General features: G+C 71.2%; 42 protein-coding genes (2 of these 42 only partly in view). 19 read left to right on the forward strand and 23 right to left on the reverse strand.

Annotated features, from left to right (window positions below):
• From ACF059_RS09880 to ACF059_RS09925, 10 genes are all read right to left on the reverse strand, one after another.
• Positions 1 to 1,328 carry the 5' portion of a sulfate adenylyltransferase subunit 1 gene (locus tag ACF059_RS09880; protein WP_392053947.1) on the reverse strand. It extends 22 nt beyond the left edge of the window, so only the first 1,328 of its 1,350 coding nucleotides appear in the window; it begins with the start codon at positions 1,326 to 1,328; its stop codon lies beyond the left edge, outside the window.
• A gap of 2 nt (positions 1,329 to 1,330) precedes the next feature.
• The gene (gene cysD, locus ACF059_RS09885; protein WP_392053950.1) at positions 1,331 to 2,272 is read right to left on the reverse strand and encodes a sulfate adenylyltransferase subunit CysD; all 942 of its coding nucleotides are present in this window, start codon (positions 2,270 to 2,272) and stop codon (positions 1,331 to 1,333) included.
• Positions 2,269 to 2,814 (reverse strand): adenylyl-sulfate kinase, encoded by a 546-nt coding sequence (gene cysC, locus ACF059_RS09890; RefSeq protein ID WP_392056564.1) that lies wholly within the window; start codon positions 2,812 to 2,814, stop codon positions 2,269 to 2,271. Before cysC ends, cysD begins: the two co-directional genes overlap by 4 nt.
• 35 nt (positions 2,815 to 2,849) lie before the next feature.
• The gene (locus tag ACF059_RS09895) at positions 2,850 to 3,578 is read right to left on the reverse strand and encodes a phosphoadenylyl-sulfate reductase (RefSeq protein ID WP_392053953.1); all 729 of its coding nucleotides are present in this window, start codon (positions 3,576 to 3,578) and stop codon (positions 2,850 to 2,852) included.
• Complete coding sequence (locus tag ACF059_RS09900; RefSeq protein WP_361952837.1) at positions 3,575 to 3,754, reverse strand: hypothetical protein; 180 nt, start codon at positions 3,752 to 3,754, stop codon at positions 3,575 to 3,577. Before ACF059_RS09900 ends, ACF059_RS09895 begins: the two co-directional genes overlap by 4 nt.
• Entirely contained in the window at positions 3,751 to 5,451 is a 1,701-nt protein-coding gene (locus tag ACF059_RS09905) for a nitrite/sulfite reductase (protein WP_392053956.1), read from the reverse strand. The genes ACF059_RS09900 and ACF059_RS09905 overlap by 4 nt, the downstream gene beginning before the upstream one ends.
• Positions 5,452 to 5,667: 216 nt before the next feature.
• Positions 5,668 to 5,751 carry a putative leader peptide gene (locus ACF059_RS09910; protein WP_312847410.1) on the reverse strand — a complete coding sequence of 28 codons (84 nt, stop codon included), beginning with the start codon at positions 5,749 to 5,751 and terminating at the stop codon, positions 5,668 to 5,670.
• A 100-nt stretch (positions 5,752 to 5,851) separates the two neighbouring features.
• Positions 5,852 to 6,415 (reverse strand): GNAT family N-acetyltransferase, encoded by a 564-nt coding sequence (locus ACF059_RS09915; RefSeq protein ID WP_392053959.1) that lies wholly within the window; start codon positions 6,413 to 6,415, stop codon positions 5,852 to 5,854.
• A 5-nt stretch (positions 6,416 to 6,420) separates the two neighbouring features.
• Positions 6,421 to 7,683, reverse strand: a complete 1,263-nt coding sequence (locus tag ACF059_RS09920; RefSeq protein ID WP_392056567.1) for a GAF domain-containing protein — start codon at positions 7,681 to 7,683, stop codon at positions 6,421 to 6,423.
• Positions 7,684 to 8,088: 405 nt separating this feature from the next.
• Positions 8,089 to 9,732, reverse strand: a complete 1,644-nt coding sequence (locus ACF059_RS09925; protein WP_392053962.1) for an acyl-CoA dehydrogenase family protein — start codon at positions 9,730 to 9,732, stop codon at positions 8,089 to 8,091.
• A 17-nt stretch (positions 9,733 to 9,749) separates the two neighbouring features.
• Here ACF059_RS09925 and ACF059_RS09930 point away from each other — a divergent pair, with 17 nt between their 5' ends.
• Positions 9,750 to 10,874, forward strand: a complete 1,125-nt coding sequence (locus tag ACF059_RS09930) for a YihY/virulence factor BrkB family protein (protein ID WP_392053965.1) — start codon at positions 9,750 to 9,752, stop codon at positions 10,872 to 10,874.
• Here ACF059_RS09930 and ACF059_RS09935 read toward each other — a convergent pair.
• Entirely contained in the window at positions 10,847 to 11,362 is a 516-nt protein-coding gene (locus ACF059_RS09935; RefSeq protein WP_392053968.1) for a hypothetical protein, read from the reverse strand. The genes ACF059_RS09930 and ACF059_RS09935 overlap by 28 nt on opposite strands.
• A 175-nt stretch (positions 11,363 to 11,537) precedes the next feature.
• On the opposite strand from ACF059_RS09935, the gene ACF059_RS09940 reads away from it, so the two are divergent.
• The 5 genes from ACF059_RS09940 to rsgA all read left to right on the forward strand — a co-directional run bounded on the left by ACF059_RS09940 (position 11,538) and on the right by rsgA (position 16,171).
• Positions 11,538 to 12,785: a sensor histidine kinase gene (locus ACF059_RS09940; RefSeq protein ID WP_392053971.1), complete on the forward strand. Its 1,248-nt coding sequence runs from the start codon at positions 11,538 to 11,540 to the stop codon at positions 12,783 to 12,785.
• A complete protein-coding gene (locus tag ACF059_RS09945) occupies positions 12,773 to 13,429 on the forward strand; it encodes a response regulator (protein WP_392053974.1) in 657 nt (218 codons plus the stop codon). Before ACF059_RS09940 ends, ACF059_RS09945 begins: the two co-directional genes overlap by 13 nt.
• The gene (locus tag ACF059_RS09950; RefSeq protein WP_392053977.1) at positions 13,426 to 14,301 is read left to right on the forward strand and encodes a hypothetical protein; all 876 of its coding nucleotides are present in this window, start codon (positions 13,426 to 13,428) and stop codon (positions 14,299 to 14,301) included. The genes ACF059_RS09945 and ACF059_RS09950 overlap by 4 nt, the downstream gene beginning before the upstream one ends.
• 106 nt (positions 14,302 to 14,407) lie before the next feature.
• Positions 14,408 to 14,824 carry a carboxypeptidase regulatory-like domain-containing protein gene (locus ACF059_RS09955; protein ID WP_392053980.1) on the forward strand — a complete coding sequence of 139 codons (417 nt, stop codon included), beginning with the start codon at positions 14,408 to 14,410 and terminating at the stop codon, positions 14,822 to 14,824.
• A 240-nt stretch (positions 14,825 to 15,064) separates the two neighbouring features.
• Positions 15,065 to 16,171: a ribosome small subunit-dependent GTPase A gene (gene rsgA / locus ACF059_RS09960; RefSeq protein WP_392053983.1), complete on the forward strand. Its 1,107-nt coding sequence runs from the start codon at positions 15,065 to 15,067 to the stop codon at positions 16,169 to 16,171.
• A gap of 98 nt (positions 16,172 to 16,269) precedes the next feature.
• On the opposite strand, the gene ACF059_RS09965 is transcribed toward rsgA, so the two are convergent.
• On the reverse strand, positions 16,270 to 16,755 hold the full coding sequence (locus ACF059_RS09965; RefSeq protein WP_392053986.1) for a DUF456 domain-containing protein: 486 nt from the start codon (positions 16,753 to 16,755) through the stop codon (positions 16,270 to 16,272).
• A gap of 24 nt (positions 16,756 to 16,779) precedes the next feature.
• A complete protein-coding gene (locus ACF059_RS09970) occupies positions 16,780 to 17,757 on the reverse strand; it encodes a helix-turn-helix domain-containing protein (protein ID WP_392053989.1) in 978 nt (325 codons plus the stop codon).
• Between the two features lie 858 nt (positions 17,758 to 18,615).
• Here ACF059_RS09970 and ACF059_RS09975 point away from each other — a divergent pair.
• The 3 genes from ACF059_RS09975 to ACF059_RS09985 all read left to right on the forward strand — a co-directional run bounded on the left by ACF059_RS09975 (position 18,616) and on the right by ACF059_RS09985 (position 22,155).
• The gene (locus tag ACF059_RS09975) at positions 18,616 to 19,767 is read left to right on the forward strand and encodes a protein phosphatase 2C domain-containing protein (RefSeq protein WP_392053992.1); all 1,152 of its coding nucleotides are present in this window, start codon (positions 18,616 to 18,618) and stop codon (positions 19,765 to 19,767) included.
• Between the two features lie 28 nt (positions 19,768 to 19,795).
• The gene (locus tag ACF059_RS09980; protein ID WP_392053995.1) at positions 19,796 to 21,538 is read left to right on the forward strand and encodes a pyruvate dehydrogenase; all 1,743 of its coding nucleotides are present in this window, start codon (positions 19,796 to 19,798) and stop codon (positions 21,536 to 21,538) included.
• A 131-nt stretch (positions 21,539 to 21,669) separates the two neighbouring features.
• Positions 21,670 to 22,155, forward strand: coding sequence for an ATP-binding protein (locus ACF059_RS09985; protein WP_392053998.1), 486 nt, complete (start codon positions 21,670 to 21,672; stop codon positions 22,153 to 22,155).
• A 39-nt stretch (positions 22,156 to 22,194) separates the two neighbouring features.
• Here ACF059_RS09985 and ACF059_RS09990 read toward each other — a convergent pair whose 3' ends face one another.
• Positions 22,195 to 23,253 (reverse strand): DUF2637 domain-containing protein, encoded by a 1,059-nt coding sequence (locus tag ACF059_RS09990; RefSeq protein ID WP_392054001.1) that lies wholly within the window; start codon positions 23,251 to 23,253, stop codon positions 22,195 to 22,197.
• A gap of 198 nt (positions 23,254 to 23,451) precedes the next feature.
• Positions 23,452 to 24,360 (reverse strand): iron-sulfur protein, encoded by a 909-nt coding sequence (locus ACF059_RS09995; RefSeq protein ID WP_392056570.1) that lies wholly within the window; start codon positions 24,358 to 24,360, stop codon positions 23,452 to 23,454.
• 119 nt (positions 24,361 to 24,479) lie between these two features.
• On the opposite strand from ACF059_RS09995, the gene ACF059_RS10000 reads away from it, so the two are divergent.
• Positions 24,480 to 25,151, forward strand: coding sequence for a GntR family transcriptional regulator (locus ACF059_RS10000; protein WP_392056573.1), 672 nt, complete (start codon positions 24,480 to 24,482; stop codon positions 25,149 to 25,151).
• A gap of 147 nt (positions 25,152 to 25,298) precedes the next feature.
• Here ACF059_RS10000 and ACF059_RS10005 read toward each other — a convergent pair whose 3' ends face one another.
• Complete coding sequence (locus ACF059_RS10005) at positions 25,299 to 26,084, reverse strand: hypothetical protein (protein ID WP_360896049.1); 786 nt, start codon at positions 26,082 to 26,084, stop codon at positions 25,299 to 25,301.
• Positions 26,085 to 26,250: 166 nt separating this feature from the next.
• Positions 26,251 to 27,930 carry a PucR family transcriptional regulator ligand-binding domain-containing protein gene (locus ACF059_RS10010; RefSeq protein WP_361950391.1) on the reverse strand — a complete coding sequence of 560 codons (1,680 nt, stop codon included), beginning with the start codon at positions 27,928 to 27,930 and terminating at the stop codon, positions 26,251 to 26,253.
• Positions 27,931 to 28,184: 254 nt separating this feature from the next.
• Between ACF059_RS10010 and ACF059_RS10015 the strand changes: the two genes are divergently transcribed.
• The 7 genes from ACF059_RS10015 (at position 28,185) to ACF059_RS10045 (ending at position 37,937) form a co-directional block, all read left to right on the forward strand.
• A complete protein-coding gene (locus ACF059_RS10015; protein ID WP_031151493.1) occupies positions 28,185 to 29,081 on the forward strand; it encodes a xanthine dehydrogenase family protein subunit M in 897 nt (298 codons plus the stop codon).
• Positions 29,082 to 29,083: 2 nt separating this feature from the next.
• A complete protein-coding gene (locus tag ACF059_RS10020; protein WP_361950395.1) occupies positions 29,084 to 29,689 on the forward strand; it encodes a (2Fe-2S)-binding protein in 606 nt (201 codons plus the stop codon).
• Positions 29,690 to 29,691: 2 nt separating this feature from the next.
• A complete protein-coding gene (gene pucD / locus ACF059_RS10025) occupies positions 29,692 to 32,097 on the forward strand; it encodes a xanthine dehydrogenase subunit D (protein ID WP_392054006.1) in 2,406 nt (801 codons plus the stop codon).
• Positions 32,098 to 32,423: 326 nt separating this feature from the next.
• Positions 32,424 to 33,887 carry an NCS2 family permease gene (locus tag ACF059_RS10030; RefSeq protein ID WP_392054009.1) on the forward strand — a complete coding sequence of 488 codons (1,464 nt, stop codon included), beginning with the start codon at positions 32,424 to 32,426 and terminating at the stop codon, positions 33,885 to 33,887.
• A 168-nt stretch (positions 33,888 to 34,055) separates the two neighbouring features.
• A complete protein-coding gene (locus ACF059_RS10035) occupies positions 34,056 to 35,207 on the forward strand; it encodes an XdhC family protein (protein WP_392054012.1) in 1,152 nt (383 codons plus the stop codon).
• A gap of 131 nt (positions 35,208 to 35,338) precedes the next feature.
• On the forward strand, positions 35,339 to 36,619 hold the full coding sequence (locus ACF059_RS10040) for a YncE family protein (RefSeq protein ID WP_392054015.1): 1,281 nt from the start codon (positions 35,339 to 35,341) through the stop codon (positions 36,617 to 36,619).
• A gap of 82 nt (positions 36,620 to 36,701) precedes the next feature.
• Complete coding sequence (locus ACF059_RS10045; protein WP_392054019.1) at positions 36,702 to 37,937, forward strand: GNAT family N-acetyltransferase; 1,236 nt, start codon at positions 36,702 to 36,704, stop codon at positions 37,935 to 37,937.
• Between the two features lie 34 nt (positions 37,938 to 37,971).
• On the opposite strand, the gene ACF059_RS10050 is transcribed toward ACF059_RS10045, so the two are convergent.
• Both ACF059_RS10050 and ACF059_RS10055 read right to left on the reverse strand, forming a co-directional pair.
• Positions 37,972 to 40,188 carry a germacradienol/geosmin synthase gene (locus ACF059_RS10050; protein ID WP_392054022.1) on the reverse strand — a complete coding sequence of 739 codons (2,217 nt, stop codon included), beginning with the start codon at positions 40,186 to 40,188 and terminating at the stop codon, positions 37,972 to 37,974.
• 236 nt (positions 40,189 to 40,424) lie between these two features.
• On the reverse strand, positions 40,425 to 44,678 hold the full coding sequence (locus ACF059_RS10055) for a LamG-like jellyroll fold domain-containing protein (RefSeq protein WP_392054025.1): 4,254 nt from the start codon (positions 44,676 to 44,678) through the stop codon (positions 40,425 to 40,427).
• Between the two features lie 472 nt (positions 44,679 to 45,150).
• Between ACF059_RS10055 and ACF059_RS10060 the strand changes: the two genes are divergently transcribed.
• Complete coding sequence (locus ACF059_RS10060) at positions 45,151 to 52,353, forward strand: polymorphic toxin-type HINT domain-containing protein (RefSeq protein ID WP_392054028.1); 7,203 nt, start codon at positions 45,151 to 45,153, stop codon at positions 52,351 to 52,353.
• A gap of 3 nt (positions 52,354 to 52,356) precedes the next feature.
• Positions 52,357 to 52,971, forward strand: coding sequence for a hypothetical protein (locus ACF059_RS10065; protein ID WP_392054032.1), 615 nt, complete (start codon positions 52,357 to 52,359; stop codon positions 52,969 to 52,971).
• A 165-nt stretch (positions 52,972 to 53,136) separates the two neighbouring features.
• Here the strand turns inward: ACF059_RS10065 and ACF059_RS10070 are convergent, their stop codons facing one another.
• The 4 genes from ACF059_RS10070 to cobN all read right to left on the reverse strand — a co-directional run.
• Positions 53,137 to 53,904: a tyrosine-type recombinase/integrase gene (locus ACF059_RS10070; protein ID WP_392054035.1), complete on the reverse strand. Its 768-nt coding sequence runs from the start codon at positions 53,902 to 53,904 to the stop codon at positions 53,137 to 53,139.
• 2 nt (positions 53,905 to 53,906) lie between these two features.
• Positions 53,907 to 54,572, reverse strand: a complete 666-nt coding sequence (locus ACF059_RS10075; protein WP_392054038.1) for a hypothetical protein — start codon at positions 54,570 to 54,572, stop codon at positions 53,907 to 53,909.
• Between the two features lie 89 nt (positions 54,573 to 54,661).
• Positions 54,662 to 54,883 carry a replication initiator gene (locus tag ACF059_RS10080; protein WP_392054041.1) on the reverse strand — a complete coding sequence of 74 codons (222 nt, stop codon included), beginning with the start codon at positions 54,881 to 54,883 and terminating at the stop codon, positions 54,662 to 54,664.
• Positions 54,884 to 55,340: 457 nt separating this feature from the next.
• On the reverse strand, positions 55,341 to 57,671 hold the 3' portion of the coding sequence (gene cobN / locus ACF059_RS10085) for a cobaltochelatase subunit CobN (RefSeq protein WP_392054044.1). It continues 1,365 nt past the right edge of the window; 2,331 of the gene's 3,696 nt are visible here — the last part of the coding sequence; its start codon lies off the right edge, out of view; the stop codon is at positions 55,341 to 55,343.

Below are 57,671 nucleotides of genomic sequence, written 5' to 3' on the forward strand. Positions count from 1 at the left end.
TCCGCCTGGACGGTGGTCTCGGCCTTGGAGGCGAAGGACTCGCCCGCCATGCCGGCCGCCAGGGTCGTACCGTCCGCCGGGTCGATCAGCAGGAAGGAGCCGGTGCGGCGCGAGTCGGCGTACGCGTCGAGCGCGAGGGGCTCGGCGGTACGGACGACCACGCGGCCGATGTCGTTGGCCACCAGCTGGCCCGGGTCCGGGTGCTGGGACAGGTCGTCGAGGGTCAGCCGCGAGGGGATCTCCTTGACGATCGCCTTGACCGTGCGCGTCGTGTGCTTGAGCAGCACCCGGGCGCCGACGGCCAGCGGCTGGTCCGCGACGTGGCACACCGTCGCCTCGACGTCCTGCGTGACGGCCGGGGCGCTCGCGGACGGCGCGATCAGGTCGCCGCGCGAGATGTCGATGTCGTCCGCGAGGCGCAGCGTCACCGACTGGGGGGCCCAGGCGATGTCGACGCTCTCACCCAGCGCGTCGATGCCGACGATCGTGCTCGTACGGCCCGAGGGCAGGACGGTCACGGCCTCGCCGACGCGCAGCACGCCGGAGGCGATCTGGCCCGCGTAGCCGCGGTAGTCGGGGTGCTCGGCGGACTGCGGACGGATCACGTACTGCACCGGGAAGCGGGCCGGGCAGGCCGTGAGGTCGTGGCTGACGGGGACGGTCTCCAGGTGCTCCAGCACCGTCGGGCCGCCGTACCAGTCCATGTTGGCGGAGGGCTCCACCACGTTGTCCCCGGCCAGGGCCGAGATCGGGATCGCGGTGATCTCCGGGACGCCCAGGTCCGAGGCGTACGCGGTGAACTCCTCGGCGATCGCCGCGAAGACCTTCTCCTCGTAGCCCACCAGGTCCATCTTGTTGACGGCCAGCACCACGTGCGGGACGCGCAGCAGCGCCGCGACGGCCGCGTGGCGGCGCGTCTGCTCGATCACGCCGTTGCGGGCGTCGACGAGCACCACGGCCAGGTCGGCGGTGGAGGCGCCGGTGACCATGTTGCGGGTGTACTGCACGTGCCCCGGGGTGTCCGCGAGGATGAACCGGCGGCGCGCGGTGGCGAAGTAGCGGTACGCGACGTCGATGGTGATGCCCTGCTCCCGCTCGGCCCGCAGGCCGTCGGTGAGCAGCGCGAGGTCGGGTGCCTCCTGGCCGCGGGCCGCGGAGACCGCCTCGACGGCCTCCATCTGGTCGGTCAGGACCGACTTGGAGTCGTGCAGCAGCCGGCCCACCAGGGTGGACTTGCCGTCGTCGACGGATCCGGCGGTGGCGAAGCGCAGCAGGGTGGTCGCTGCGAGGTCGTCGAGCCCGGCGACCTGCTCGGTGGTGCTGGTCATGTCTAGAAGTACCCTTCGCGCTTGCGGTCTTCCATCGCGGCCTCGGACATCTTGTCGTCGGCGCGGGTGGCACCCCGCTCGGTGAGGCGGGAGACGGCGATCTCGGCGATCACGGCGTCCAGCGTGGCGGCGTCGGAGTCGACGGCGCCGGTGCACGACATGTCACCGACGGTGCGGTAACGGATGAGACGCGTCTCGGGCGTCTCGCCCTCCTTCGGCCCGCCCCACTCGCCGGCCGTCAGCCACATGCCGCTCCGCAGGAAGACCTCGCGCTCGTGGGCGAAGTAGATCTCCGGCAGTTCGATGCCCTCGCGGGCGATGTACTGCCACACGTCCAGCTCGGTCCAGTTGGAGAGCGGGAAGACGCGCACGTGCTCGCCGGGGGCGTGGCGGCCGTTGTAGAGCTGCCACAGCTCGGGGCGCTGGCGGCGCGGGTCCCACTGGGAGAACTCGTCGCGCAGGCTGAACACCCGCTCCTTGGCGCGGGCCTTCTCCTCGTCGCGGCGGCCGCCGCCGAAGACGGCGTCGAAGCGGTGCTGCTGGATCGCCTCGGTCAGCGGGAGCGTCTGCAGCGGGTTGCGGGTGCCGTCCGGACGCTCGCGCAGCTTGCCCGCGTCGATGTAGTCCTGCACGGACGCCACGTGCAGGCGCAGTCCGTGCTTGGCCACCGTGCGGTCGCGGTACTCCAGCACCTCGGGGAAGTTGTGTCCCGTGTCGACGTGCAGCAGCGTGAAGGGCACCGGCGCCGGCGCGAACGCCTTCAGCGCCAGGTGCAGCATGACGATGGAGTCCTTGCCGCCGGAGAAGAGGATCACCGGCTTCTCGAACTCGCCCGCCACCTCGCGGAAGATGTGCACGGCCTCGGATTCGAGGGCGTCGAGGTGCGACAGCGCGTAGGGCGCGTCCGCGCCGGACTCGGCGTGCACGTGTGCGGCGGTGGTCATGCCAGACCCCTCTCGGTGAGCAGCGCGTGCAGGGCCGAAGCCGACTCCTGCACGGTCTGCGTGTGCGACTCGATACGGAGGTCCGGGGACTCCGGAGCCTCGTACGGGTCGTCGACCCCGGTCAGACCGGAGATCTCGCCCGCCGCCTGCTTGGCGTACAGGCCCTTCACGTCACGCTCGGAGCAGACCTCCACCGGGGTGGCCACGTGGACCTCCAGGTAGTTCGTCTCCGCGGCCGCGTGCCGCTCGCGGACGGCCTCACGGCTGTCCGCGAACGGCGCGATCACCGGCACGAGCGCCTTGACGCCGTTGCTCGCGAGGAGTTCGGCGACGAAGCCGATCCGCTGCACGTTGGTGTGCCGGTCCTCGCGGGTGAAGCCGAGGCCGGCGGAGAGGAACTCGCGGATCTCGTCCCCGTCGAGCACCTCCACGCGGTGGCCCTCGGCGCGCAGCCGCTCGGCCAGCGCGTAGGCGATGGTGGTCTTGCCCGCGCTCGGCAGCCCGGTCAGCCACACGGTGGCGCCCTGGTCGCTCACGCTCATCTGCTTCGTCTCCGTACGTTCTTCGCTCGTCGTCATCAGCCGTGCAGTCCGCACTCGGTCTTGCCCCGCCCGGCCCAGCGGCCGGCCCGCGCGTCCTCGCCCTGCGCCACGCGGCGGGTGCAGGGGGCGCAGCCGACCGAGGCGTACCCGTCCATCAGCAGCGGGTTGGTGAGCACGCCGTGCTCGGCGACGTAGGCGTCCACGTCGTCCTGGGTCCAGCGGGCGATCGGCGAGATCTTGACCTTCTGCCGCTTCTCGTCCCAGCCGACCACCGGGGTGTTCGCCCTGGTCGGGGACTCGTCGCGGCGCAGGCCCGTCGCCCACGCGTCGTACGCGGTCAGGCCCTCCTCCAGCGGCTTGACCTTGCGCAGCGCGCAGCACAGGTCCGGGTCGCGGTCGTGCAGCTTCGGGCCGTACTGCGCGTCCTGTTCGGCCACCGTCTGGCGCGGGGTCAGGGTGATGACGTTGACGTCCATCACGGCCTCGACCGCGTCGCGGGTGCCGATCGTCTCCTCGAAGTGGTAGCCCGTGTCGAGGAAGACCACGTCCACGCCGGGGAAGGCGCGGGAGGCCAGGTGGGCGACGACCGCGTCCTCCATCGAGGAGGTCACGGCGAACTTCTTCCCGAAGGTCTGCGCCGCCCAGGTGAGGACCTCCAGCGCGGAGGCGTCCTCCAGGTCCCGGCCGGCCTGCTCGGCCAGGCTCTTGAGCGTCGCGGCCCTCTCGGCCGCGGCCTTGAGACCGGCGTCTTGAGTGGTGGTCATATCTCGTCCCCTCCAGCGGTGTCGGGCCGAACGCCCCGGGCCAGCAGCCCGAGGTACTTCAGCTGGAAGGCTCGATTGCAGGCCCTGCATTCCCAGGCGCCGTGACCCGTCTCGTGGGGAAACAGGTCCTCGTCGCCGCAGTACGGGCAGTAGAACGGTGCGGCGCGCTCGCTCACGACAGGCTCTTCTCGTCCGCGCGGGCGACCCAGGCCGCGAAGCGCTCGCCGTCCTCGCGCTGCTCCTCGTACCGCGTGACGACCCGCTCGACGTAGTCGGGCAGACCGGCGGAGGTCACCTTGAGGCCGCGGACCTTGCGGCCGAAGCCGGCCTCCAGGCCGAGGGCGCCGCCCAGGTGGACCTGGTAGCCCTCCACCTGGTTGCCGTCGTCGTCCAGGACCAGCTGGCCCTTGAGACCGATGTCCGCCACCTGGATACGGGCGCAGGCGTTCGGGCAGCCGTTGATGTTGATGGTGATCGGCTCGGCGAAGTCCGGCAGGCGGCGCTCCAGCTCGTCGATCAGCGAGGCGCCGCGCGCCTTGGTCTCGACGATGGCCAGCTTGCAGAATTCGATGCCGGTGCAGGCCATCGTGCCGCGGCGGAACGGGGACGGCTTGACCCGCAGGTCCAGCGCCTCCAGGGCCGCGACCACCGAGTCGACCCGGTCGGCCTCGATGTCGAGGACGATCATCTTCTGCTCGGCGGTGGTGCGCAGCCGGCCGGAACCGTGCTGCTCGGCGATGTCGGCGATCTTGGTGAGGGTGGCGCCGTCGACGCGGCCGACCCGCGGCGCGAAGCCGACGTAGAACCTGCCGTCCTGCTGCTGGTGCACGCCGACGTGGTCGCGCCACTGGCCGGTCGGCTGCTCCGGCGCGGGGCCGTCGGTCAGCTTCCGCTTCAGGTACTCGTCCTCCAGGACCTGGCGGAACTTGGCCGGGCCCCAGTCGGCGACGAGGAACTTCAGGCGGGCGCGGGTGCGCAGACGCCGGTAGCCGTAGTCGCGGAAGATCGAGATGACGCCCTCGTACACGTCCGGGACCTCGTCGAGCGAGACCCAGGTGCCCAGGCGCACACCGAGCTTGGGGTTGGTGGACAGGCCGCCGCCGACCCAGACGTCGAAGCCGGGACCGTGCTCGGGGTGGTTCACGCCGACGAAGGCGATGTCGTTGATCTCGTGCGCCACGTCGAGCAGCGGCGAGCCGGAGATCGCGGACTTGAACTTGCGGGGCAGGTTCGAGAAGTCGGGGTTGCCCACGATGCGGCGGTAGATCTCGTCGATGGCGGGGGTGCCGTCGATGATCTCGTCCTGGGCGATGCCGGCCACGGGCGAACCGAGGATGACGCGGGGCGTGTCACCGCAGGCTTCGGTGGTGGACAGGCCGACGGCCTCCAGGCGGCGCCAGATCTCCGGGACGTCCTCGATCCGGATCCAGTGGTACTGCACGTTCTGGCGGTCGGTGAGGTCGGCGGTGCCGCGCGCGAACTCCTCGGAAACCTCACCGATGACGCGCAGCTGCTCGGTGGTCAGCCGGCCGCCGTCGATGCGCACGCGCAGCATGAAGTACTTGTCGTCCAGCTCCTCCGGCTCCAGGATCGCGGTCTTGCCGCCGTCGATCCCGGGCTTGCGCTGGGTGTAGAGGCCCCACCAGCGCATCCGGCCGCGCAGGTCGTTGGGGTCGATCGAGTCGAAGCCGCGCTGGGAGTAGATCGTCTCAATGCGCGTCCGCACGTTGAGACCGTCGTCGTCCCTTTTGAACTGCTCGTTGCCGTTGAGGGGCGTGTGGTGGCCGACCGCCCACTGGCCCTCGCCGCGGTGACGGCCGGTCTTGCGGCGCGCGGCGGCAGCGGCTGCGGGCGTTTCGGGGGTGGCGGCCATGGCGGATACGTCCTTCTTCAACGGCTCAAGGGGGCAGGGGAGAGCGGCGGCGCGCCCCTGTCACGCGGGAGTCTCTGAGCAGGTGCGGCTGATTTCCGCCCTTATGTCGGGGTTTCCGGCATGCGGGGGCGGTGTTCGGCCTTCAGGGGGCTTTGCGGATGACCGACGCGTCCGCGGCGGCGGGGACGACGTCGATGTGCGGCGTGGCTGGTTCGTTCAGCGGGCCGGACAGATGGCGCTGGACATGCGGCCGAGGTCGACGTGCCGCCGACTCACCAAGGCAATTCCAGCTCCATTCATGGCGGAAGCGTGTCATGGGCGTCTTGGAGGAGTCCACTACTGTCCACGATCCGGACGAAGTCGTCCCGGATCGTGGGATGGGTGACGGCGGTCACACCTCTTACGCGCCGGGCCACGGTCCCGGGGTGGGGGCGGCTTCCTTCTGGGAGGTCTCCGTCCGGAAGAGCTTGAAGCCGCGCTTGAGGTAGTTGTCCATCGCCGTCGGACCGTCCTGGCTGCACGTGTGCAGCCACACCCGGCGGGTCGCCTCACGCTCCGGCCAGCGCTCCGCGAGGGACCAGGCGCGCGCGACGCCCACCGACAGCAGGTGCCCGCCGATCCGCCGGCCGCGGAAGTCCGGGAGCAGCCCGAAGTACATGATCTCCACCACACCGTCGTCCTGCGGGTCGAGCTCGACGTAGCCCGCCGGCGTGCCCCGGTCGTACGCCACCCACGTCTCCACCCCCGGCCGGCCCAGCTGCTCCACCCACTGCGCGCGGGTCAGCGAGAGCCGGTCCGTCCAGTGGATGTCACCGCCCACGGACGCGTACAGGAAGCGGCTGAACTCGGGGGAGGGGACCTCCGCCCGGGCGATCGTGACCTCCGGGCCCGGAGGGGCCGCCGGGACCAGCTCCGCCGGGGAGGTCATTTCCAGGGACCAGGTGGTGAGGGTGATGGTGCTCATGCACTTCAGGGAACCATGCCCGGCCCCCCGTACCCCAGGCGGGCCCGGACCACCGCCGGGGCGGTGGAGTGCGGGAGCAGCGCGGCCGGGTCCTGGGGGCGGATCAGCTCCACCTCCACGTCCTGGGCGAAGCGGTACGGCCGGTGGGCCAGCACGCCCGCGAGGTGGCGGCGTACGCGCGAGAGCTCCGCCCGGACCGTCACCGTGCGCGCCGGATCTCCGAACAGCTCGGTGGCCAGCTCCGCCGCCGAGCGCCCCCGCGGGCTCTCCGCCAGCAGGAACAGCAGCTCCGCGTGGCGCGGGCTCAGCTCGTGCGCCCAGCTCCCGGAGGCCCCGTACACCGTCGCCGACCAGGAACCCGGCCGGCTCAGGTCCAGGACGATCCGGGTCGCGGCCGTGCTCGTACGCTCATGCGCGACCCGCAGCAGCCAGCCGCCGGGCAGCGGCTCCACCACGCAGTGACCGAGCCGCGGCACCCACACCCGGCCCGGCCCGAAGGTCTTCGGCAGCGGGATCCGGTCCGCGGGGGCCAGCCCCGTCACCGCCGCCGTCCAGCCGTTGGGGTCCACGACCAGCGCCCGCCCGGGCAGCCGGGCCAGCAGCGGGGCGGCCGTCGCCCGCAGCCGCTCCAGCGACTCCAGGTGACGGATCCGCAGCTCCCGCTCCGCGAGCCGGGCCACCGAGGTCACCCACGCCAGCGTCGCCGGATGCATGGTCGCCAGCGGCCCGCTGACGTCGACCACGCCCAGCAGCCGCCCGTCGCGCGGATCCCGTACGGGCGCCCCCGCGCAGGTCCAGTCGTGGTGGCTGGAGACGAAGTGCTCCGCCGAGAACACCTGTACGGGCCGCCGGGCCACCAGGGCGGTGCCCACCCCGTTCGTACCGACCACGGCCTCGTCCCAGTCGGCGCCGACGCCGAAGCCGAGCCGGTCCGCCTTGCGCAGGATGGCGCGGTGGCCCTCGCGCCACAGCAGCCGCCCGTCCGCGTCCGCGACGACCATGATGTGCAGCGTCTCGTCCAGCGCGGGCAGCAGCCCCTCGCGCAGGACCGGAAGGATTTCCCGCAGCGGCGACACGTGCCGCCGCTCCTCGGTCTCGGCGGCCGACAGCATCCGCGAGCGCGCGTCCCGGTCCGGGTGGACGCCGCCCGCCATCATCCGGCGCCAGGACTCGGCGATCTCCGGTCTCGGCGCGGCCGGCGGGCGGGCCCCGGCCAGCGCGGCCGCCCGTACTCCCTTGAGCAGACGCGCGGCCTCCCGCGCGTCCATGGCCGAGATGCGCGCCACATCGACCGTGCTGCCTGTGGTATCGGCCACCGGAACCTCCCCGTGCGAACAGGACGTACGACGAAAGCCGCCCGGCGGTCCGCGTGCACCGCTTCCCCTGGCACCCCGACGGGCGGCAGCCGACTCACAGGTTGCAACGGTATGCAACTCTCGCCAAGTCCAGGCCCGGCGACCGAAACTGTGCGCACGCCGCTGAGCGGCGTGACAGCTCCTCCTCGGGGCTTCACGGACCAGGGGTGGTGCCGAGTCGGCGCGGCGCCACCTCTGCTCCAGGTCAACGGGCCCGGATCGGGGCCGGGAGCGGTGTGGGGACCGCCGACCGCAGGGGGGAAGCGGGGTGCCCGGCGGCCCCCGGACAGCCCTCCCGCCCCTCTCCGCGCCTCCCGCCTAGCCCGAGATCCGCGCCCGTTCCACCACCGCGCCCAGGTCGAGGCTGTGCGGCAGCGTGCCGAAGGCCGCGCCCCAGTCACCCCCCAGCCGCGAGGCGCAGAAGGCGTCGGCGACCTCCGGCGGAGCCCACCGCACCAGCAGCGAGCCCTGCAGCACCAGCGCCATGCGCTCCACCACCCGGCGGGCGCGGGCCTCCACGCCCTCCAGGTCGGCGAGCTCGGTCAGCAGGCCCTTGATGGCCGAATCCAGCCGGTGGTCGGCGCCGCGCGCCAGGCCGACCTCCTGGAGGAAGGCGTTCAGCGCCTGCGGCTCCCGCTGGAGCGCCCGCAGTACGTCCAGCGCCTGTACGTTGCCCGAGCCCTCCCAGATGGAGTTCAGCGGGGATTCGCGCAGCAGTCTGGGCAGTCCCGACTCCTCGACGTAGCCGTTGCCCCCCAGACACTCCAGTGCCTCCGCCACCATCGGCGTACAGCGCTTGGTCACCCAGTACTTCGCGGCGGGCACGGCGAGGCGCAGGAAGGCCTTCTCCTGGTCCGTCCCGGCGTCGTAGGCGGCCGCCAGACGCAGGGCGAGCGTGGTGGCCGCCTCCGACTCCAGGGCGAGGTCGGCGAGCACGTTGCGCATCAGCGGCTGGTCGATGAGAGGTGCTCCGAAAGCGGAGCGGTGCTCCGCGTGGTGGACCGCCTGCGTCAGCGCCTGCCGCATCAGCGACGCCGAGCCGACGACGCAGTCCAGCCGGGTCGCCGCGACCATCTCGATGATGGTCCGCACCCCCCGGCCCTCCTCGCCGACCCGCTGCGCCCAGGTCCCGTCGAACTCCACCTCGCTCGACGCGTTCGACCGGTTGCCCAGCTTGTCCTTCAGCCGCTGGATCGCGAAGACGTTGCGCGTGCCGTCCGGCAGCACCCGCGGCACCAGGAAGCACGTCAGCCCTCCCGGCGCCTGCGCCAGCACCAGGAAGCCGTCGCACATCGGCGCCGAGCAGAACCACTTGTGCCCGGTCAGCAGGTACTCGCCCGGGGTGTCCAGCGCCACCGCCGTCGTCGTGTTCGCCCGTACGTCACTGCCGCCCTGCTTCTCCGTCATGCCCATGCCGAAGAGCACGCCGGCCTTCTGCGCGGGCGGCCGCAGCCCCTCCTCGTACACGTGCGAGGTCAGCCGCGGCTCCCACTCGGCGGCCAGCTCCGGATCGGCCCGCAGCGCCGGCACGGCGGCATGCGTCATCGAGACCGGGCAGCCGTGCCCCGCCTCGGCCTGCGACCAGACGAAGAATCCGGCGGCGCGGCGCAGATGACCGGCCGGACGCCCCCAGGCGTCGGTGAGCCCGGAGGTCACCGCGTGGCCGAGCAGCCGGTGCCAGGCCGGGTGGAACTCCACCTCGTCGATCCGGTTGCCGTATCGGTCATGTGTGCGCAGCTTCGGCGGGTTCTCGTTCGCCTGCACCCCCCATCCCTGGGCCTGCTCCGATCCCGCGGCCCGCCCCATGGTGGTGAGCTCGCCCCTCACCTCGTCGAGGAGCTGCGGATCCGCGGACGCCAGGTGACGCTCGACGCCCTCGGTGAGGGCCCGGTCGCCGTCGTAGGCGTTGTAGCCCACGAGGGGCGGGGGCTGGTTGCTGACTGTGTGGGTGGTGGCTGCCATACGGCTACCGTAAGGACGTGCAGCCAGCAAAAGAAGCAGCCGAGCGGATCCCGGGACCCCCGGGACGGCTCCACCGGGCCCGCGCCCTCTACCGCAACGTCTCCAAGAGGAAGATGGGCTGGCTGCTGCTGAAGGACACCGTCAACTCGTGCATCGAGTACCGCATCCTCGGTCTCGCGGCCGAGGCGGCCTTCTTCACGCTGCTCTCGCTGCCCCCGCTCTTCCTCGGCCTGCTGGGCCTGCTCGGCTACGTCGACGGCTGGACGGACACCCGCACCGTCGAGAGTATCGAGGAGAACATCCTGCGCGCGGTCGGCACGGTCCTGTCCGACCGGGGCGTCAACGACATCGCCCGGCCCCTCCTGGACGACGTCACCGGGCGCGGCCGCCCCGACCTGATCTCGCTCGGTTTCGCCTTCGCCCTGTGGTCCGGGTCCCGCGCCGTCAACGTCTTCATCGACACCATCACCGTGATGTACGGGCTCGACGGGCACCGCGGCATCGTCAAGACCCGGCTGCTGGCGTTCCTGCTCTACGTCATCGCGCTGCTGATCGGCGCGATCGTGCTGCCGCTGATGGTGGTGGGGCCCGATGCGGTCGTGAGGCTGGTGCCCTGGGGCACCGAGGTGATCGCTGTCCTGTACTGGCCGACGGTGACCCTGCTGTCCATCGCCTTCCTGACGACGCTCTACCACGTGTCCGTACCGGTGCGCTCGCCGTGGATCGAGGACGTGCCGGGCGCGCTGGTGGCCCTCGCGATGTGGGTGCTGGGCTCGTTCCTGCTGCGGATCTACCTCACCAACACGGTGGAGGGCCCGACGATCTACGGCTCACTGGCCGCCCCCGTGGCGGTGCTGCTGTGGATCGGCATCTCCGCCTTCGCGGTGCTCGTCGGCGCGGCCGTCAACGCCGCGATCGACCGCGTCTGGCCGTCGGTGGCCACGGCGGCGGCCCGCGAGGCGAACGAGCGGGCCCGCGAGGCGGAGGCCGCGCAGCTGATCGCGCGGGCCGCGGCCTGGCGGGCGATGGCCGAGGGCGAGTCGGAGGACGACGAGGACGAGGGCATGCCGTCGGAGTTCCCCGAGCGCTGGTCGAAGTTCCTGCCGCCGGAGGACTACTCCGCGCGGCTGCGCAAGCACTGACCGGCGCGGGACGGGGCGCCCTGGCCTCGGGCCGTGCGGGCCGCGACCACGGCCAGGGCCACCGCCAGCGGCAGCTCCGCTCCCGCCGCCAGCAGCAGCGCCGTCGCCCGTCCGTCGCCCCCGGCCGAGGTGGTGACGTCGAACCAGGCGTCCATCAGCAGCAGTGCGGCCGTCGCGGCCGCCAGGGGGGACGCCCGGGGGTCCCGTTTGCGCAACAGCGCGCCCGTCCCGGTCAGTCCGGCGGCCAGCACCAGGTCCAGGCCGATCCACGCGGTGGCCCAGTGGGAGACCTCGGTGGTCTGCGGCACGTTCCGCGCCAGCACCAGGACCCACGGCACCAGCGCCACCCCGGCAGCCGTGAACACCGCGGCGAGCCGGCCCGTGCGTGCCTGAGGGCTGCGCGTCCGAGCGCTGCGTGTGCGAGGGCTGCGCGTCTGAGGGGTCTGACGGGTCTGACGGGCGCGGATCTGCGGAGCGACAAGTGCCATGGCCGCGGGTCTCCTTCCGGCCCGGCGGTCCGTCCCCGGGCACTTCCTCAGCCTCGTCTGCCCGGCCCCCGCGATCAGTAGCCCCACGGTCCCAACCGGGGGTGGCACCAGCTACACCCCCGCCCGGGCACCAGCGTGATGGCAGGCCTCCGACCAGTGCGATTACCGTACGGGCATGGCATTTCACGGCGCGCTGAGGCGTTCGTACACCTGGACCGCCGCCCACGCGCCGTGGTCGCCGTGGGCCCGGCGCAACACCGCCTTCACGGTGGCCGCGATCCCGGCGGCGCTGCCCGCCCTCCTCGCGCTGGCCTCCGCGGGCGCGGCGCCCGCGCGCGGCCCCGTCCCCCTGCTCCTGCTCCTCCCCGCCTGCCCGTTGCTCACCGCGCTCCAGCGCAGCCGCTTCTGGTCCCTGCTCGGCCTCGACGTCCCGGAGGTCGTGCGCAAGGAGCGCTGGTGGAGTCGCCGCGGGCTGCTGGAACGGCTGCGCTCCGAAGCGACCTGGCGCCAGTACGCCTACCACCTCCTGGCCGGCCCGCTCGGCGCCGCGGCCGGGGCGCTGGTGGTGCTCGCCTGGACGCTGGGCGCAGCAGGCGCCGGCGTGTACGGGTGGTCCTGGGCCCTGCCGCGCTCCGACTGGATCCCCGACCAGGACCTGTTCACCGTCGGCGGCGCCCTGCTGCTGCTCGCCGCGCCCTGGCTCGCCGCGCTCTTCACCCGCCTCGACGCCTTCGCGGCGGCCGCGCTCCTCGGCCCCAACCGCTCCCGCGAGCTGGCCCGCCGCGTCGAGGACCTCGCCGAGAGCCGGGCGGGCGTCCTGGACGCCGCCGACCTCGAACGCCGCAGGATCGAGCGGGACTTGCACGACGGGGCCCAGCAACGCCTCGTCGCCCTCGCGATGAACCTCGGCATTGCCCGCGCCACCCTCACCGACCTGCCGCCCGAGGCCAAGGCCGTCATCGACGAAGCCCACCGCGAGGCGAAGGAGGCCATCGAGGAGCTCAACAACCTCGTACGGGGCCTGCATCCGGCCGTACTGGAGGACCGCGGGCTCGACGCGGCCCTGTCCGGGATCGCCGCCCGGGCCCCGTTCCCCGTCGAGCTGGCCGTGGACATCGGCGCCCGGCCCGGGGCCACGATCGAGGCCGTCGCCTACTTCGTGGTGTCCGAGGCCCTGGCCAACGTCGCCAAACACGCCCGGGCCGAGCGCTGTCGCGTACGGGTCGAGCGCGTCCCCGGCGGCCCGGGCGACCGGCTGCGCCTGACCGTCACCGACGACGGCGTCGGGGGAGCGGACCCGGCGCTCGGCACCGGACTGGTCGGCCTGCGCAAACGCGTAAGGTCGGTCGACGGAACCATCCTGATCAGCAGCCCCCTCGGGGGCCCGACCGTCATCACCGTGGAGCTGCCGTGCGGGCTGTGATCGCCGAGGACTCCGTCCTGCTGCGCATAGGACTGGTCAAAGTCCTCGACATGGCCGGATTCGAGGTGGCCGCCGAGACCGGCGACGCCGAAGGGCTGCTCGCGGCCGTCGAGGAGCACCGCCCCGACCTCGCGCTCGTCGACGTACGGATGCCGCCCGGCTTCACCGACGAAGGCGTCCGCGCCGCCCTGATGATCCGTCAGCAGTGCCCCGGCACGGCGGTCCTGCTGTTGTCCCAGTACGTGGAGGAGCGCTACGCCGCCGACCTGCTGGCCACCCGCAGCGGCGCCGGCATCGGCTACCTGCTCAAGCAACGGGTCGCGGACGTCGAGGAGTTCATCGACGCCCTGCGGCGCGTGGCCTCCGGCGGCACCGCGCTCGACCCGCAGGTCGTAGCCCAGCTCCTGCTGCGCCGCGGCGGGGGCCCGGATCCGCTGGAGCGGCTCACCCCGCGCGAGCGGGAGGTGCTGGCCCTGATGGCGGAGGGCCGCTCCAACGCCGGCATCGCCGCCCAACTGGTGGTCGGTGAGAGCGCCGTGGCCAAGCACATCAACAGCATCTTCGCCAAGCTGGACCTGCCGCCCGCCGACGGCGACCACCGCAGGGTCCTCGCGGTGCTCCGCTTCCTGGACGGCACCCCGTGACCGCGCCCGGCGCCCGGGAGGCCGCCGACGCGAAGGGGTCGCCGCCGCGCCGCAGCCACCGCCGCGCGTGGATCCTCGCCGCCGTGCTCGGCGCGCTCCTCGTCGTGGTGCCGGTCGCCCGGCAGGCGTGGTCGTACGGGACCAGCCGCAGCAGCACCCTGACCGGCGGCAGCGACGGCCGCCCGGTCAGCGCGCTGGAAATCGTGGGCGGCGACGCGAACGTGACCGTCAGCCCCCGCGCGGACCACGAGGTCGGCTACCGCGCCGTCGTCAGCTGGTCGCTCAAGGCGCCCGTCATCGAGGAGAGCTGGCTGGGCGACACCCTGCGGCTGACCCCGCACTGCCCCGGCGGGGGCTTCTGGCTGACCGGCGGGGGCGGCTGCACGGTCGAGCTGGGAGTGAGCGTGCCCGCGGACCTGCCCGTGAAGGTGACGGCCGGGTCCGGCCGGGTCTCCCTCAGCGGTCTGACCGGCCCCGTCGACGCGCAGGTCGACTCCGGCCGGATCGAGGCCACCGGGCTGCGCGGCGCCCTGCGCGCCGACGTCGCCTCGGGCCGCCTGCGGGCCACGGACCTCGCCTCGCCCCAGGTGAACCTCCGGGTCGGCTCCGGCGCGGCCCACGCGGCCTTCGTCACCCCGCCCGACCAGGTCACCGGCCAGGTCGGATCCGGCAGCCTCACCCTCACCGTGCCCGCCGCCACCCGCTTCCGGGTCCACTGCGAGGCGGGCGCCGGCCGCTGCGAGGTCCCGGACGCGCTGCGCGACGCGGGCTCGCCCCGCGGCCTGACCCTGCGGGCGGCCTCGGGCCGCGCGCAGGCCTCGTACCCGGCCGGACCCGGGGCGGGCGCGGGGCCGGACTGGCGGCAGCCGTAGGGCGCACACAGACTGGAGGCGGGGGTGCGTCCAGGGTTAGTCCGACCGGGAGGAGACTCCGGTGTTCGGCCAAGTGCGATCAGCCACGGACCAGCGTCCGATTTTCATGATCAAGGTCAGTGTCTACGACGGCGATCTGAAGGAGATCGACCACGTGTTCACCGACGAGGAGGGCCGCTACAGCGTGGCCGTCGCCGAAGGGGAAACGGTCACCGTACGGTTCGACACCCACCACTCGCTCACCAACGCCAGGGACTGGCAGCCCTCGGTGGTCACCAAGGTGACGACCAGTGACGGGACTCCTCTGGACCGCTCCCTGCTGCCCACGGGGTCCGGGCTCGACGCGGCGACGAGCATGGACGCCCTGAACGGGTACATGATCGCGGCGGCCGTGCGGGAGGCCGAGGAGTACGCCCCCACGGCGGTGCACCGCATCGGCATGCTCAAGCAGATGTCCCTCGTCCTGCAGAGCCTTCAGCAGAGGCTCCTGGACCACTTCAGCGAACCACCCCCGAGCGGATAAAGAAGTAGCGCGCGCCCGGGGGGACTTGTTACGGTGGGTCCGCTCCCGCCGACCGGTGGGGGACACCGTCAGTACGTGCATGATCCGGAGGTGAGCCAGTTGATGACTGTCGCGCAGGGCGCTGCCCGCACTCAGAAGACCATCAATGTCACTTCCGTGGTCTCCGGCTGACCTCACACCTCTTCGCGCGCCGCACCGAGCGAGCGCGCGCTGCCGGGGCCACCCTGTGAAGGGTTCCCCTTGTCTTTCTCTTCTTTCCCGCAGGCTCCGCTCTCGCACGCCCTCACGCCGTACGGCTGGGACGAGGCGTGGGAGGCCGAGTTCACCCCGTACGCCGCACAGGGCCTCCTGCCCGGCCGGGTCGTACGCGTCGACCGCGGCCAGTGCGACGTCATGACCGCGGACGGCCTCGTCCGCGCCGACACCGCCTTCGTCACCCCGCACGACCCGCTCCGGGTCATCTGCACGGGTGACTGGGCAGCGGTGGAGGCGGCGGGCAACCCCCGCTACGTGAAGGCGTACCTGCCGCGCCGGACCGCCTTCGTACGGTCCACCTCCTCCCAGCGGTCCGAGGGGCAGATCCTCGCCGCCAACGTCGACCACGCGATCATCGCCGTCTCCCTCGCCGTCGAGCTGGACCTGGGGCGCATCGAGCGCTTCCTGGCGCTGGCCTGGGAGTCCGGGGCGCAGCCGCTGGTCGTCCTCACCAAGGCGGACCTGGTCCCGGACCCGGCCACGCTCGGGCACCTCGTCCGGGACGTCGAGACCACCGCGCCGGGCGTCCAGGTGCTCACCGTCTCCTCCGTCACCGGGGAGGGCACCGACGTCCTCGCCGCCGTCGTGGGCGACGGCACCAGCGTGCTGCTGGGCATCTCCGGCGCCGGCAAGTCCACCCTGGCCAACGCGCTGCTCGGCGACGAGGTCATGGAGGTCCAGGAGGCCCGCGCGGTCGACGGCAAGGGCCGCCACACGACGACGACGCGCAACCTGCTCGCCCTGCCGGCCGGCGGCGTCCTGATCGACACGCCCGGACTGCGGGGCGTGGGCCTCTGGGACGCGGAGGCCGGAGTCGGTCAGGTCTTCTCGGAGATCGAGGAGTTCGCGGCGCGGTGCCGCTTCCACGACTGCGCGCACGAGGCGGAGCCGGGGTGCGCGGTGCTGGCCGCCGTGGAGTCGGGCGAGCTCCCGGAACGCCGGCTGGAGAGCTACCGCAAGCTGCTGCGGGAGAACCAGCGGATCGTGGCGAAGACGGACGCACGGCTGCGGGCGGAGATCCGCCGTGACTGGCGCATCAAGTCGGCGGTGGGCCGGTCCAACTACGCGGCCAAGCGGGGCGGTCGGGTCTGACGCCGCCCCCGGCTCCGCCCGGCCCCGCCCGGCCCCGCCCGCCGGCGGGGCCGGGTTCCGGCGTTTCTCGTGCGGATCAGGCGGGCTCGCCTGGGTGCCTAGGCCCCCGCCGCGACCGCGCCCACCCACGCGCCCACCACCAGCAGGCAGGCGAAGAGCTCGACCAGCACGCTCGTCCCGACCGCCCGCATCACCCTGCGCACTGACGCCCCGGCCTCGCCGTGCGTGCCGAGGCGGAGCCGTTCGCAGAGGTAGACGCCGCCCACGAAGCCCGGGACCGCCCCCAGGACGGGGATCAGGACGAAGCCCAGTACCGCTCCGGCGCCCGCGAACACCGCCATCCGGGGCGTGATGCCCAGCCCCCGCAGCCGCCGGGGCGGAAGCTGCCACTTCACCACCTGGACCACCAGCAGCAGGGCCGTCGCCGCGACCAGCAGGGACCACGCCAGCGCCGACCGCTGGTGCAGGGCCCACCACATCAGCCCCGCCCACACCAGCCAGGTCCCCGGCACGCCGGGAATCAGCACCCCCAGCACCCCGAGCAGCAGCACCACCCCCACCAGGAGCAGCTGAGGCAGGTCCATCTGCCCAGCCTGACCGACCAGGGGCTACCGGGCCACCCAGCCCCGCTCGTACGCGTGCCAGCCCAGCTGGAGCCGGGTCGTGACCCCGGAGCGTTCCATCAGGCCCTTGACCCGCCGCTGCACCGTGCGCAGGCCGAGCTCCAGGTGCTTCGCCACGCTCGCGTCCGTCATGCCCGCCAGGAGCAGGGACAGGATCTCCAGGTCCGTGGCGTCCGGGCAGCCGTCCGACTCCTCGGCCGTGCCGGCCGCGCCCAGCCGCAGCGGCAGGGACTCCCGCCACACCGCCTCGAACAAGCCCGTCAGGGATTCCAGCAGCCCCGACGCGTGCACCACCAGCGCCGTCGGCTCCGGGCCGCCCGCCGTCAGCGGGACCATCGCGAGGGTGCGGTCCGCGATCACCAGCCGCGTGGGGACCTGTCCCGTCACCCGGACCTGCTCGCCCCGGGCCAGCGCCGAGGACGCCTCGCGGATCCCGCCCGGCAGGGTCAGCGCCTCCCGCTCGATCACCACCCGGTGGTCGACACCGCGTACGCGGTCCCGTGCCCCGGCCTCGTCGTCCGTCCCACTCGCCCCCTGCGGCCGGCCGCTGACCAGCACGCACACTTCCTTCTGCGCGCCGAGCCGCACCTGGTGGAAGCGGTGCGCCACCGCGCTCGCGCCCTGCACCACCTCGACGAGGTCGTGGACCTGCGGCTCGGCCGCCCGCGCCCGGTACTCCTGCGCCAGTAGCGCCGCCGCCCGCTCGGCCTGCTCCAGCTCGCGCCGCTGCCGCGTGAGCAGGGTCTCCAGGGCGACCCCCGGCGGGGCCGCCACCCAGCGGCCCGGGCGGGCCGTTGACTGAGCCGCCAGCCCGTGGCGCTCCAAGTGGCGCACAGCCCGTTCGGTCTGCGGAACCGGCTGGTTCAGCCGGTGCGCGAGGTCGGGTACGTCCGCCGCCCCCAGCGCCACCAGCACGCGGTAGGCCGACTCCTGGCCCTCGTCCAGGCCTATCGCACCCAGCAACCCGCCCACCCCACCTCTCGACACAGCGCCTGGCGGAAAGCGGCCACGGCGCGAACCCGCCGCGCACATCATCGCCGTATCCCCCGGCCCCCTGTAAAGCTCTGCCCTCGCGAACGCACGGTCGCGCGGGCGTGCGACGTCCGGCCGGTCCGTTCGGGTCGCGGGGGAGGCGGCCGGCGGGGCGGCCGGCCCGCCGGACCCTTTTCGCGCATTCCGCGTTTTCCGTCCGTGCGGCGGGCCGAGAATGAGGGCATGAGTCAGCGGGGCGCGGACGACTGGTGGCAGAAGCTCTACGAGGTTCCGGACACGGGCCCGGAGCCGGACCCGGGGGACACCCTGGACCACCGGTTCCGCTCGGCGGCCGACCTGACGGAGGCCACACCCCCCGCCCCCGAACCCCCTCAGCCTCCCCGCCCCACCCCACCCGCCCCCCGCCAAGCCCCGGACGAGCCCCGCAACGCTCCGGCGGAGCCGCGGCAAGCGCCGCCCGAGCCGCGCCAAGCCGGGGAGGCGCCGCCCGCAGAGCCGCCGCCTCCGCCCGAGCTGCGGGAAGCTCCGGTGGGGCCGGGACACGGGCCGTCGGCAGCGCCGTTGCTTCCGCCCGAGCCGCGCCAAACCCCGGAGGGGCCGCGGCAGGGGCCGCCCGCAGCGCCGCCACCGCCGCCCGAGCTGCGGGAAGCTCCGGTGGGGCCGGGGCAGGGGCCGCCGGCAGCGCCGCAGCTTCCGCCTGAGCCGCGCCTAGCTCCGGAGCCGCCCCCGCCCGTGCCTTCGGGGCCGCCAGCGGGCCCGACCGCGCCCGGGGGTGGGCTGCCTGCCTATCCGGCTCTGCCGGGGGAGTACGCCGCCGCGGCGGAGGTCGTGCCCGCACCGCCGTCGTACCCGCCGCAGCCGCTGCGCGGGCTGGTGCCGGGTCCGCGCAGCGCCCCCGAGCCCCTGGACGACACGGCGCCGCCGCCCCGCGATCCGAGGGCGGGGGGCGCCACCGGGTACGCGCTCGGCGATGTGGACGTGCCCCCCGCGCCGCCGGCCGGGCTGCCGGCCCGCAGCCGGCAGGCGCCGGCCGAGGAGGGGCCCGGGCCCGGCCCCGTACCGCCGCCCGGTGCCCCACAGCCGCCGGCGGCGGAGCGGCGGCCCGAGGTGCGGCACCTCGGCGACCGCGCCCCCACGTACGCCGCCGAGCCGGGCGCGCTGCCGACGGCCGATCCGGCGGCCCTGGACGCGCTCATCCCCGATACGGCGCTGGAGGGGGCCCGCTACGGCACCTACACCCTGCGCGCCGCCTCCGTGCGCGGGGACTCCGCCCGCTTCCGCGGCGAGTCCCGCCGGGACTTCCTGCTCACCGCCCGCTTCGGCAGCGGCGACGACGCCCTGGTCCTGGTGGCCCTCGCCGGCGGCGACCGGGCCGCGCCCGGCGCCGCGGAGGCCGCCGCCGAGCTGTGCCGCACGGTCGCGGCGGCCGTCGGGCGCAGCCAGGGCCGGCTGGCCGAGGACATCCTGACCGGGCGCCGCGACGCGCTGCGCTCCGGCCTCCAGCGGCTCACCGACCGGGGCTACGGGCGGCTGCGGGCCCGCGCCGCCGAGCTCGGGCTCGCGGAGACGGCGTACACCGCCGGCCTGCGCGGCCTGCTGCTCCCGGTGGACCCGCAGTGCCGCACCCGCGTGTGCTTCGGCGCCGGCGCGGGCGGGCTGTTCCGGCTCCGGTCGGGCCAATGGCAGGACCTGGAGCTCCTCGGGCCCCCCGCCGCCCCGGCCGAGGGCCCGGCGTCGGACGAGGACGCATACGGCGGCTTCCGCTTCCGTGCCTCGGTGGCCCGTCCGGGGGACACCCTGCTCCTGTGCTCCGGCGGCCTCGCCGAGCCCATGCGGGAGGAGGCCGCCCTTCCGGCGGAGCTCGCCGCACGCTGGGCCGATGCGCAGCCGCCCGGTCTCGCGGCCTTCCTCGCGGACACCCAGTTGCGCCTCAAGGGGTACGCGGACGACCGCACGGCCGCCGCGGTCTGGGAGGCGTAACCGGCATACACGTGGCTGGATGGGAGACATGGCCAAGCAGAACATCGCGGAGCAGTTCGTCGACATCCTCGTGCGCGCGGGCGTGCGGCGGATGTACGGAGTCGTGGGGGACAGCCTCAATCCGGTGGTGGACGCGATCCGCCGCACGGACGGCATCGACTGGATCCAGGTCCGGCACGAGGAGACGGCCGCCTTCGCGGCCGGCGCGGAGGCCCAGATCACCGGCCGCCTCGCCGCCTGCGCGGGCTCCTGCGGTCCGGGGAACCTGCACCTCATCAACGGCCTGTACGACGCCCACCGCTCGATGGCGCCGGTCCTCGCGCTCGCCTCGCACATCCCCTCCAGCGAGATCGGCCTCGGCTTCTTCCAGGAGACCCACCCCGATCAGCTCTTCCGCGAGTGCAGCCACTACAGCGAAATGATCTCCAATCCCCGGCAGATGCCCCGGCTGCTGCAGACCGCCGTCCAGCACGCCGTCGGCCGGGGCGGGGTGAGCGTCGTCGCGCTGCCCGGGGACGTCGCCGACCTGCCCGCGCCGGAGAAGGCGGTGGAGCACGCGCTCGTCACCGCCCGCCCCACCGTGCGGCCCGGCGAAGGCGAGATCGAGAAGCTGGTCCGCCTCGTCGACGAGGCGGACAAGGTCACCCTCTTCTGCGGCAGCGGCACGGCAGGGGCGCACGCCGAGGTCATGGAGTTCGCCGGCCGGGTCAAGGCGCCCGTCGGGCACGCCCTGCGCGGCAAGGAGTGGATCCAGTACGACAATCCGTACGACGTCGGCATGAGCGGGCTGCTCGGCTACGGGGCGGCCTACGAGGCCACCCACGAGTGCGACCTGCTGATCCTGCTCGGCACGGACTTCCCGTACAACGCCTTCCTCCCCGACGACGTGAAGATCGTGCAGGTGGACATCCGCCCCGAACACCTCGGCCGGCGCTCCCAACTGGACCTCGCGGTGTGGGGGGACGTACGGGAGACCCTGCGCGTCCTGAACACGCGGGTGCGGCCCAAGACGGACCGGCGCTTCCTGGACCGGATGCTGAAGAAGCACTCGGACGCGCTGGAAGGCGTCGTCAAGGCCTACACGCGCAAGGTCGAGAAGCACACCCCGATCCACCCCGAGTACGTGGCCGCCGTCCTCGACGAACTGGCCGACGAGGACGCCGTGTTCACCGTCGACACGGGCATGTGCAACGTGTGGGCGGCGCGCTATCTTTCCCCGAACGGCAAACGGCGCATCATCGGCTCCTTCAGCCACGGCTCCATGGCCAACGCCCTCCCGCAGGCCATCGGGGCACAGTTCACCGACCGGAACCGTCAAGTGGTGTCCATGTCGGGCGACGGCGGTTTCTCGATGCTGATGGGAGATTTCCTCACCCTGGTGCAGTACGACCTGCCCGTCAAAGTGGTCCTCTTCAACAACTCATCGCTCGGAATGGTCGAGTTGGAGATGATGGTTTCCGGCCTGCCCTCCTACGGCACCACGAACAAGAACCCCGACTTCGCCGCGATCGCCCGCGCGGCGGGCGCGTACGGGGTGCGCGTGGAGAAGCCCAAGCAGCTCACGGGCGCTTTGAAGGACGCTTTCCGGCACCCGGGACCGGCCCTGGTGGACGTGGTGACGGACCCCAACGCCCTGTCGATCCCACCGAAGATCAAGGCCGAGATGGTGACCGGATTCGCACTGTCCGCGAGCAAGATCGTGCTCGACGGCGGAGTGGGCCGGATGATCCAGATGGCTCGATCCAACCTCCGCAACGTGCCCCGCCCCTGAGCCCGCAGGAGTGCGGACCGGCTCGGGGGGCATGCATCCCGTAGACCAGTTCGATCGTCAGGGTTACGGGGGAGGGCATCGCCGTGCGGGTGGGGGCGAAGAACGGAAAGCCGTGGAGGAGGGGGCGGCCGGTGCCGCGCGAGCCGTCCGCGCGCGAGGACGGGGAAGCGGTGGACACGCTGCGGATCACGCGGAGCGTGCGCCGCGCGGACCTGAAGGCCGTGGGCGAAGTGCGCCGGGCGTTACGGGAACTGATGCGCCACCGCTGCCGGGCCGAGGCGACCGAGGTGGCCGAGCTGCTGGTCACCGAGCTCGTCACCAACGCCCTCGTCCACACCGACCGGGGCGCGGAGGTCAGCGCGAGCCTCGCCGCCACCCGCTTACGGGTGGAGGTCCGGGACTACGCCGCACGCCGGCCCCGGCCGTACGTACCGACCGCCGACGACGGTACGCACGGCCGGGGACTGGTCCTGGTGCAGGCGCTCGCCGACGACTGGGGCGTGGACGCGCTCGCCCTGGGCAGCGGCAAGGTGGTGTGGTTCGAGCTCGACGGGTACGGCGACGCGGGGTACGACGCGTCGCCGTACGACGCGGGGTACGACGGAGGGCCCGCCTGAACGGGCGGGCCCCACGGGGTCGTTCCGGCGCGTCGGGGATCAGCCGAACTGCTGCTCCATCTCCTTCAGTTTGCGCTCCAGCGAGTCCAGCCGGGGGATGGTCTGGGTGTCGTCCTCGGCGGTGAGGTCCACCGTCCGGGTGCCGGGGGCGTCAGTGGATTCGGTACGGTTCACGGCCTGCAGGGAGGGCCGGCGGCGCCAGGGCAGTTGCTCCGGTTCCGGTATGGCCGGCTCCGCGCCGACCGGCGCGGAGCCCGCTCCCTGCGTCAGTTCCGGCAGCTCGACCTGACGGCCGCGCGATCGGCCGAACGACCGGTTCTGCCGGCCCAGCGCCTTGATGCGGGCCCGGTCCAGCCGGTTCTGATCCCGCCTGCGGTGCCGGTCCTGCTCCCGCTCCTTCTTGTCCTCGCGCACCTCGTCGACGGCCTCGTCGAGGGTGCGCACCCCCTCCAGCAGCATGAGCGACCATGCGCCGAAGGTCTCCCGGGGGGCCCGCAGCCAGCGGACCATCCGGATCTGCGGCAACGGGCGCGGGATCAGGCCCTGTTCGCGCAGTGCGGCCCGGCGGGTCTGCTTGAGGGCGCGGTCGAAGAGGACGGCCGCCGAGAGCGACATCCCCGCGAAGAACTGCGGGGCCCCGTCGTGGCCCATCCCGCGCGGGGCGTGCACCCAGTTGAACCAGGCGGCCGCGCCCGCGAACAGCCAGACCAGCATGCGCGAGCCGAGGGCCGCGTCGCCGTGGCTGGCCTCGCGCACGGCGAGCACCGAGCAGAACATGGCGGCGCCGTCGAGGCCGAAGGGGACCAGGTACTCCCAGCCGCCGGTCAGGTTGAGGTTCTGGCGGCCGAAGCCGACCAGCCCGTGGAAGGAGAGCGCGGCGGCGACCGCCGCGCAGCAGAAGAGCAGGACGTACGAGGCGGTCCCGTAGACGGCTTCCTTGCGCCGCCGCCGCTCCTCGCTGCGCTCCCAGCTGTCGTCGGCCGCGGCCTTCTCGCTCTCGCGCTTGCCCCGGGCCAATACCGCAACTGCCGCAAGTACGCCCAGGATCAGCAGGCTGCCGGGCAGCAGCCAGTCCAGCGATATGTCGGTCAGTCTCATGCGGATGTCCTTGCCTCGCGTCTGCGGCCGTGCGGCTTTCCGGGCGCCATAGTGGCGCAGCCGGTGCGTCGTGCACGCGGGTTTCGGGGCAAGTGGACGCCATCGGGGGGCGTGGCCCGCCGGATAGGGTGTTGTAGCTCGAACTGGCGCCCGTACGCGCCGAGTTGCGTTCGAATTCGATCACCCCTGCGGGTGGCTTCAGGCGGCGGGGGCCGCCGCGAGCCGGGCGATGCGGTCCGCGTCGCAGGTCCGGGGGCAGGTGACGCAGGTGTCCTGCGGCCGGACCGTGCAGAAGAGGCAGCAGCTGGCGCGGTCCCGGGTGGGCAGCTCGCGGCCGTCGGGGCCGGTGAGCGTACGGAATCCCGCGGCCCCGGTGTACGGGGCGGTCGAGCCGGGCAGCAGCGCCTCCAGTTCGGCCGTGGCCCGCTGCTCCTCGCCGAGCAGGTTGCCGAGGTACCAGAGGCTCTCGACGACCTCGTCGGTGGCCGTGCCCCACAGGGCGCGGCGGCCGCGCCGCATGCGCGGGGCGAAACCTTCCAGCACGGGCGTCAGGTGCTCGGCCACCGCCGCCCGGACCTCGCCGCGCAGCGCCTCCTCGTCGGGCAGGACCCGGGCGCCGGGCAGGGCGGCCGCGGGGTCGTCCGGCAGGCAGGCGAAGGAGCTGACGCGTACGGCCATCCTGCCGAGGGTGCGGTGGAAGGCCACGTCGGCGACGGGGAGGCGGGGGACGCGCCGGTGCAGGAACCAGGGGAGGGTGATCAGCAGGCAGGCGGGCCACGCGTACCGGTGCAGCCCGAAGCTCGCGATCACATCGGGGCGGGCCCGGTGGCCGTAGTCCTTGAGGACCTGGGCCTCGTCCCAGGCGAGGAAGGCGTCGAGGGCCGGACCGCCCGCCGCGAGCTCGTCCGCGCCGACCCAGCCCGCACCGCGGGGGGCGGGCTCGTGCGCGGTGCGCTCGATGACGCGCAGGCCGCTGTAGACCTCGGCGAGGCGCGCGTACGCGTCCGCGACGGGGGAGCCGGGCGGGGCGGGTGGCGTGGCCGGGGCGGGCGGTGCGGCCGGGGTGGCCGGTGGGGCCGGGGTGGGCTGGGAGGCGTTGACGGCCATGACGGTCATGGGGGGACCACCGAATCACACGATCGTTAGCAGGTAAGCCTTACCTTACCCGGTGTGGCCGGAACGTATCGCTCGGTGGCGGGTCGCATATTCTCGGGACCGGTCGAGACCTGGGAGGAGGACCGGTGCCGTTGATTCCGGAGCAGAAAGCCACGGGCAAGGTGTTGCGCCATTCGGTGCGCGGGCAGATCCTCGACGCCCTGCGCGCGGCGCTGGTCGACGGTGAGCTGGCGCCCGGCGAGATCTACTCGGGCCCGGCCCTGGGCGAGCGCTTCGGCGTCTCGGCGACGCCCGTGCGCGAGGCGATGCAGCAGCTGGCCCTTGAGGGGGCCGTGGAATGCATGCCGAACCGCGGCTTCCGGGTCCTGTCGCGGACCCCGGGCGAGCTGGCCGAGCTGGCGGAGGTGCGGGCGCTGCTGGAGGTGCCGGTGATGCTGCGGCTCGCGCGGGCGGTGCCGACGGACACGTGGGAGGCCCTGCGCCCGGCCGCGGCCGCCACCGCGGCGGCCGCGGCGGCCGGTGACCTGCCGGGTTACGCGGAGGCGGACCGGGCCTTCCACGGCGAGGTGCTGGCGCTGGCGGGCAACGCGCAGCTGGTGCGGGTGGCCGGGGAGCTGCACCGGCGGGCGCAGTGGCCCCTGCCGGGTGCTCCGCGGGTTCGGCGGGCTGATCTCGTCGCGGATGCGGCCGAGCATTCGGCGCTGCTGGAGGCGTTGATCGCCGGCGATCTGTCGGCGGTGGAGACCCTCGTGCGGGAGCACTTCGCCGGATCGGCGGCCTGAGCCCCGCCGTGGCGCGGCCCCGGGGCTCCGCCCCGGACCCCGCGCCTCAAGCGCCGGCGGGGCTGAAAGAGCGGGGCTCCGCCCCCCCGCCCCGCGCCTCAAACGCCGGCGGGGCTGGAATGTGCGGCGGGGCTGGAAGAGCGGGGCCTAGGCCGCCGGGGATGACGGGGTGGGGTGGAGTTGGTCCGCCAGCCAGGTGGGGATGCCGCCCAGGAGGTGGAAGAGGCGGCGGGCCTCCGCGCGGAGGCGGGCGGCTTCCGGTTCCGGTTCGGCCTCCGCCAGGGCGGCCAGGGCCGGGGCCGTGCCGATCAGGAAGCCCAGGTCCTCCCGGATGCGCAGCGACTCCATGAAGCCCTTGCGTGCCTCGGCCACCTCGCCGTCCCGCAGGGCCAGCGCCGCCAGGTGCCGCCAGGTGAAGGACAGCAGCAGGGTGTCCCCGTGGGCCTCCGCGCCCGCGTGGGCCCGGTGGTACGCCGGACGGGCCGACTGCGGGGCGTCCGCCAGGTGCTCGGCGACCAGACCCCGGCGGAAGTCGAGCAGCGGGCGGGTCCGGGAGCCCGGCGACAGCAGGGCCGCCGCCCGGCCCAGCGCGGAGCGGGCCTCGTCGGCCCGGTCGCGTACGCCCAGTACGGTGGCGGCGTACGCCAGATGGCCCCGCTCGCAGGCGGCCGCGCCCCGGTCGTCGTCGTCCTGAGCCACCGCCTCGGCGGTCCGCAGCGCGTCCTCGGCCTCGGCCCAGCCCTGGCCCGTGAACAGGCACCGCTCCACCAACAGCGCGGTCCGCTGGACGGCCGCCCCCGCATGGTCCAGGTGCGGCGTCAGCAGGGCCGCCGCGTCGGTCCAGCAGCCGCGCGAGCGCAGTCGCCATATCGCCCGCTGGAGGGGGTCGTCCCCTCCGGTCGCACCGGCACCCGACATGGCGGTATCCGCCACATTGCCCTCCCCAAAGCAACCAAGCAGCACATCGTTGAGCCCTGGGGCGAAATGAGAGCACGGATCGACGGCATCGGCCAAGGGGTCGGGTGAACTCTTTCACAAAGTCCGGACGGATCATCAGCCGCCCCGTGGGCGGCTGCGTCCGGCCGCTGGGCGGATCTCCTCAGCTCATCCGCAGTGCGAGGAAGAAGTCGAGCTTGTCCTCCAGGCGCGACAGGTCCCGCCCCGTCAACTGCTCGATGCGCCCGACCCGGTAGCGCAGCGTGTTGACGTGCAGGTGCAGCCGGGTCGCGCAGCGGGTCCACGAACCGTCGCAGTCCAGGAAGGCCTCCAGCGTCGGGATGAGCTCCGCGCGGTGGCGCCGGTCGTAGTCCCGAAGGGGGTCGAGCAGGCGGGCCGTGAAGGCGCGGCGGACGTCGTCCGGGACGAACGGCAGCAGCAGCACGTGCGAGGCGAGCTCGTGGTGGCCCGCCGCGCAGACCCGGCCCGGGCGGGCCGCGGCGACCCGGCGGGCGTGCCGGGCCTCCTCCAGCGCCCCGCGCAGCCCCTCGGCGGAGTGCACGGCCGCGCTGACGCCCAGCGTGAGCCGGCCGTCGTCGGCCAGACCGGCCGCCAGGGGGTCCCGTACGGCCGCGAGCAGCTCGTCGGCGTGCAGGGCCGAGTCGGGGCCCTTGTCCTCCCCGGCGTCCCCGGCGAGCGAGGGCAGCGGTACGAGGGCGATGGCCTCGTCACCCGCATGGGCCACCGCGATCCGGTCCGAGGGCTCCGGCCCCGAGACCGATGGGTCGACGAGGATCTCCTCCAGCAGCGACTGGGCCACCGGGCCGCCGGGGATGTCCCCGTTGTCCCAGTCGACCCGGGCCACGACGACCTGCCAGTGCGGGGCGGCCCCCAGCCCGGGCAGCAGGACCGGGGCCGCGACGCGCAGGCGGGCGGCGATCTCGGCGGGCGGTGCACCCGTCTGGACCAGTTCCAGGACTTCCTGTGCCAGGCGGCGGCGCACGGTACGCGCGGCGTCGCGCCGGTCGCGTTCCACGGCGATCAGCTGGGTGACGCCCTGGAGCAGGTCGAGGCGCTCGGCGGGCCAGTCGCCCGCGTCCGCCTCGACCGCCAGCAGCCAGTCCGACAGCACGGTCTCGCGGACGTCCCGGGCGGCCGGACCGGCCGCGCCGCGCCCGTGTCCCCTGATCGGGAAGAGCGAGTAGGTAATACCCTGAATGGAGATCCGGTGCGGCCCCCTACGGCCCGTCCGGACCGCCGCAAGGTGCTCGCTCGCCAGTGCCGCGCACACGCCCGGCGCCAGCGGCTCTCCCGCCCCGGCGATCTGCCGGCCGGTGGGGGACAGCACCCAGGCCCGGAGGTCGAGGTCGGTGGTGAGCAGATCCAGCACCACGTCGGGGCCGCCGCCGGCCGGCCCGGAGGTCATCAGACGGCGGTGGCGGTCCACGACGGCCGCGAGGTCCCCGGCGCGCTCGCCCGAAACCTGTCGCACGACGTACTCGGTGATCGTGGCGAATGCAACGTTCTCGTTCACGGCGAACAGCGGCAGGCGGTTGCGCAGACACGCCGAGACGAGGTCGTCGGGGATGTCTCCCAGCTCCGCCTCGCCCGCCGCGAGGCCCGCGACACCGGCGCTCGCGAGGATTCGTACGAACGGCTCGGAATCGGCTGAATTTCGTCTCCATGCCAGGCCGGTGAGGACGAGTTCACCCCCGGTCAGGTACCGGCTGGGATCGCGCAGGTCGGTGGTCATGACCCCGCGGACCGTCCGGTCGAGTTCGTCCTCGCCGCCGAGCAGCCGCAGCCCCAGCGCCTCGGTTTCCAGCAGTGCGCGCAGCCGCATGATGTCGCCGCCGATCTGTCTCGATTGTTGCCGTTGGAAATCGGGCAGGTCGTTGCATCCTGCCTTTCATACGAATCTACAAGACGAGGGAGGCCGTCAGCCAACTCCTTCATGGTTTCGGTGACTGCACCCGGGGGACGCGCGGCTTGTGTACTGAGTCCGCACCGCGTTAACAGCACGTGAACGACCAGTCGAGGGCCCCTAGGCCGCCTGGCTTGAAGTGAACGACACGATGAAGAAGAAGAGAGCCGCTCATGGACTTCCTTCGCCCCGCCAGCTGGGAGGAGGCGCTCGCCGCTAAGGCCGAGTTCCCCACAGCTGTGCCGATTGCGGGTGGCACCGACGTGATGGTCGAGATCAACTTCGACCACCGCCGGCCGGAATACCTTCTGGACCTGAACCGCATCGGTCTGCTGCGGGAGTGGGAGGTCGGCGAGGACGTGGTCCGTCTGGGCGCCTCCGTCCCGTACACGCAGATCATGGAGAACCTCCGGACGGAGCTTCCGGGTCTCGCGCTCGCCTCGCACACGGTCGCGTCCCCGCAGATCCGTAACCGCGGCGGCGTCGGGGGCAACCTCGGTTGCGCCTCGCCGGCCGGTGACTCCCACCCCGCGCTGCTCGCGGCGGGCGCCGAGGTCGAGGTGGAGTCCGTACGCGGCTCTCGACTGATCCCGATCGACGAGTTCTACACCGGTGTCAAGCGCAACGCGCTCGCCGCCGACGAGCTCATCAAGACCGTCCACATCAAGAAGGCGGACGGCCCCCAGCAGTACTCCAAGGTCGGCTCCCGCAACGCGATGGTCATCGCCGTCTGCGCCTTCGGCCTGGCCCTGCACCCCGAGACCCGCACGGTTCGCACCGGCATCGGTTCGGCCGCGCCGACCCCGATCCGCGCGAAGGCCGCCGAGGAGTTCCTGAACGCCGCGCTCGAAGAGGGCGGCTTCTGGGAGTCCGGCAAGGTCATCACCCCGTCGATCGCCAAGCAGTTCGGTGACCTCGCCTCCGGCGCGGCCAACCCGATCGACGACGTCCGCGGCACGGCGAAGTACCGCCGTCACGCGGTTGGCATCATGGCTCGCCGCCAGCTCGTCTGGACCTGGGAGCAGTACCGCGGTACCGGCAACGGCCGCTCGCTTGAAGGGGCTGCGTAATCATGCGCGTCAATTTCACTGTCAACGGCCGTCAGCAGGAAGCGGACGACGTCTGGGAGGGCGAGTCCCTCTTGTACGTCCTGCGCGAGCGCCTGGGCCTGCCCGGTTCGAAGAACGCGTGCGAGCAGGGTGAGTGCGGTTCCTGCACCGTCCGTCTCGACGGCGTGCCGGTCTGCTCCTGTCTCGTCGCCGCCGGCCAGGTCGAGGGCCGCGACGTCGTGACCGTCGAGGGACTGGCGGAGTACGCCAAGCAGCGTGACGAGCACGGCCACGGCGGTGCCTGCGGCACCGGCGGCGGCTGCGGCGGCAAGGGCGTGTCCCTGGACGCGGCCAAGCAGTGGTCCGCGAAGGGCGCCGACTCCCAGACCGGTGAGGGCGTGGAGCTCTCCACCATCCAGCAGGCGTTCATCGACGCCGGCGCCGTCCAGTGCGGTTTCTGCACCCCGGGCCTCCTGGTCCAGGCCGACGCGCTGCTGGAGGAGAACTCCTCCCCGTCCGACCAGGACATCCGTGAGGCCCTGTCCGGCAACCTCTGCCGCTGCACGGGCTACGAGAAGATCCTCGACGCGGTCCGCCTGGCGGCCGCCCGTCAGGGAGAGGCGGTCTGACCATGGCCCAGAACACCCGAACGGCGCCCGCCGGTGCGCCGACGAACGTCAGCCAGAAGCACAACAAGGGCGGCATCGGCGAGTCCACGCTCCGCCCGGACGGCACCCTCAAGGTCACCGGCGAGTTCGCGTACTCCTCGGACATGTGGCACGAGGACATGCTGTGGGGCCAGACCCTGCGCAGCACCGTCGCCCACGCCGAGATCGTCTCCATCGACATCTCCGAGGCGCTCGCCATGCCGGGCGTGTACTCGGTGCTGACGTACGACGACCTGCCGGCCGAGATGAAGAACTACGGCCTGGAGATCCAGGACACCCCCGTCCTCGCCAACGGCCGCGTACGCCACCACGGCGAGCCGGTCGCCCTCGTGGCCGCCGACCACCCGGAGACCGCCCGCCGCGCGGCCGCCAAGATCAAGATCGACTACCGCGAGCTGCCGCTCGTCACGGACGAGGCCTCCGCCCTCGCCCCCGACGCGCCGCTGATCCACGAGGGCCGCGACGACCACCACTCCGGTCACGTCCCGCACCCGAACATCGTGCACCGCCAGCCGATCGTCCGCGGCAACGTGGAGGAGGCCCGCAAGCGCGCCGACGTCATCGTCGAGGGCGAGTACACCTTCGGCATGCAGGACCAGGCCTTCCTCGGCCCGGAGTCCGGCCTGGCCGTGCCGTCCGAGGACGGCGGCGTCGACCTGTACGTCGCCACCCAGTGGCTGCACTCGGACCTCAAGCAGATCGCCCCCGTCCTCGGTCTGCCCGAGGAGAAGGTGCGCATGACGCTCTCCGGCGTCGGCGGTGCCTTCGGCGGCCGCGAGGACATCTCGATGCAGATCCACGCGTGCCTCCTGGCCCTGGCCACGAACAAGCCGGTCAAGATCGTCTACAACCGGTTCGAGTCCTTCTTCGGCCACGTGCACCGTCACCCGGCGAAGCTCTACTACGAGCACGGCGCCACCAAGGACGGCAAGCTCACGCACATGAAGTGCAGGATCGTCCTGGACGGCGGCGCCTACGCGTCGGCCTCCCCGGCGGTCGTCGGCAACGCCTCCTCCCTCTCGGTCGGTCCGTACGTCCTGGAGGACGTGGACATCGAGGCGATCGCGCTCTACACGAACAACCCGCCCTGCGGCGCGATGCGCGGATTCGGCGCCGTCCAGGCCTGCTTCGCCTACGAGGCCCAGATGGACAAGCTCGCGGCGAAGCTGGGCATGGACCCGGTCGAGTTCCGCCAGCTCAACGCCATGGAGATGGGCACGATCATGCCCACCGGCCAGGTCGTGGACTCCCCGGCCCCGGTCGCCGAGCTGCTGCGCCGGGTCAAGGCCCGCCCGCTGCCGCCGGAGCGCCAGTGGGAGAGCGCCGGCGAGGGCGCGGACGTCCGCGCACTGCCGGGCGGTCTGTCCAACACCACCCACGGTGAGGGCGTCGTCCGCGGCGTCGGCTACGCGGTCGGCATCAAGAACGTCGGCTTCTCCGAGGGCTTCGACGACTACTCCACCGCCCGCGTACGCCTGGAGGTCATCAACGGCGAGCCCGTCGCGATGGTCCACACGGCCATGGCGGAGGTCGGCCAGGGCGGTGTCACCGTCCACGCGCAGATCGCCCGTACGGAGCTGGGCGTCACGCAGGTGACCATCCACCCGGCCGACACGCAGGTCGGCTCCGCCGGTTCCACGTCCGCCTCGCGGCAGACGTACATGACCGGTGGCGCCGTGAAGAACACCTGTGAGGCCGTCCGCGAGGCCGTCCTGGAGATCGGGCGCCGCAAGAACGGCTCCTACCACCCGGCGTGGGCGACCGCCGAGCTGCTGCTCGAAGGCGGCAAGGTCGTCACCGACGGCGGCGAGGTCCTCGCGGACATCGCCGAGATCCTGGAGGGCGAGGACGCGATCGACCTGGAGCTGGAGTTCCGGCACCGGCCGACCGTCCCCTTCGACCTCAAGACCGGCCAGGGCAACGGCCACGTCCAGTACACCTTCGCCGCGCACCGCGCGGTCGTGGAGGTGGACACCGAGCTCGGCCTCGTCAAGGTCGTCGAGCTGGCGACCGCGCAGGACGTCGGCAAGGCGCTCAACATGCTTTCCGTGGTGGGCCAGATCCAGGGTGGTACCACCCAGGGTCTCGGCGTGGCGATCATGGAAGAGATCATCGTGGACCCGAAGACCGCGAAGGTGCGCAACCCCTCCTTCACGGACTACCTGATCCCGACCATCCTGGACACCCCGACCATCCCGGTCGACGTCCTGGAGCTCGCCGACCCGAACGCGCCGTACGGCCTTCGCGGTATGGGCGAGGCCCCGACCCTCTCGTCGACCCCGGCCGTCCTCGCGGCGATCCGGCAGGCGACCGGTCTGGAGCTCAACAAGACGCCGATCCGTCCGGAAGCCCTTACCGGGACCCTCTAGGACGGCGTGGTCCCGGGGCCGCGAGGCCCCCGGACCCCCTCAGACTCTCCGGGCGGTGTGGCTCGGGAACGTCACACTTCACCGCCCACCGCCCGGAGTACATACGAAGCACCGCACCGCTCGCGGTCCCTTCACCTGGCAGTACCCCTGCAAGAACCCCCACGTAGTACCAGCGGTCACCCCCGCACTACCCGCAGTACACGCAGTGAACATTTCGCGTCGCCTCGGGCCGTCACCCCGGGTCGTGCAGCCAAACGCACCATCCCAAATCCCGCAGTCTCCAATCCCCAAGCGGGTGCCCCTTTGAACCTTGGGAGTTAGGCACCATGACCCAATCGTCTGTGGAGCCCAAGACCACCGCGGAAGAGGCCGGCGACGGCTCTCGCACCCCCGCCGGGCGCTCTTGGCTCGACCGGTACTTTCACATAACGCACAGAGGCTCCAACGTCGGCAACGAGGTCCGTGGCGGTATCACGACCTTCATGGCCATGGCGTACATCCTCCTGCTCAACCCCCTGCTCCTCTCGGGCAAGGACGTCGCCGGCACGTCGATGGAAGCTTCGGCGATCATCACCGCCACGGCGTTCGCCGCGGCCGTCACGACGCTCCTCATGGGCTTCGTCGGCAAGGTGCCCCTCGCACTGGCCGCCGGCCTGTCCGTGTCCGGTGTGCTCGCCTCACAGGTGGCTCCGCAGATGACCTGGCCGCAGGCCATGGGCATGTGTGTGGTCTACGGTGTGGTGATCTGTCTCCTGGTCGTCACCGGCCTCCGCGAGATGATCATGAACGCGATCCCCCTCGCGCTCAAGCACGCCATCACCATGGGCATCGGCCTGTTCGTCGCCCTCATCGGCCTGGTGAAGGCCGGCTTCGTGGGCCGCGGCCCCGAATTCGGTCCCCCGGTCCAGCTCGGCGCCGTCGGTGAGCTCGCCGGCTGGCCCGTACTGATCTTCTGCGTGACCCTGCTCGCCATCTTCATGCTGCAGGCACGCAAGGTTCCCGGCGCGATCCTGATCGGCATCGTCGGCGGAACCATCCTGGCCGCGATCCTCAACGCCGTGGCGGACATCGACCCGAAGGCCTGGCGCAGCGGCCCGCCGGAGCTCAGCGGCTCCGCGGTCTCGATGCCGGACTTCTCCCTCTTCGGCGACGTCTCGTTCGGCGGCTGGGGCGACGTCGGCTACATGACGGTCGGCATGATCGTCTTCACGCTGGTGCTCGCCGGCTTCTTCGACGCGATGGCCACCATCATCGGCGTCGGCACCGAGGCCAAGCTCGCCGACGACAAGGGCCGCATGCCGGGCCTGTCCAAGGCGCTCTTCATCGACGGCGCCGGTGGCGCCATCGGTGGTATCGCGGGCGGCTCCGGCCAGACCGTGTTCGTCGAGTCCGCGACCGGCGTGGGCGAGGGCGCCCGCACGGGCCTCGCCTCCGTGGTCACCGGCCTGTTCTTCGCCGCCTGCCTCTTCTTCACCCCGATCACCCAGATCGTCCCGGGTGAGGTCGCCTCCGCGGCCCTGGTCGTCATCGGCGCGATGATGATGCAGAACGCCCGCCACGTGGACTGGGCCGACAGCGCGACCTCGATCCCGGTCTTCCTGACCGTCGTGATCATGCCGTTCACGTACTCCATCACCGCTGGTGTCGCCGCCGGTGTCCTCGCCTACGTGGCCATCAAGGTGGCGCAGGGCAAGGCCCGCGAGATCGGTGCCTTCATGTGGGCGCTGACCGGGATCTTCCTGGTCTTCTTCGCCCTGCACCCGATCGAGGGCTGGCTCGGGGTCAGCTGACCCGGACCGGTCGGGCCGGTCCCCCTGCGGGGACCGGCCCGACCGGCCAGGCGGTCCGACCGGCCTGACTGGTCCGGCAGGGGCAGCCGCGCACGCAGCGCGACCGTACGGACACCGCACCCTCTCCGTATCCGATACTGGAAATCGAACCTCGCCGAGGAGGCCGCAATGCTGGACATCGCCGAAGAGCTGAACCGGTGGGTCGAGCAGGGACGTGACTTCGCCGTCGCCACCGTCGTCGCGGTCGGCGGCAGCGCGCCCCGCCAGCCCGGGGCCGCGCTCGCCGTCGACGGCGAGGGCACGGCCATCGGCTCGGTCTCCGGCGGATGCGTGGAGGGCGCGGTCTACGAGCTGTGCCGGCAGGCGCTCGAAGACGGCGAAACCGTCCGGGAGCGCTTCGGATACAGCGACGACGACGCCTTCGCCGTGGGTCTGACCTGCGGCGGAATCATCGACATCCTCGTCACCCCGGTGCCCGTGGGCTCCCCGGTGCGTGAGGTGTTCGCGGCCGCCCTGGCCGCCGCGTCCCGCGGCGAGGCCGCCGCCGTGGCCCGCATAGCCGAGGGCCCCGCCGAGCTCATGGGCCGCGCGGTGCTCGTCCGTACCGAAGGCGCCCACGAGGGCGGCTTCGGCGGACACCCCGAGCTGGACCGCACCATCGCCGAAGAGGCCCGCGCCATGCTCGACGCCGGCAAGACCGGCGTACTGGAGATCGGCGCCGACGGCCGGCTCTGCGGAGAGCCGCTCAAGGTCCTGGTCGAGTCCAGCGTCCCGCCCCCGCGCATGATCGTCTTCGGGGCCATCGACTTCGCCTCGGCCCTGGTGCGGATCGGCAAGTTCCTCGGCTACCGGGTGACGGTCTGCGACGCGCGTCCCGTCTTCGCGACGAAGACCCGCTTCCCCGAGGCGGACGAGATCGTCGTCGAGTGGCCGCACCGCTACCTGGAGAGCACCGACGTGGACGGCCGGACCGTCCTGTGCGTGCTCACCCACGACGCCAAGTTCGACGTCCCGCTCCTCGAACTGGCCCTCCGGCTCCCCGTCGCCTACGTCGGCGCCATGGGCTCCCGCCGCACCCACGAGGACCGCAACAAGCGGCTGCGCGAAGTCGGCGTCACCGAGCTCGAACTGGCCCGGCTGCGCTCCCCGATCGGCCTGGACCTCGGCGCCCGCTCGCCGGAGGAGACCGCGCTGTCCATCGCCGCGGAGATCGTCGCGAACCGCCGCGGAGGCACCGGCGCCGCCCTCACCGGGGCGCGCATCCCGATCCATCCCGACGCCGCGAACACCGTGATCGACCGCATCGGGTCCGTCGCTTGAAGAGCTGACCGCCGCACGTGAGCAAAGGGCACGACCCCTAGGGGTTGTGCCCTTCTGACGTTCCGTCTATTTTTACCGGCCGGTAACAGGAAGCACCCTCTCCTTCCCTTCCCCCCACCGGAGTTGAGCGGATGATACGTACCCTGCGGACCCTCGGAGCGCTGGCCGCGGCCACTGTGCTCACCGCCTTCACGCCGACCCCGGCCCCGGCGTCGCCCGCTCCGTCGCCCGCCCTGCCCTCGGCCCCGGCTGCCAGCGGCGCAGGCCTGCGCGAGGTGCTCTTCGTCGGGAACAACTGGGAGGGGACCGCCGACGTCCTCTCCTCCACCGGCGACCTCGCCAAGGTCGGGCGGATCAACATGATCCCCGACAAGGCCGAGCGGCTCCACGAGATCTACCTCAACCCCATCAAGCTCGGCTTCTTCCTCGGCATCCGGGAGAGCGCCGGCGAGGGCCACGACCAGTTCGTGGACGACATGTACACCACCCCGGACGGCTCCGCCGTCGTCGCCTCCCGCCCCAGCTTCGCCGACGTGGTCTCCATCGACGTCGCCTCGGGCCGGATCAACTGGCGCTTCCCCGTGGCCGGTTACCGCGCCGACCACATGGCGGTCTCCCCGGACGGGACCCGCATCGCCGTCTCGGCCTCCACCGCGAACACCGTGCACGTCCTGGACATCGCCACCGGGCAGCAGGTCGGCTCCTTCGCCACCGGGGACAAGCCGCACGAGAACGTCTTCACCGGGGGCGGACGCTACCTGTGGAACAGCGCCATCGGCGAGGTGAACACCGCCCTCGACGCGCCCTGGCTGGACTGGACGAAGGGCGACCGGAAGCTCACCGTCGTCGACACGCAGACCTTCCGCACCGTCCGGGTGATCGACATGCGGGAGCGGCTGGACGCCTTCGGCCGCAAGGACCTGTCCGACGCCCTGCGCCCCGTCGCCTTCAGCCCCGACGAGTCGAAGCTCTACTTCCAGGTGTCCTTCTTCAACGGCTTCCTGGAGTACGACGTCGCCTCCGACCGGATCACGCGCCTCAAGACCCTCCCCGTGAACCCGGCCACCAGCACCGACCGCACCACGTGGGTCAACGACTCCCGTCACCACGGCATGTCCATGAGCCCCGACGGTGCGAAGCTCTGCGTCGCGGGCACCATGGACGACTACGCGACGATCGTGGACCGCGCCACCCTCGCCGAAGGCCCCCTCGTGCCCGCCTCGAAGCCGTACTGGGCCACGGTCGACGGCGACGGCAAGGGCTGCGTGATCTCCGAGAGCGGCGCCGACCAGGTCACCGCCATCGACTTCGCCACCGGCACCAAGCGGGTGTCCGTCCCGGTGGGGGACCATCCCCAGCGCGTCCGGCTCGGCCACGTCCCCGCGGACTGGACGGGCCCGGCGTCCCGGTGACCGCCCGCGCGCGGCCGTCACGTCACCACATCGGGTAAATGTGAGGTGACCTGGTCGGCTATGACCGATTAGTCTCGTGATCATGGTGGACATCCGTGACGTGCCCGAGGCCGACATCGACCGCGCTCTGGAGCTCGCGTACCTCGTCTTCCACGACCGGCCGGAGAAGGAGGGCCGCGACCGACACCACGCGCTGCTCCTGGCGTGCGACCGGATCGGCGCCTACGACGGGGACGTCCTCGTCGGCTTCATGGCCGCGCACGACTTCCGGCTCTCCGTGCCCGGGGCGGACCCCCGCTGCCCCGGGCTCACCTTCGTCTGCGTCGCCCCCACCCACCGCCGCCGGGGCGTGCTCACCGGACTCATGAGCGAAATGCTGCGCCGCGCCGCGGCCGCCGGCAGCCCGCTCGCCGCCCTGTGGGCCTCCGAAGCCGCCATCTACGGGCGCTTCGGCTTCGGCGGCGCGACCACCGGCGTCACCATCGAGATCGACTCCACCCGGCCGCTGGCCCTGCGCATCGACCCGGACCGCCGGCCGCTCCAGCTCGTCGACCCGGCCGACGCCCCCGCCGTGATCGGGCCCTACCACGAGGCCGCCCGCACGGTCCGGGCCGGCCGCCCCACCCGCAGCGCCGAGCGCTGGCGCGAGGAGTGGCTGGCCGAACAGGACGAGGAGGACGAGGAGCTGAGCCCGCCGCGGATCATCACCCTCGGCGACCCGGACGAGCCGATCGCCGGATACGTGCTCTACCGCACCAAGCCCGCGGGCGAGGGCGGGTCCGCCCGCGCACACACCGGCCTGGTCCGCGTCGACGAGCTGGAGGCCGACACCCCGGCGGTCGCCGCCGCCCTGTGGGAGTGCCTGACCGCCCTCGACCTCACCCACAAGGTCTGCGCCTGGGGCCGCCCGGTCGACGACCCGCTGCTGCACTTCGCCGCAGACCGGGACCAGGTGCGCGTCACCGCCCAGTACCCGGCGCTGTGGCTGCGCCTGGTCGACGTGGGCGCGGCGCTGACCGCGCGGTCCTGGGCCGCGCCGGTCGACGTGGTGCTGGAGGTGCACGACGTACGGCTGCCCGCCAACGCCGGGCGGTTCCGGCTCCGGGCGGGGCCGGACGGGGCGACGTACGAACACGCGGACGCCGCCGCCGACCTGGCCCTGGACGTACGCGAGCTGGCCGCCTGCTACCTGGGCGGGACCCGGGTCGGCGACCTCGTCGCGGCCGGGCTGGTACGGGAGCACGCGCCCGGCGCGGCGGCGGCGCTGGACGCGGCCCTGCGTACGCCCGTACTGCCGCACACCGCCGACGAGTTCTGAGACCGGGCCCCCACCGCGACCCCTACGCCACCCCCTACGCCGGCAGGGAGATCCGGGCCGCCGACATGCCGAAGCCGGAGTCCCAGACGCCGGTCGACAGGGCGCCGGGGACGCGGTGCAGGTCCTCGGGGCGGTAACGGCGGATCTTCTGGTGCCAGTTGAGGATCCCGGCGTGCCAGTCCTTGAGCTCGTCCACGTACGCGTCCAGCGCGGTCCGCGCCTCGGCGCTCAGCTTCCAGTCGTCGTAGAGCAGCGGCAGCTGGGTGGCCACGATGTGCTCGAACTCCTCGGTGCGCTGGGTCATCAGCGCATGGCAGATGCTCAGCGCCTCCCGGTAGCCGATGTCGAAGAAGTTGCGGGTCACGAGGATGTAGTTGTGCACCTCGCCCTCGACCTCCACCTCCTTCTGGTAGGAGAAGATGTCGTTGATCATGCAGGCGGCGTCGGCGACGGCGTTCTCCAGCGAGCGGATGGTCCCCGAGGCGTAGATCTCCTCCGGGATGCCGCGGCCCTGGTGCTGGAGCCGGCACAGGTACATCGTGAGGTACGTGCCGAAGGTGCGGCGGCGCATCTCGGCGTAGTCGACCGGGTCCGGGATGCGGTTCTGGATCTGGTTGTCCACCTCCCACAGCCAGCTCTCCAGCATGTCGACCAGCGTCGCCCGGAACTCGGATCGCTGCGCGGCGGTCATGGGCGCGCTGGTGCGGACCCACAGATCGCCGAGGGAGCGCTCCATCGCGGTCACCGGCTCGGCCTGCTCCGCGTGGTCGACGGGGATCATCGCGATCAGGCGGGCGGTGGTCGCTTTGGCGGCCGGCAGGTTCCTGCCCTGCGCGAAGACCACCGGGTAGTAGTCGTCGCCGTACGTGCCCCAGGTCAGCCAGCTCGCGTTGAGGGCGAGCGCCTCCGGCGTGGCGTCCGGGTCGATGCCCGCCGAGCAGAGCGCGAAGTCGAAGCCGCGCAGCCTCTCCTCGGTCCAGATCGCCGAACCGGGGTCGCCGGGCTGGGGGTCCAGCAGGCCCATGCGCCGGGCCCAGGCCACCGACTCCTCGCGGGCGTACGCCAGATGGGGGCTGAGGGTGAGCCGGTGCGGCATGTAGACGTCGGGGATGACGGAGGGGCCGGTGTACTCGAAGGGCACGTGGGTGAAGGAGCGGCGGCGCATCTCCATCGAGCGCTGCGTGAAGACGGACCGCAGGTCGAGCGCGGTGGTGCCGAGGCCGGACGGCAGGAAGGGCAGGGTGAGCGGGGCGGTGGCCTTGGCCTCCTTGTTCATGTAGCGGCTGGAGACCATGTGCCACTCGTGGCCGCCGGACTGCCAGTCCTGCAGGCCCTTGGCGTAGGCGAGGACGGCCGCGATCTCCGCCGGGTCCAAGGCGTGGTCGGCGAAGAGCTGGGGGAGCTCCACGAGCGCGGTCTGCTCGAACTGCTGGAGCCGGGAGGTGAGCAGGTCGTTCGACGCGTCCGCGGCTTCCTGGGTGGTGCAACCGAGGAAGGTCTCCAACACCAGGACGGCGTTGGAGAGTTCGCCTTCGTCGGCGACCTCGCGTTCGTAGGAGAAGATGTCGTTCCTGATGTGCACGGCATCGGAGAACGCGTCGCGCAGGACGCCGAGCGCCCGGGAGTGGGCCACGCGGGCGGGCACCTCGGCGGAGACGTACTCGATGAGGCCGGCCGACCAGGGGGCGCCGCCGACCTTGCGGCGCATCTCGATGTATTCGAGCGGGTTCGCCACGCGCCCGATGTTGATGTTGGCGAGCTCCCACATCGATTCGTTGAGCAGGTTCTTCGTGGACAAGGAGAACCGTTCCCGCCAGTGCTCGGACATCGCGGGGACGGTCCGCTCCCACAGGTCCGCGAGGCCCGCCTCGACGGGGTTGGTGGGCTCGGGGAAACCGTCGGCCAGGTCCATCGGCATGAAGGCGGCGAGCCGGTCGAGGTACTCCTTGGCGCCGTCGCGGTCCTGCGAGCGCTTGTACATCTCCAGGAAGTGGTCGTCGAAGAAGAACACCCACACGTACCAGTCGGTGACCAGCGACAACGCCTCACTGTCGCAGTCGGGGTGGGTGTACGAGCAGAGCAGCGCGTAATCGTGGGAGTCGAGGTCGCTCTCCTCCCAGACGCCGGAACCTTCCAGCATTCCGAGGTCGCGCGCCCATCGCTTGGTGTGGACCCGGGCGTCCTCGTAATGGGGGTTCAGCCGCGCCGGGTAGGGCACGTAGAACTCCGGCAGTTGAAACGGCTGCGTCACGGCAGGGCCGGCCTTTCGTCCAGGGATGCGGGGCCCGTCGTCGTTCCGGCCCCCCGCACGAGATCAGCAGTGCCCTACCCCGGGCCGCCGCGGGATAAGGGCCGGTTCACCGCTTCAGGTGACCCAGAGGCCATTCCGCACCGCGGGGGCGCGCGGGGGGCTAGGGCAGGGGGGATGGAACGGCGGAGGCCGCCTCCCCGGGCGGGAAGACGGCCTCCGTGCGGTGCGGTGGGTGGTTACGGAGTGGGAACGGGGAGGGGCGCCGTACCGAGAAGGGGAACGGTCCAGCGCTGAGCCGGACTGGGATTGCAGTCCCAGAGCCCGAGCGGGGTCCCGGGTGTGGTGTTGAAGCTGCCGAGGTCGAGGCATCGACCTGAGGCGGGGTGGTAGATGCCACCGTCGGCCCGGGGCAGGTACTGCTGGCTGACGGCGCTGCCGTCGCAGGTGCGGAGCTCGATGAGAGTGCCGTTGGCCACACCGCCGTTGGATGCGTTGAGACACATGCCCTGGTTGCGGACGGTGCCGTCGTTGGCGACCTGGAACTGCTGGGCAGCGGTCCCGTTGCACCCCGCGATCTGGATCTTGTTGCCGTCCACCAGACGGTTGAAGTCGTTGTCCACGCAGTGGGCTGCGGCCTGAGTCAGATGGATGGGCCCGGCGGCCTGCGGGGCCGTGACGGGGGCGGCATAGGGGTAGACGGCGAGGTTGCTGATGCCGCCGCTGAACGGGGAGGCGGCGTATGCGCCGGAGTCCTTGAAACGGCCCAACTGGAAGGGGCCGACCGGGGCCGGGCTGGTGGACGCCTTGTGGTGGCCGGTGCCCGCCAGGGTGCCGTTGACGTACAGGCGCATGAGGCCGGTGGTCTCGTCGTAGACGGCGGTCAGCTGCTGCCAGGCGTTCAGCGTGATGGCGCTGGCGCTGTTGACCTCATTGGTCTCGTCGTACGGCCAGGGGTTCGTGTCGCCGTTGGCGATGGAGAACTGCCAGACCTTCGTGTTGTGGTTGGGGAAGAGCAGCAGCGAGCTGTTGTTCCCCAGGTCCTGGCTGAGGACGGCTCCGCCGAGTTCAGTGGCCTTGACCCAGGTGCTGATGGTGAAGCTCTTGCGGGTGTCGATGACGGGGCCGGCGGTGGTGGCGTACGAGCCGCCCGCTTTGCTGAACGCCGCGTAGGACGAGCTGCGGTAGCCGATGTTCTCGGCGGCGGGGAAGGTGATGTTGGTCGTCATGGCGGGGAAGTTGCCGACGGCGCTCGGGGTGGAGGCGCCGGTCTGATCCGTCAGCTTCCACTGCGCTTTGGGCATGTTGAGGTTGCCCAGGGTGACGGGGGTCGTGCTGACGCCGCTGGCGGCCGGGAAGGGCGTCGCGGTGCCCACGCCGTTGAAGGCGACGAGCTGCTGGTTGGTGTCGACGGCCCACAGGTCGGGGATGCCGTCGCCGGTCAGGTCACCCTCAGACCCGACCCGCGGATAGACCTTCGGGTCGATCTTGCCGGAGATGAGGCCTGCGGCCGGGTTGGTGAAGCCGGTGAGGTCGGGAGCCTGGGCCGTGCCCTTGACCGAGAAGGCGTGGAGGCTGCCGTCGGTCTTGGAACGGGCCCACAGGGTCGGGAAGTCGGTGCCCTGGGCGCGGCCGGGGGTGAGCAGGTCGTAGCCGGCCCACTTGGTGTCGTTGGCGGAGAGCAGGACGGCCTGGGGGGCGAGCGCGTTGAGTGCACCTGCGGTGCCCAGCCACAGGCGTCCGTTCTCGACGAACAGAAGGGACGTGGTGGGCAGCGTGTCCGCCGTGGCACCCGAATCACCGATGGGGGAACCCAAGGCCGCGATCTGGGTCACCTTGGACCAGTTGGTGACGCCGTAGCCGTGGGCCGCGCAGTCGATCGAGGCGCCGGTCGGGGTTACGCAGGTGCCCGGCTTCGTGATCGGCGCATTGGCCTGCCCGTCGAGGCGGCCGTAATTGTCATTGCTGTAGAGGTAGAGCTCGGGCTTGCCGGGCTCATGGGCGAAGAGGTCGTCGACGGTCTTGCGCCCCAGACTGCCCCGGTGGCTGATCTGGACGCCGTTCCAGTTGGGGGTGGCTCCTGGCGCCGCCTGGATGATCGCGTTGGGCGCGCCGTACGGGTCCTGGCCGCCTGCGATCGTGCGAAGGTTCCCGGCGGTGTCGGGGAGCAGGACATCGGGCTTGCGGTCGTTGCCGAGATCACCGAACACGGGCTTGCCCGCGTCGGGGTTGGACGGCGCGTAGTAGCTGTAGACGAACGGCTGCGACATGTTGCCGGCGTTGTCCTGGGTCTGCAGGTAGACGTAGTTGGTGCCCCACTGCTGGGGCGTGACCTTGACGGTGGCCTTACCGTCGGTCAGCTTGATCACGCCGGGATCGGTGCACTTCCAGCCGGTGGCGGCCACCTTGACGGGGTCGGTGGTCCACCGGGCGCAGGCCAGACCCGAGGTGCGGGTACCGGTCGCCGGGGCGGGATCGGCGCCGGTCAGGGTGAAGGTGCCCTCCTGGCCGGCGAGCTTCGGGTGTGCCCCGATGGTGCCGGAGGCGGGGAAGTCGGTGGAGCTGACGGTGGCGCTCGGCGGGGTGCGGTCGACGCGGAAGAAGCACCATTCACTGTCGGCGCTGGTCAGGAAGCCATCGGTGTTGCGGGCGTGCCAGCCGTACTGATGTCCGTCGATCAGTTGACCGGCATCGACGGTGACGGGGCCGCTGCTGCCGTTCCAGCCGGTCTCCTTGAGGTCGCTCTTCCCGCCGTTGTCATCGTCCCAGTAGATGAAGGCCGTCCACAGCGGGAGGCCCGTGGCTGAGTGGGTGTCGGCCGTGAAGGTGATGTTGTTGTTGGCGCCGACCCAGCCCGGGCTCTCCCAGGGGTAGGTGGTCCCGGGGGTGCGGCAGCCGGCGTAGGAGCCTGTGTCGGCGAAGCCGGGCGTCGGACCGGTGCGGGGTGACGACACCGTGGGCGTGATGTCGTACTCGACCACGATGCGGGGGCTGTTGTCGAACCGCTGACGGTAGTACTTCTCAGACTCGTTGTCGGGAGCGAGACCCACGGTGATGGTGGGCCACCTGTACTGGACCGCCTTCTTCACCAGATTCTTGACGTCGAAGGTGATGGTGCCGGACCCGGACATGGTGATGCCGGCTTCCTTCGAGCAGCCGCCCATGTGCGAGTTCTTGTCGCAGGGCTGCCGGTTCCAGCTGGTCGGGCTGCCGATGGCGCTGGTGGAGTACAGGCCCATCGGGGTCGGTGTGCTCGGGCTCGAGGAGGAGACCACGTTCGCCTCGAACCGGGCGCTGAGGACCTCGGCGCCGTAGAGCTGTGTGTTCACGCCGATCTGGAAATAGGCGCGGGTCCTGCCGATGCCCTCGCAGGGCGGGTTGCCCACGTAGTAGCCGCAGTAGCCGGTGGCGGGCCTGTCCTGCCCGTACTGCGTCCCGTTGAACTCGTTGGTGTCCGGGTACGCCTCCTGGACCTGGGACCAGGCCTGGTTGGCGTTGTCCAGGGTGGGTGCCCAGCCCGGATCGATGTACCAGGGGCCGGTGCCCTGGCCGAGCAGGTCGGCATTGGGGACGAGCTGGAGGCCGCGGTCGTCGACGGTCGTGGCGACCGGCTTCACGGCGGCGCCTTCGCCGGGGCCGTCGGAGCTCGACGCGGTCGAGGGCGCCAGAGGGATTTCCTCGGCTGGTGCGGACTGCAGGGCGAAGGCGCCCGCCGACTTCGATCGACCGGCGTCGGCGGCCGACCCGGAGCGAGCCGAGTCCCACATGACCGGGGTCGGGGCGGTGAAGCGGGCGCTGCCCTGGGCATCGACCGCCTGAAGGTTGCCGGCAACGTCGGCACTGACCGTCAGGCCGTCGGCCTCGATGGGGAACTGGAGCTTTCTGACGGCGGCGCTGGTGGCGGCCTCGGCGGTGTGAACGATCAGCACCTGGCGCCAGCCGCCGGCGAGGGTGGCGGTGAGTTCGAGGTCCACGCCCGGCAGGACGGACGGGTAGAGGGCGCTGTCACCGTTAAGCGTGGGCTTGGGCAGCGGGAAAGGCGCCTTGAGGGCCAACTTCTTGCCGTCGGCGGTCGTCATGGTCGCCATCGGACCGGTTCCGCCGCCGGAGAAGCCGAGCCGGGAAGGGACGGCTGTCGGAGCCACCGTGCCGTCGGCGGTGGTCCGCAGGGTCGCGTCGACCTGCTGCCAGCCTCCCGATGCGTTCTTCACCCGTTCCGGCGCGAGGGCCGTCTCCGTCGCGAGCGTCCCCTGCGGGGTGGCGAATGTCTGAGAACTGGCTGTCGTCAGCGCGTCGATGACGACCCGCTCGCCGCTGCTCTTCGCCTGAGCCTTGGCGGTGCTGATCGCCGAGGGGGGAGGAGTGGTGGGCATGGACCAGGACGTGTCGGCCGGTCCGTGGCCGCGTTCTTCGGCGGCGTATGCAGGAGGGCCGGTCAGCAGACCGGCCCCGAGAGCGACTACGGCGGCGCCGGCCAGGGTGATGGTGAGCATGCCGGGGGATTGGCGTCGGCCGAATTCCCCCGGATCGGAATGGCGTGAAAGGAATGCAGGCCTCAAGGCGGAGGTCCTCGCTGTCAGCGGTAAATGAAGTGAAGTCAGGGCACATTTCATCTCAATCTGCAAGCTTGTCAACAGCCTGTGTGGGTCCTGTGAAGAGGCAATGTCCGGTTCATGTCCCGAAACGCCATGTTGTCCCTGGGTGACATTGCTCATGGGGAGATTCTTAGAATCTCATTAGACTTCGAAATTCCCGCTCTATAAAGCGAGGTTAATCCGGACCGAGACGGTCCGGTCTTTCCTGTACCGGTTTCCTGGGGGGATCCTGTTGTCTCATCGGAGTCGCTTTGCCATGCGTTCGACGCGTGGCAGAGCACGGGTCGCGGTCGTTGCCGCACTCGCCGTTCTGGTTTCTGGACTGGGTCTTCCCGCAGTCCAGGCGGCTGACAAACCGCCAAAGGTGTGGGTGCCACCGAAGACCGCACTGCCCGGCGCGAAGCCGGTCAAGGGCTTGGACGCCAAGTCCTCGAAGGGCACGGCTCCGACTGCCAAGCCCTGGAAGCCCGCCCCGAAGTCGAAGGCCCCGGTCGGGGCCAGCCGGGTCGAGGTCGGATCCCGCTCCGATGCGAAGTCCGCTGCCGGGGCAGGGGCCGTCCAGGCGGGCGAGTTGCCCGTCTGGGTCGCACCCGGGAAGGACACAAAGGGCAAGGGCAAGGCCTTGCAGTCCGAGTCCACGGACTCCGCCTCGACCAGCAGCTCCGGCAGCCTCAGCGTCGAAGTCAAAGACGCTGCCAAGGCACGCACCGCCGGAGTGAACGGTGCGCTGATCACCCTCACCGAACCCGTCGGCGTTGCCGCGACGGGCAAGGTCGAGGTCGGTCTGGACGTGTCGGCATGGGCGAAGAGTGCCGGCGCCAACTGGGCCGACCGTGCCCGTCTGGTGCAGCTGCCCGCGTGTGCCTTGACGACGCCGGGTGCGGCCGGTTGCACCACGCGCACGCCCGTCGCCTCGCACCGGGACGCCTCAGGGCGCCTGGTCGCCCAGGTCGAGGTGGCGAAGAACTCGGTTGCTCCCAGCATGCTGCTGAAGTCGCAGCCTGCCGCCCAGGCCGGGTCCGCGGATGCCCCGCAGGTCATGGCTGCCCAGGGCGTGGCCCTCGCTGTGGAGCCCGGCCCGTCCGGCAACCTCGGCGACTACTCCGCGACGCCGCTCCTGCCGTCGGCCTCCTGGCAGGCCGGGGCGAACTCGGCGAACTTCACCTACGGCTACACGGCCGAGATCCCGTCGACGATCGCCGGAGCGGCGCCGAGCATGGTTCTCGGATACGACTCCTCCTCGATCGACGGCCGTACCGCGTCGACCAACGCCCAGGCCGGTCTGATCGGTGAGGGCTGGGACTGGCACCCCGGCTCGATCTCCCGCTCGTACAAGGGCTGCAAGGACGCCGGCATCAAGGACTCCGGCGACGAGTGCTGGGCCGGCGATATCCTCTCCCTCTCGATGGCGGGCCACGCCGGGCAGATCGTCCGTGACGACACCACCTGCGCGTACCGCCTGCAGGGCGACGACGGCACGAAGATCGAGCGTCTGACCGGCCAGCGCAACTCCGCCTGGAAGGGCGAGGGCTTCCGCGTCACCACCACAGACGGCACGCAGTACTACTTCGGAGCCAACCGCCTGCCCGGCGGTGACGGCACCGACCCGGAGGCCAAGTCGGTCTCCACGGTGCCCGTCTACTTCAACAGCGGCCAGGACAAGTGCCTCGGTGCCGACACACCGGCCAACAGCACGTACCAGCAGCTCGGCTGGCAGTGGAACCTCGACTACGTCGTGGACGCGCACCAGAACCTGAGCTCCTACCGCTACGAGCAGGAGGACAACTACTACGGTCGTGGCGGCGGCCAGAACAACGGCGACGGCACCCCGACCCTCTACCAGCGCGCCTCCTACCCGACCTGGATCGGCTACGGCCAGCGCCTGCCCGACCAGATCACGGCCAAGGGCAAGGCCAATACCGCAGCCCAGATCTGGCTGCGCTCCGCGGACCGCTGCTTCGAAGCGGGCGACGCCTGTGACCCCACGAAGCGCAAGACCAATCCCACGGCCTGGGGCGATACGCCGGTCGACCAGGAGTGCGCGTCCACCGGCCAGTGCCTCAACCTGTCGCCCACCTTCTTCACCACCAAGCGGCTGACGAAGATCGACACCGAGGTCCTGGGCACCGGCGGCTATCGCAACATCGACTCGTACACGCTGAAGCAGCGCTTCGAGGCGCCTGGTGACGGAACCTCCCCCACCCTCTGGCTCGAGTCCATCCAACGGAGCGCTACCAACGCGCGCACCCCGCTGACCGTGCCGCCCGTGCTGTTCGAGCCGCTGCAGATCCCCAACCGCGTCGACGGCGTGGTCAAGCGTCCCGACGGTACCGAGGCCAACACCTCCCGCTACAACCGGCCGCGCATCCAGACCATCACCACCGAGACCGGTGGCCGCATCAACGTGATCTACAAGGCCCCGGAGTGTTCGCGGGTCAACGGCACCATGCCGGCGGCCGACGACACCAACACCATGGCCTGCATGCCGGTCAAGTGGTACCTGCCCGGCCAGTCCTACCCGGACCCGGTCAACGACTGGTTCCACAAGGTCGTCGTCGAGTCCGTCACCCAGCAGGACATGGTCGCCGGCCAGGTCAGCACGGTGACCAACTACGAGTACGGCGGCGGCATCGCCTGGCACCGCAACGACTCCGAGTTCGCCGACCCCAAGACCCGTACGTGGGACCAGTTCCGCGGCTTCGCCACGGTCACCACCCGTACCGGAAGCGGCAACGCGTCCGAGGCGCCGCGCACCAAGTCGGTGGCGACCTTCCTGCGCGGCATGGACGGCGACGTCCTCGCCAACGGCACCAAGCGCAGCGTAAACGTCCCCGACGCGCACGGTGGCACCATCAAGGACGAGGAAGTCCTGTCCGGCTTCGTCCGCCAGACCGAGACCTACGACCGCGACGGCGGCACCGTCGTCGGCGACGAGGTGTCCACCCCGTGGCTCGGCGCCGTCACCGCCACGCGCGCCCAGTCCGGCGGCATGCCCGCGATCACGGCCCGCGCGCTGAACACCGGTAAGGTCGTCAGCCGTGCCAAGCTCGCCAACGGCACATGGCGCACGACCGAACGCACCTCGACGTACGACGACACGCTCTTCTCGCGGCCGCTCCAGGTCGACGACAAGGGCGACGTGTCCCGCACCGACCAGCGCATGTGCACCACCTTCGAGTACGCCACCGGCCCCGGAGGCGCACTCACCCAGCTCGCCTCCCGCACCCTGATCGTCACGGGCGCCTGCGGTCAGACCCCTAACTCGGCCAACACGGTCGGTGACACGCGCACCTACTACGACGACAAGGCGTACGGCCAGACCGGCGCGACCGCCGACCAGACCGGCACCGAGGTGCTGGAGAAGTACGACGACACGGGCAAGCCGGTCTACCGGCTCAACATGACGGCCTCGTACGACCCGTACGGCCGTCTCACCACCAGCACGAACAAGCTGCGAAAGGACGCTGCCCACCCGGACGGCGCGGTCACCAAGACCGAGTACAGGGCACTGCCCAACGCACTGCCCTACGAGGTCACTCACACCAACCCGCTGGGCTGGAAGACCATCACCACCCTCGACACCGGCCGTTCGCTGCCGATGAAGACGACCGACGAGAACAACCACGTGGCCGAGCGCGGCTACGACGCCCTCGGCCGTGTCACCACCATCTGGCAGCCGGGGCAGGACCGGACCGTCGACCCGCCGGTCCGCAAGTTCTCGTACGCCATGAACGGGACGAACGCGCCGACCAATGTTCTGAGCCAGGCGCTCATGAACGACGGCAGGTACATCAACAGCTACACGATCTACGACGGCCTCGGCCGCGTCCGCCAGACGCAGGCGTACACCCCGTCCGGCGTCTTCGGACGCATGATCACCGATGCCCTCTTCGACTCGCACGGCTGGCAGGTCAAGACCAGCGCGCCGTACTACAACAACGAGAAGGCTCCTGGCGGGGCGCTCTTCCTGCCTAACGGCGGGGTCAACCCCGACAGCAGGATTCCTTCCCAGACCGTCTCGGTCTTCGACGGTCTCGGCCGGACCACCGCTTCTGTGTTCCAGTCCTACGGGATCGAGCAGTGGCGCTCGAAGACCGAATACCCCGGCGCTGACGAGGTCCGGAACATCCCGCCAGCCGGCGGATACGCCACCGCCTCCGTCAGCAACGGCCTGACGTCCGTGGTGCGCCAGTACAAGGGCAATACGCCCACGGGTGACTATGACGAGACCACGTACGTCAGCAACACCCAGGGCAAGGAGCTGTCCCGCAAGGACTCCGCCGGCAACGAGTGGACCTTCGCCTACGACCTCCTCGGTCGTACGGTGAAGACCACCGACCCGGACTCGGGCACGGCGGAGACCGTCTACGACGACAGTAGGAACCTCGTCACGGTCAAGGACGCCCGCGGCAAGCAGGCCACGACCGTCAGCGACCTCCTCGGCCGCACGATCGCGACCTACGAGGGCGCGGCAGTCGACCCGGCCAAGCAGGTCGGTGCCTCCACCTACGACACCAAGGCGCTCGGCAAGCCGTCGACCAGCTCGCGCTTCGTCGGTGGTAAGTCGGGCAGCGAGTACGTCACCGAGGTCACCGGCTATGACAGCGGCTACCGGCCGCTCGGCACCAAGGTCACCGTCCCTGCCGTCGAAAAGGAGTTGCAGGGCACCTACGAGACGAAGAACACCTACGACAAGTACGGCCAGCTCAAGACCACGGTCCTACCGGCCATCGCGAAGGCCGGCCTCGGCGCGGAGACACTGACGTACGGAATCAACTCCGTCGGCAGCTTCACTTCGCTCGACGGCACCATCGGTTCCACGATGACGCCGTATGTCGTGGACATGCGCTACGACCCCTTCGGCAGGGCCATCCGCACCACAGTCGGTGACACCGGCCGACAAATCGTCTCGACCGTCGACTACGACGAGGCCACGGGCCGGCCGGTCCGGTCCACCCTCGACAAGCAGACCGCGGCCACGGCGAGCGTCGATGTACTCGACTACACCTACAACCGGGTCGGCCAGCTGACCTCGATCAGCAACACGCAGGACGGTACTGCCCGCGACCTGCAGTGCTTCACGACCGACTACCTCGGCCGGCTGACCCAGGCCTGGACCGACACCGGCACCACCACCACGGCGCCGCAGCCGAGCGTGCGCGGCATCGGCGGCTGCACCAACTCCACAGGCCCCAAGCTCGACGGGACCGGCAAGCCGAGTGTGGGCGGTCCGGCCCCGTACTGGCAGCAGTACGAGTACGACAAGATCGGGAACCGTACCAAGCTGGTGAAGAAGGACGTCACCGGCAACGCGGCCAAGGACACGACGGTCACCCAGACCTTCGGTGCCGGTCCCAACACGCCTTCCACCGACCCGAAGACGGGCGGCGGTACGGGCGGTCCGCACGCGTTGATGGCCTCCACGCAGACCAGCAGCACGGGCACCACGGTCACCTCGTACACGTACGACGCGACCGGTAACACCGCCTCGATCACCAGCACCCCGGGCACCAAGACCCTGGCCTGGAACGACCAGGGCAAGATCGACAAGATCACCGGTACCGGTGAGAGCGGTGGCACCAGCTACCTCTACGACACCGGCGGCAATCAGCTCATCCGCCGCGAGCCCGGTAAGACGACGCTCAACCTCGGCACGGACCAGATCACTCTGGACACCGCCACCACCAATGTCTCCAACGTCCGTACGTACACTGCGCCCGGCGGACTGTCCGTCACCCGCACCACGACCGCCGGCGTCTCGTCGCTCGCCTACCAGTCGTCGGACCACCACGGCACGAACGGCGTGCAGTTCAACGCCACGGACCTGGCCCAGGTCCGTCGTCCCGCGGACCCGTTCGGCAACGAGCGCGGCACCCAGCCGTCGCCGGGGGCCTGGGCCGGAGACAAGGGCTTCGTCGGCGGTACCAAGGAGAAGTCCACCGGCTTCACCCTCTTGGGCGCCCGTGAGTACGACCCCACGACGGGCCGGTTCATCAGCCCCGACCCGATCATCGACGGTGGCGACCCGCAGCAGTGGAACGCGTACGCCTACTCCAACAACGATCCGATCAACAAGTCGGACTCGACCGGCCTCAAGGTCTACTGCGACAACTTCTCCTCCTGCGCCACGAACACCCACACGGGCAACACCAACGACGCCGCGGCGACTCAGTACAGCGGAAGCGGCAGCAGCAGCAACTTCAACCCCGTGGAGGAGACCACCCACGAGCTCAACAAGGCCAAGAAGAAGCGCGATGAACTGAAGCACGCCGTGATCGATCTGGTCATGGACCTGATCGGCTACAACGATGCGCGTGACTGCTTCACCAAGGGCGACGTCATGGCGTGCATCAACACGGCGCTCAATGCGGTTCCCTGGGGCAAGCTGGCCAAGGCCATCAAGATCGGCATCAAGGCCTTCAAGATCTACAAGGAGCTCAACAAGGCCTACGACGCGGTCAATGCCGCCGAGCGTAAGGCCTCCAAGGCCATGGAGGCCTTCACCAAGGCCAAGAAGGCCGAGGACGAGGCGTCCGCTGCAGCGGCTCAGGCACGAAAGGCCGGGGACCAGAAAGCAGGGTCCGAGACAGCCACCGACAGCGCCGGTACAGAATCCAAGGCCGGCAGAGGCGAGGCCGACGCCGAGGCGAGCGGCGGGGGAGCGGAAGCCCGCGCAGCCGACTCCGAGGCCGGAGCCGCGTGCGCCGTCAAGAGGAACAGCTTCCCCACGGGCGCGCGCGTCGCCATGGCCGACGGCACGACCAAGGCCATCGAGGACGTCCAGGTAGGCGACAAGGTCCTGGCCACGGACCCGCAGACCGGTGAAACCGAAGCCAAGACGGTCACGGCCACCATCACCACGCCGGATGACAAGGAGTTCACGGACCTCACCCTCACCGACGACGCGAACCCCCGCGGCCCGCCGGCCACCCTCACCTCCACCTCACACCACCCGCACTGGAGCGAGACCCGCCGCCAGTGGCTCGACGCCGGCGAATTCGCCGAGGGCGAGCGGCTCCGCCAGCCCGACGGCTCAACCCTGACCGTCCGGGCAACCCGCGATTACCCGCTCGCCGTCACCACGCACAACCTCACCGTCGACGACTTCCACACGTACTATGTGCTGGCGGGCGGTACGCCGGTCCTCGTTCACAACTGCGGCGTCGGGACTCAAGACGATGCAATGCTGGCCTTGGACCGCGCGGAAGAGCTCAATTCAACCCGCGGCTACAATTCGGCCACCACGGCGGTGATCGGTGTATTCAATTCAAAGACAAAGGCATACTCGATCCGCATCGGAATCAATGGTGATGGCGCCATGCCGGCATCGTGGACCCTGCGACAAGGTGAAGAATTCGTTCGCGGGGCAGGGCATGCCGAGGAGACCATCCTCAATAGTCTGGCGGCCCACGAACACCCAGTATTCGGTGCCGCCTCACGGAACTTCTGTGTGGGCACTTGCAGCCCGATGCTCAATGATCATGTATTTGGCATGACGCTAGGTGGAAAGGGATTTCGAGGGCATCAACCACAAAACTCGGAGTACACCATCTTCTGGGGTAGCGGAGACTGAATCATGACGCAGAAAGATCCCGGGGCGGGGCCCCTCTCGAATCCGTCCGAAGCATGCCTGCGAGTCGCGGCAGCTGCGATTGCGGAGCGCGGGTCCGCATTCTTTCGAGTGCTCGGACCCGAGGAGGAACTTGAGTGGCTCGAATCTTCCCTCGCGCTGATCTGGGCTGCAGCATCTGGTGAGGATGTCACTGATGAATGCGCCGAAGCGTTGGACGAGCTAGGGGAAGAATCGCAAGCGGATCAAGTTGATTCCTCCTACCCGGAGTTTTTCGCCGCCCGGTCCCTGGAGCTGGTTGGCAACGCGATGGTGACTGCACTACGCCCGGCGTCAGAGCGAGTGAATGCCTCCTCTGTCATCCTGAGGGAAATGCTGTCTATCCTCGATTTCAGGCTGGGGGGGAGTAAGACCGTAATCACCCGATACGGTGACCCTGCCCCTCCGCTGGGCCCGCTTGAGAGCCGGGAAGTTCAGGAAGAGCAAATCGTGCTGGATGTCCAGTCGACCGCAGGAGGATTCGACCGCGAAAGTGTCGACCACATAAAAGAGCAGGCAGTCCGTTTTGCTGCGGAAGTGATTCCGCATATTCGAGACTGCTTCGACATTGATGCCACGTAGGCTGCCGAACAGATTTCCGTTTTCTGATTTAGCTGTCGAGGCGATGTAACGCCTTCCAAAGTACACAGCTGGAATTCTTGCTGTACGAGCAGGAGCCCTGCTGAGGGAAACCTCGGCGGGGCTCCTGATGCGTTTGACGGCAACGGTGACGGCAACGTCAGCGGACTACGGCTGCTGTGTGCGGATCGTCGGACCCCTGGTCGGTCGGGCCGAGGCGTTGCTGAGGGTGTCGATGGCCTGGCGTTGGAGGCTGAGCCTTACGTGAGCGTAGACGCCGGCGGTGACGCCTATGTGGGCGTGGCCGAGGAGTTCCTTGATGACAACGAGGTCGACGCCCTGTTTCAGAAGCAGTGTCGCGGTCGAGTGGCGGAGGTCGTGGAAGCGGATGCGGCGGAGCCCGGCCCGGTCGAGGCAGGTGCGGAACCCGCGGGCGAGGTTGGCCGGGTCGAGAGGCTGGCCAGTCGGCGTGGTGAAGACGAGGCCGCTGTCTCTCCAGCCCGGTCCTGCCGTCGCGCGTTCCTTGTGCTGCCGTTCCTTGTGTTCCTTGAGGAAGTGGAGGCATTCGGCCGGTAGAGCGATACGGCGTTCGGAGGCGCGGGTCTTGGTCGGCAGGTGGGTGAGGCCGCCGGTGCGGGTGCGCTGGAGGGAGCGGCGGATGGTGGCGGTGCCTGCGTTGAGGTCGAGGTCTTCCCAGCGGAAGCCGAGGAGTTCGCCTCTGCGGAGGCCGGTGCGCAGGGCGAGTTCGTACAGTGCGTGGAGCCGGTCGGCCCGGGCCGCTTGCAGGAGCTGGAGTGCCTCGGCGGCAGTGAGCGGCCGGAAGCGCCTCGGGCGTGGTGCGGTGCTTTGGACGTTGCGGGCGACGTTTCGGGGCAGTTCGTCTTCGCGGACTGCATGTTCCAGCGCCGACTTGAGCACCGAGTGCACGTACGTCACGGTCAAGAGCGACAGCCGCTTCTGGCAGCACTCGCCGAGCGCGCAGCACCTCTTCCGTTCCGCATCCAGCCCCTAGGCGCAGCATTGGCAGGTAGTACGGAGGCGGTCGAGGAAGGTGCGACGTCCTTGGGGGTGAGCCGCGCGACCTTATTGGTGCCGAGGCCCGGGATGAGGTGAAGGCGGACGCAGGTGGCGTAGCGGGTGTGGGTGTTCTCGCGGAGCCGGTGGACGGCGACGCCGTTCAGCCAGTAGGTCAGGTAGTTGCCCACGGTGCTGTCGGCGCTGGCAACGGGGAGACCGCGGTTGCTGTCGGCGATCTTCTCGGTGAGTTTGTCGGCCGCTTCCCTGCCGGTGGTGCCGTAGACACGGACGCGTTTGCGGCTACCGTCGGCGGCGAGGACGTAGCCGGCGGCTTCCCAGCGGCCGTCCTTGCGCTGGTTGATGGTGCCTTCGCCGTTGGCGCGGGCTTTCCTGTACTTGGACGCGGTCATCGGGCGGTCTCTTCCAGGTGGCGCTGGACGTAGTCCTTTCAGGGCGTGGGTGCGGATGCGGCGGGCGCGGCCGATGGTCAGGGAGGCGAGGCGGCGGGTGCGCAGGAGGTCGTAGAGGGCGGAGCGGCGGATCTTGAGGCGCGCCACGGCCTCGGGGACGGAGGAGTTCGTCGTCACGCACTGGCTGTCACCGTCTCTGCTCGCGTCGGGCCGCCGCCGATGAGGGCGGCGAGGCGTTCGAGGTCGGGGGTGAGGCCGGTGCCGTCTTAGGCCCAGTGCGCGAGGACGAGGGTGGGCGGGGAGGCCGGAGGGGCGTGGCCGCGGTGCCAGGCGGCGCGGGCGGCCCGGAGGGCGCCGAGGGTGGTGGAGTAGGCGCGGGTCTTGGTGGAGAAGTGGCCACGGAAGCCGAGCATGTGGGCCCACTTGCGCAGATTCAGGTGGTTGTCGGGCCATCCCTCCGGGACGGTGAGGAGTCCGTCGTCACGCACGAGTCGCCACCGCCTGTTCGCGCGTCGGACCGCCACCGATGAGGGTGGCGAGGCGTTCGAGGTCGGGGGCGAGGCCGGTCCAAAGGGGTGGTTCGGCTTAGGGCCGAGGGGACCGCAGGAGGGGGACCCATGGCCATTTATCTGGCTCAAGGTGCTCGACAAGGCGTGGGCCGGCAAGTCGCTTGCCGAGGTGCTCGCGGGTCCCGTGGGCGCGCTCAGGGGGTCACCCACAAGAGCGGTGAGCTGCTGCGGGGCGTTCGGGGTCAAGGCCGTCGCCGATTTGCGGGCAGTCGTAGAACGTGCGGTGGGTACAGACGCTTGGCGTGCTGTGACGGACCGGCAAGGGGTAGTGGGCCGGTTCGGTCGTGTGCTTGGGGGCGGGGGAGTCGGGCGCATGCGAAAGGCGTCCCCCTCCCCGTGGCGGGTGAGGGGGACGGCCTTGGGATGGTGAGCCGGCTTAGTCGGACTCGCCCTCGAGGTTGCCCTCCGTCTCCAGGTAGACCTGGCGGAGGGATTCGAGGATCTGGGGGTCCGGCTTTTCCCACATGCCGCGGGACTCGGCCTCCAGGAGGCGTTCCGCGATGCCGTGCAGGGCCCAGGGGTTGGCCTCCTCCAGGAAGGCGCGGTTCTCCGGGTCCAGGACGTAGGTCTCGGTGAGCTTGTCGTACATCCAGTCCGCCACCACGCCCGTCGTGGCGTCGTAGCCGAAGAGGTAGTCGACCGTGGCCGCGAGTTCGAAGGCGCCCTTGTATCCGTGGCGGCGCATCGCCTCGATCCACTTCGGGTTGACCACGCGGGCGCGGAAGACGCGCGAGGTCTCCTCGACCAGGGTGCGGGTCTTGACCGTCTCCGGGCGGGTGGAGTCACCGATGTACGCCTCGGGGGCCGTGCCGCGCAGGGCGCGGACCGTGGCCACCATGCCACCGTGGTACTGGAAGTAGTCGTCCGAGTCCGCGATGTCGTGCTCGCGGGTGTCCGTGTTCTTCGCGGCCACGGTGATGCGCTTGTAGGCCGTCTCCATCTCGTCGCGGGCCGGGCGGCCTTCGAGGCCGCGGCCGTACGCGTAGCCGCCCCAGACCGTGTAGACCTCGGCCAGGTCCGCGTCCGTACGCCAGTCGCGGCTGTCGATCAGCTGGAGGATGCCGGCGCCGTACGTGCCCGGGCGCGAGCCGAAGATACGGGTCGTCGCGCGGCGTTCGTCGCCGTGGGAGGCCAGGTCCGCCTGGGCGTGGGCCCGGATGAAGTTGTCGGACGCCGGCTCGTCGAGCGAGGCCGCGAGGCGGACCGCGTCGTCCAGCAGGCCGATGACGTGCGGGAACGCGTCGCGGAAGAAGCCCGAGATGCGCAGGGTCACGTCGATGCGGGGACGGCCCAGCTCGGCGAGCGGGATGGCTTCCAGGCCGGTCACGCGGCGCGAGGCCTCGTCCCAGACGGGGCGCACGCCGAGCAGGGAGAGGGCCTCCGCCACGTCGTCGCCCGAGGTGCGCATCGCGCTCGTGCCCCACAGGGACAGGCCGACCGAGGCCGGCCACTCGCCGTTGTCCGTGCGGTAGCGGGTCAGGAGGGACTCCGCGAGGGCCTGGCCCGTCTCCCACGCCAGGCGGGAGGGGACGGCCTTCGGGTCCACGGAGTAGAAGTTGCGGCCCGTCGGCAGGACGTTGACCAGGCCGCGCAGCGGCGAGCCGGAGGGGCCGGCGGGGACGAAGCCGCCGTCCAGGGCCGAGACCACGTGGGCGATCTCGTCCGTCGTCCCGGCCAGGCGCGGGACGACCTCGCGCGCCGCGAAGGTCAGGACGTCCGTCACCGACTGCGGGTGGCCCGCCGTGACCGAGGCCACGGCGTCGAGGGACCACTGCGCGTCCTCCATCGCCTGGACCAGGGCGCGGGCCTGCTCCTCGATGGCGTCCGCCGAGGTACGGGTGGCCGCGGACTCGTCCAGGCCCAGCGCCTCGCGCAGGCCCGGAAGGGCCGTCGTGCCGCCCCAGATCTGGCGGGCGCGCAGGATGGCGAGGACCAGATTGACGCGGGCCGGACCGGTCGGGGCGCCGCCCAGGACGTGCAGGCCGTCGCGGATCTGGGCGTCCTTGACCTCGCACAGCCAGCCGTCGACGTGGAGCAGGAAGTCGTCGAAGCCGTCGTCGTCCGGGCGTTCGGCCAGACCCAGGTCGTGGTCGAGCTTCGCGGCCTGGATGAGGGTCCAGATCTGGGCGCGGATGGCCGGGAGTTTGGCCGGGTCCATCGCGGAGATCTGGGCGTACTCGTCCAGGTGCTGCTCCAGGCGTGCGATGTCGCCGTACGACTCCGCGCGCGCCATCGGCGGTACGAGGTGGTCGACCAGGGTGGCGTGCACGCGGCGCTTGGCCTGGGTGCCCTCGCCCGGGTCGTTGACCAGGAACGGGTAGATGAGGGGCAGGTCGCCGAGCGCGGCGTCGGGCGCGCAGGACGCCGAGAGGCCGGCGTTCTTGCCCGGGAGCCATTCGAGGTTGCCGTGCTTGCCCAGGTGGATCATCGCGTCGGCACCGAAACCGCCGTCGTGGGCGCCGGCCTGGATCCAGCGGTAGGCCGCCAGGTAGTGGTGCGACGGGGGGAGGTCCGGGTCGTGGTAGATCGCGATCGGGTTCTCGCCGAAGCCGCGCGGCGGCTGGATCAGGATGAGGAGGTTCCCGCGGCGCAGCGCGGCCAGGACGATGTCGCCCTCCGGGTTGGCGGAGCGGTCGACGAACATGTTGCCGGGGGCCTCGCCCCAGTGCTCCTCGACGCTCTCGCGCAGGTCGGCGGGGAGCTCGGC

Origin of the sequence: Streptomyces sp. NPDC016562 (assembly GCF_043076955.1) — a bacterium.
Classification (GTDB): Bacteria; Actinomycetota; Actinomycetes; order Streptomycetales; family Streptomycetaceae; genus Streptomyces.

Bases quoted from the DNA above. Each gene is read 5' to 3' on its own strand.
- ACF059_RS09990 (WP_392054001.1), bottom strand. From the start codon at position 23,253: ATGAGACTGACCGACATATCGCTGGACTGGCTGCTGCCCGGCAGCCTG.
- cysD (WP_392053950.1), bottom strand. From the start codon at position 2,272: ATGACCACCGCCGCACACGTGCACGCCGAGTCCGGCGCGGACGCGCCC.
- ACF059_RS10035 (WP_392054012.1), top strand. From the start codon at position 34,056: ATGCTGGACATCGCCGAAGAGCTGAACCGGTGGGTCGAGCAGGGACGT.
- ACF059_RS09955 (WP_392053980.1), top strand. From the start codon at position 14,408: ATGATCAAGGTCAGTGTCTACGACGGCGATCTGAAGGAGATCGACCAC.
- ACF059_RS09905 (WP_392053956.1), bottom strand. From the start codon at position 5,451: ATGGCCGCCACCCCCGAAACGCCCGCAGCCGCTGCCGCCGCGCGCCGC.
- ACF059_RS10010 (WP_361950391.1), bottom strand. From the start codon at position 27,930: ATGCGGCTGCGCGCACTGCTGGAAACCGAGGCGCTGGGGCTGCGGCTG.
- pucD (WP_392054006.1), top strand. From the start codon at position 29,692: ATGGCCCAGAACACCCGAACGGCGCCCGCCGGTGCGCCGACGAACGTC.
- ACF059_RS09895 (WP_392053953.1), bottom strand. From the start codon at position 3,578: ATGACCACCACTCAAGACGCCGGTCTCAAGGCCGCGGCCGAGAGGGCC.
- ACF059_RS09980 (WP_392053995.1), top strand. From the start codon at position 19,796: ATGGCCAAGCAGAACATCGCGGAGCAGTTCGTCGACATCCTCGTGCGC.
- ACF059_RS09965 (WP_392053986.1), bottom strand. From the start codon at position 16,755: ATGGACCTGCCTCAGCTGCTCCTGGTGGGGGTGGTGCTGCTGCTCGGG.
- ACF059_RS09995 (WP_392056570.1), bottom strand. From the start codon at position 24,360: ATGGCCGTCAACGCCTCCCAGCCCACCCCGGCCCCACCGGCCACCCCG.
- ACF059_RS09935 (WP_392053968.1), bottom strand. From the start codon at position 11,362: ATGGCACTTGTCGCTCCGCAGATCCGCGCCCGTCAGACCCGTCAGACC.
- ACF059_RS09925 (WP_392053962.1), bottom strand. From the start codon at position 9,732: ATGGCAGCCACCACCCACACAGTCAGCAACCAGCCCCCGCCCCTCGTG.
- ACF059_RS10065 (WP_392054032.1), top strand. From the start codon at position 52,357: ATGACGCAGAAAGATCCCGGGGCGGGGCCCCTCTCGAATCCGTCCGAA.
- ACF059_RS09915 (WP_392053959.1), bottom strand. From the start codon at position 6,415: ATGAGCACCATCACCCTCACCACCTGGTCCCTGGAAATGACCTCCCCG.
- ACF059_RS10055 (WP_392054025.1), bottom strand. From the start codon at position 44,678: ATGCTCACCATCACCCTGGCCGGCGCCGCCGTAGTCGCTCTCGGGGCC.
- ACF059_RS10030 (WP_392054009.1), top strand. From the start codon at position 32,424: ATGACCCAATCGTCTGTGGAGCCCAAGACCACCGCGGAAGAGGCCGGC.
- ACF059_RS09940 (WP_392053971.1), top strand. From the start codon at position 11,538: ATGGCATTTCACGGCGCGCTGAGGCGTTCGTACACCTGGACCGCCGCC.
- ACF059_RS10040 (WP_392054015.1), top strand. From the start codon at position 35,339: ATGATACGTACCCTGCGGACCCTCGGAGCGCTGGCCGCGGCCACTGTG.
- ACF059_RS10015 (WP_031151493.1), top strand. From the start codon at position 28,185: ATGGACTTCCTTCGCCCCGCCAGCTGGGAGGAGGCGCTCGCCGCTAAG.
- ACF059_RS09910 (WP_312847410.1), bottom strand. From the start codon at position 5,751: ATGAATGGAGCTGGAATTGCCTTGGTGAGTCGGCGGCACGTCGACCTC.
- ACF059_RS10045 (WP_392054019.1), top strand. From the start codon at position 36,702: ATGGTGGACATCCGTGACGTGCCCGAGGCCGACATCGACCGCGCTCTG.
- ACF059_RS10020 (WP_361950395.1), top strand. From the start codon at position 29,084: ATGCGCGTCAATTTCACTGTCAACGGCCGTCAGCAGGAAGCGGACGAC.
- ACF059_RS09920 (WP_392056567.1), bottom strand. From the start codon at position 7,683: ATGGACGCGCGGGAGGCCGCGCGTCTGCTCAAGGGAGTACGGGCGGCC.
- cysC (WP_392056564.1), bottom strand. From the start codon at position 2,814: ATGAGCGTGAGCGACCAGGGCGCCACCGTGTGGCTGACCGGGCTGCCG.